A 57,671-nucleotide genomic window follows, 5' to 3' on the forward strand; every position below is an offset into this window, starting at 1 on the left:
CCATGTCTTTGTATTTAATATCATCGAAATATTTCATATTAAATACCATTTGTTGCTTTTGAGGTAAAGTAGCAATGGCTTTTTGTAATTTTAGTTGAATGGCATCACCTTCAAAATAAACATCTGCAGTTAATTTGTTAATTGCATTCGTTTGATGTTCTTCATTTGTAATACGAATACGTTTAGCATTTTTATTAATATGGGTAATGGATTCATTTGTTGCAATGCGGTACATCCATGAAAATAATTTACTTTCTCCTTTAAATTTATCAATACTTCGATAGACTTTTATAAACGTGTTTTGAAGCACATCATCCGCATCGTCATGGCTAATTACTATTTTTCTTATATGCCAATACAAGCGCTCCTTGTAGAGCTGTAAGAGTTCTCTAAAAGCGGCTTCTTTAGATGTAGGATCTTGTAATCGCGTTATAAATTCTGTTTCGCTATTCAAAAAAACATTTTGTCTTTAGACTTCTCAAATTACTAAAAGTTTAATTGATAAATAGCTATTAAATAGCTCTTTTGTTTACAATTTGATTATCAGTTGTTTAAAATAAATAAAATCGATTAAAAGCAAAAAAACACGATAAAAAGCAATTTTTTCTAGGTTTGTAGCCATATTTAATTTATGTTTGCTTCAGCTTAACCTATTAACTCGTTATCAGTTTCCCCAAATCTGGTAACAAAATGAAAAGGATGCGCCTAACGGTTCATCCTTTTTTATGTTTTGTGTATGTATATTATTCTATTCGAAGCTCTGCATGTCTACTAATTTTTTGTAAACACCATTTTTTGAAATGAGCTCATTATGTGTTCCTTGTTCAGCAATTTCTCCTTTTTGCATCACTACGATTAAATCTGCATTCTGAATCGTAGATAATCTGTGCGCTATAACTATAGAAGTTCTGTTTTTCATCATATTCTCCAAGGCATCTTGCACTAGACGTTCGCTTTCTGGATCTAAAGCAGAAGTCGCTTCATCCAATATCATTATTGGAGGATTATTTAATACTGCCCTCGCGATACATATACGCTGTTGTTGTCCACCAGATAATTTACCACCAGAATCACCAATATTAGTATTAATTCCTTCAGAAAGATCTTTTATAAACTCCCATGCATTAGCTATTTTGAGAGCTTCAATTATTTCTTCATCAGTTGCATCTTCTTTTCCTAAAAGAAGATTATCTTTTATGCTATCATTAAAAAGTATTGAATCTTGAGTTACTAATCCTGTTAAACTACGTAAAGAATGCTTTGTGAGCCCTTTTATATTTTCATTATCTATGGTAATAGCACCTTCGTTAACATCGTAAAAACGTGTTACTAGATTTGCAATGGTACTTTTTCCACTTCCAGATTGTCCTACTAAAGCAACACTTTTTCCTTTAGGAACAGTGAGAGAGAAATTTTTGAGTACCAAATCATCTTCATATTTAAAAGATATATTATCTAATTTAATATTAGAACTGAAATTGTCTTTAGTTTTTGCATTAGGAGAATCTTTTAGAGGTGAATCAGTATTTAAAATTTCTAATACTCGTTCCGCAGCAGCATTTCCTTTTTTAACACTATAACTTGCTTTACTTATAGCTTTAGCTGGTGTTAAAATATTGTATGCAAGTCCCATGAATGTTAAGAATTGCTCACCTTCTAAAGTTCCATCTACAAGTACCATACGACCACCAAACCATAACAAAACACCTATGACTCCTATACCTAGAAACTCACTCGTAGGTTTTGCTAAGTTAGTTCTATTGAGAAGAGAATTTGAAAAATGAAAAAAACGTTTAGTAGAACCTTGAAATTTTCTATTGAAAATAGCCTCCATATTAAAGCCTTTTATCACTTTTAATCCTCCTAAAGATTCTTCTAGTAGAGATAAAAAATAGCCTTGTTCTTTTTGAACTTTGTCAGACTTTCGTTTTAAACTTTTACCAATTAATGAAATTATAAACCCAGAAATAGGTATAAATATGAATACAAAAAGCGTAAGCTTAACACTTATGGTAAGCATAAACAGTATTGTAAAAATAATAGTTAATGGTTCTCTAAAGAGTAATTCTAAAATTGATAAAAATGAATGCTGAATTTCTAATACATCTGTACCAAGTCTTGCCATTATATCTCCTTTTCGTTTTTCAGAAAAATAGGAAAGAGGCAACTCTATAGTTTTATCATAAAGCTCATTTCTAATATCTTTTAATGTGCCATTTCTTAGAAATGTAATAAAATACATTGCTAAATAATTAAATATGTTTTTGAGGAAAAACACAGTGAGAATGAGGATAATTACAAAGGTTAAAGCTTTTGCAGCATCATTATCTGCGAGCTGACTTATATGGTAATTTAAATAATCATTGAAGTATGTCGCTGCTTCGGTGAATCCATGATATGATGGTTCTTCTGTAAGCTTGTCGGTTTCCTTGTCAAATAAAACTTTTAACAATGGCATAAGCACCATAAAAGATAATCCGGAAAATAATGCATAAAAAATATTCGCAATTATATTTAAAATAGCGTATTTCTTATATGGTATCGCAAAGCGAAGTATTTGTTTAAAATAGTTCATTTAGATTTTCATGCCCTTTAAAATGGCATCAATTCTGTTTTCCAACAACTGCTCCGTTTTAGCAAAGTCAGACACATTGTCTAGTTTTGTGTTTACACTGATATAAAATTTTATTTTAGGCTCAGTTCCACTTGGTCTCAGAGCAATTTTACTTCCATCTTCAGTATAATATATTAAGACGTTAGATTTTGGAATATCAATAGTTTTCTCAGAATTATTTTCTAAATCTTTTGAAATAGATAATTGATAATCTTCAATTTTTGTAACCTTAGAACCATTAACTTCATTTAATGGGTTTTCTCTAGCGTCAATCATCATCTGTTTTATTTCTTGCGCACCTTCAATTCCTTTTTTCGTCAATGATATAAGACGTTCTTTAAAGAAACCATGTTCTACATATAAATCAATTAAAGCCTGGTATAAGGTTTTGTCATTCGCTTTAGCTTGGGCCGCAATTTCACAAGCCAGAAGTGTTGAGGTTACAGCATCTTTATCGCGTACAAAATCACCAACCATAAATCCAAAACTTTCTTCACCTCCTCCTATAAAATCGAGTTGAGGAAAGTCTTTTATCATTTTAGCGATCCATTTAAAACCAGTTAACCCAATTTTACATTCTGTATGGTACGCCTTAGCTAAAACGGACATCATTGGAGTAGAAACTATTGTAGAGGCCACGAATTGATTACCATTAATTTTATTGCCATTTTTCCATTGTTTTAATAGAAAGTCAGTCATTAAAATCATAGTCTGATTACCATTGAGAATGACTAATTCATTTTCTAAATTACGCACTACAACACCTAAACGATCACAATCCGGGTCTGTACCAATTACAATATCACCATCTACTTTTTCGGCAAGAGCCATAGCCATCTTAAGTGCTTCTGGTTCTTCAGGATTTGGAGATACAACTGTTGGGAAATCTCCATTAGGTTCACGTTGCTCTTCAACAATATTAACATTGGTATAACCAGCACGTTTTAGGGTTTCGGGTACAGCTGTTATAGATGTTCCATGTAGTGATGTAAAGACAATATTTAAGTTTTCTCTTGCTTCTTTTGAGGTATTAAAGCTTCCATTTTTAACTGAGTTATCTATAAATACATTATCAACATCCTTTCCTATATATTGAATTAAATCTGAGTTTGCATCAAACTTAATTTCAGAATAATCTAAACGATTAATTTCTGTAATAATCTCCCCATCTTGTGGAGGGACTAATTGACCACCATCTTGCCAATATACTTTATATCCGTTATATTCTGGTGGATTGTGAGATGCTGTAAGTACGATACCACAATGACAACCTTGGTGTTTTAAAGCAAAAGATAACTCTGGTGTTGCTCTTAAATCTTCAAATAAATAAACTTGTATACCATTAGCAGAAAATACATCTGCAACAACTTTTCCAAAAGTTTGGCTATTATGTCTACAATCATAGGCAATAGCAACTTTTACCTGCTCATTTGAGAAGGATTGTTTTAAGTAATTACTTAAACCTTGAGTATTTTTGCCCAATGTGTATTTGTTAATACGGTTAGTGCCAAGACCCATAATACCTCTCATTCCACCAGTTCCAAACTCTAAATCCTTATAAAAACTTTCTTCTAAACCCTTTGGGTCAGAAGCGATTTGGTGTTTTATTTGATCTTGAGTGCTTTTGTCAAAGGCTGGAGTTAACCATGCATTTACGCGCTCCAATATTTCAGGTTTAATATAAATCATATGAATGTAGTTGTATAGTCACAAAAATAAACATTTAACATTTTGTGACGCTTTATATGAGAAAATTATTGACAGTAATTAAGACAAATTAATATTTTCCTTAATAAAATAGCGCTGCTGTTGACGTTTGGAACGTAAAATAAGTTCGCCTAAAAAACCAGCAATAAAGAATTGTGATCCAATAATCATTGTAGATAATGCAATATAAAATTGTGGACGTTCAGTAATCAATCGACCAGTTGGATTAAAAAACAACTTATCTAAACCTAGATAGAATGCAAATCCAAAACCTATTACAAACATAATTACTCCAAGTGATCCGAAGAGGTGCATTGGACGTCGTCCAAAGCGTGAAATAAATGAAATTGTGATTAGGTCTAAGAAACCATTAATAAAGCGATTCATACCAAATTTAGTTTTACCGTATTTACGTGCTTGATGTTGCACTACTTTTTCACCAATATTTATGAAACCAGCATTTTTAGCTAATACAGGAATATAACGATGCATTTCCCCATAAACATCAATGTGTTTTATAACCTGGTTTGAGTAAGCTTTTAATCCACAGTTAAAATCATTTAATTTTACACCAGAAGTTCTTCTTGCTGCCCAGTTAAATAATTTTGAAGGTAAATTTTTTGAGATTACAGAGTCGAAACGTTTCTTTTTCCACCCAGAAACAAGATCAAAATTATCTTTAGTAATCATTGTGTATAATCCAGGGATTTCTTCTGGATTATCTTGCAAATCGGCATCCATTGTAATTACAACATCACCTTCAGCTTTTGCAAAACCTGCATGTAAAGCTTGAGATTTTCCAAAGTTTTTTAAAAATCTTAAACCTTTTACATTTGGGTTAATATCAGAAAGTCCTGAGATAACTTGCCAAGAATTATCAGTACTACCATCATCAATAAACAGAATTTCATAAGAAAACTGATTGGATAGCATCACTGATACTATCCAATCGTGTAATTCTTTTAAAGAGCCTTCTTCGTTAAGTAGCGGTATAACTACTGATATATTCATATAAATGTTGTCTAATTCTTAGACTTCAAAAATAGAGAAATTTTTTAAGGTTACTATTTGTCAGTTTTTAATAATTGCACTGATTATAAGTGATATTATAAATCCAAAAACTAAACTTCCAATTATCATCATAGTGGCTATAAAGAATTCCGAGGTAGTAATATCAAGTATTTTCATACTCATTTCTAATGCTTCACCTTCCATATTTGGGTTTTGAGCCATCATTGTATCCAAAGCTTCTTCTCTTTTGCCTTCTAAAAATTCTGGTTGAATAAATCTATAGTGTATTGCAGCATAAATGGCAGAAATTAATCCACCAATTAAAGCAATTCCCATTCCTGTTTTTAAGCCATCTTTAATGCTTAATACGTTAGTATTTAGTTTTTTGTAAGTGCTAATTCCATAATAATAAATTACAATGGTTATTATTGTACTTACTACACTTAGTATCCAATTATTTTCTAAATTTAAAACGTAAAGTATTACAAGTCCAGCTATTGATAATAAAGCTGAATAAAGCCCATAATTGTATGCAATAGGCTTAATAGATGGTTTTTGATGTTCCATAATAAGATGAGTTTTTTAGTTAATTGATTAGTTAGTACTCAAAGATAGCTAATTGTTACAGTAATTAGTTAAATAAAAATTCTCAAAAAAATTGTACATTTATAAAAAATACTTAAATTTGCACCTCTAAAAAATCGAATTTATTTAAAGCATTTAGCGATGAAAGTAGGAATACATCCAGAAAATTATAGAGTAGTAGCGTTTAAAGATATGTCTAATGAAGATGTATTTTTAACAAAATCTACAGCAGATACAAGTGAAACTATTGAGGTAGATGGTGTTGAGTATCCATTAGTAAAATTAGAAATTTCTAGAACATCTCATCCATATTACACCGGTAAATCTAAATTAGTAGATACAGCTGGTCGTATTGACAAGTTCAAAAACAAATACGCTAAGTTTAAGAAATAAACTAAGCATTTATATACACACAAAGCCTTCGGATTTATATCGAAGGCTTTTTTGTTTTACACAATTAAACTACTTTTGAAACTATAATTATAGGTTTTGAGCTGTATTATACAACCTTTAAATTTTTAAACTCAATATGAATTATATACTTTTCGATGGTCCGTATCGTAATAATCTATTACCATTCACATTTACCAGGCCAGTTGCAGATATTAGAGTAGGTATTTTAACCATTCGTCAGAAATGGGAATCCTATTTAGAATATACAACGACCACAGTTACTGAAGATTATCTGGCTGATAAATTTCCTATGGTAGAAATGGAGGAGAATATTATGATTAATGGATCTTTTTTGCCAAATCTTGAAGTTGTTGAGTTTGTAAAAAATTTAAAGCATAACCAAGCTTTATTTAAAGGAGAAGATGTTATTGCTTTTTTTGCCAAAGAAGGTGAGGAAGTGATTGATTTTTCAAAGTTCAAAGCTATTGAGTTTGAAGGGGATATTTTAAGTGTACAACATACTTGGGATATTTTTTCTAAGAATGGTGAAGCTATTGTTGAAGATTTCAATTTGATAACTAAGGATAGAAAATCAGAACCGATACCTTCAACAGTAAATACAATAAATCCAGACCATATTTTTATAGAAAAAGGCGCAACGCTGAATTATGCAACACTAAATGCCAGTTCAGGACCAATATATATAGGTAGAAATGCTGAAGTTATGGAAGGTTCTATTGTAAGAGGCCCTTTAGCTCTTTGTAATAATGCAGCTTTAAAATTAGGAACTAAAGTGTATGGCCCAACTACGGTTGGTCCTCACAGTAAAATTGGTGGTGAAGTAAATAACTCAGTCATATTTGGTTTTTCTAATAAAGGCCACGATGGTTTTTTAGGAAACTCTGTCTTAGGTGAATGGTGTAACCTAGGAGCTGATACAAATAATTCTAATCTAAAGAATAACTATGCCGAAGTAAGGCTTTGGGAGTACCAAACAGAAGGATTTGCAAGAACTGGTTTACAATTTTGTGGACTAATGATGGGTGATCATAGCAAATGCGGCATTAATACCATGTTTAATACTGGTACAGTTGTTGGTGTAAGTTCTAATATCTTTGGAAGTGGTTTTCCTAGAAACTTTGTGCCAAGTTTTTCTTGGGGAGGAAGTAAAGGTTTTGTAACCTATAATACTAATAAGGCTTTTGAGGTTGCTGAGGTTGTAATGGCAAGACGGAAAGAAGAATTCACAGAAAAAGATAAGTTTATTTTAGAGCATATTTTTGAAGAAACAAAAAAATACAGAAGAGAATAATATGAAATTTAAAGTCCAAATTATATTACTATTTTTATTAAGCTTAACCTATGGATTTTCTCAAGGTAAAACGGCTGATGTAAAAAAGTTAGCGATTAACACCAAACTCGATCATTTTGCAGCTCGTGTAGTAGGTGATAAAGTTTTTTTTAGTCATAACCTTACAACAAAAAGAGGTCGTGCTATCAAAGATAAATATGGGGGATTTTATTATACAATGTACGAAGCGCCTGCAAGTGATGATGGAGAAATTAAAAATGAAAAGCCAATCGTAAAAACTGAATTAGGGCGTTTTAATATGTCTTCTTCTACGTTTTCTAAAGACGGTAAATACATATATTTTACAACAAATCATATTGACAAAGGAACAAATAAATTAAAAGGTATCGAAACCTATAATCTTCAAATAAAGCGTGCTGAATACGTTGAGGGAAAAGGTTGGACGAATTTTGAAGTTCTTCCATTCTGTGATCCCGATCATAATTTTGCTCACCCTGCATTGAGTCCAGACGGTCTAACACTTTATTTTATAGCTGATATAAAAGGAACTAAAGGAAAATCAGATTTATATAAAGTTTCTGTTTCTAATCATAAAACCTATGGGGATGTTACTAAACTAAATGATAATATTAATTCATCTAGAACTGAGATTTTTCCTTTTATAAGTATAGATAATAAATTATATTTTAGTTCAGATAGAAGAGGAGGAAAAGGTGGCTTAGATGTTTATAGCTACGATTTGGAATCATCAGTTGATGAGCAAAAGCCAAAATCTTTAGATATGCCTATTAATAGTAGAGGTGATGACTTCTCTTTTTTCTTAAATGAAGATTTAACTACAGGATATTTATCGTCAAGACGATTAAAAGGAGAAGGTGGTGATGACTTATACTACTTTTTTAAATTCTAGTCTTTTTTTACTGATTTTAACTCTAGAAGATTAGTAGCATTAATCCCAAGTCCAGATACCTCTTTTCTAGTAAACCTTACGACTTCATCATAAAATAGAGGCACTATTGGAGCATAAGTCATAACTAAAGAATCCATTTTAGTATAAAGTTGCTCACGTTTGGTGATGTCAGTTTCAAGATATGCAGCTTCGTACACATTGTCAAATATATCACTTTTAAAGTGCGTATAATTTGGACCGTTAGGTGCAAAATTCTTACTGTAATACAATGATAAATAGTTTTCGGCATCAGGATAATCGGCTATCCAACTAGCTCTAAAGAAATCGAGTTGACTATTAGCTTTAGCATCCTTTAAACTCGATGCAGGTATCACATCAACATTAACGTTAATACCAATTTTCTGAATTTCACGCTGAATAAATTCACAGAAACTTAAATAATTACTAGTTGTAGTTAACGTGATCTCAGGATTCTGATTTCCTGTTTCAGACTTGTATTCAGTAACTAATTGTTTTGCTTTTTCTGGCTCATAGCTAAAACTAATAGAGGTATCAAAACCAGGTAGCCCTTTTGGAATAAAACCACCATTTGCAGGAATCCCAATTCCATTTCGTAAATAAGCCATCATTTTGGTTCTGTCAAAACCTTTGTTAATAGCTTTTCTAAGTTTTAGTGCCTGAATTTCAGACACTTCACTATCCATGCTAAAAGCAAGATATTCTGTATTTAAATATGGGCCGCGAATCATATTCACATTGTCTTTATATAGTAAACGCAGCTGACCATTAGCAGTCAAAATTTCATCTTTATAGGAAGCGTCTAAACCAGATACAAAGTCGATGTTTCCTTGAGCAAACTGTAGAAATTCACTCTGTTTATCGGGTAAAAAAGTAATGGCTACAGCCTCGAGATAGGGTAGAGAGTTTCCGTTTTCATCAGTTTCAAAATAATGATTATTTCGTCTGAATACGAGCTTTATATTTTCCTCCCAACGTTTAAACTTAAAAGGACCTGTGCCAATAGGATTAGACCTAAAGTCGCTACCATAATGTTCTACAATTTCTTTTGGTACAACTGAACAATATTTCATTGTCAGTAAGCCTAAAAAGGCAGGAAAAGGCTGCTTTAATTTTATCTGAAACGTAGAATCGTTTATGGCAGAGAAATTTTCAACCTTATTCAATACCCAACTTCCAGGTGATGCTACCGATTTATCTCTAAGTCTATTGAAACTATATTCAAAATCTAAAGCGTTTACTGTTCTTGTGGAATCTTTACCAAAAAGATTATGCTTGTGAAATGACACATCTTTTCTGAGATTAAAAGCGTAAGTCCTTGCACTATCCGTAACTATCCAGTTTTTTGCAATACATGGTTTTACATTAAGTTGATTATCCATTTGCACCAACCCATTAAACAACTGATGAGTTCCCCAAATATCTGCTAAGTCTTTAGAGAATGCAGGATCTAGAGAGCCAATGTTCTTGTGTTCATTGTATTTAAATACAAGATGATCTTTATTAGAATCTACTTTAGATGAGCAAGAGAGTAATGTCAAAATCATTAAGCAGTAGTATATTCTGTTTAAAATGAATTTGGTACGTTTTAGCATATAAGTATTATGTTGTAAATTTGCCGACTTGGTAAAAGTACAAGAATGAATCCAACAAAAAAAGTCGCATTTTATACTCTTGGCTGCAAGCTTAACTTCTCTGAAACTTCTACGATTGCTAGAAGTTTTAAGGATGAAGGTTTTGAGCGTGTAGACTTTAAGGAAGAAGCAGATATCTATGTGATTAATACCTGTTCAGTTACTGAAAATGCTGATAAACGTTTTAAAACCATTGTAAAGCAAGCGCAAAAAGTCAATCCTGATGCTTTTGTTGCTGCAATTGGTTGTTATGCGCAATTGAAACCAGAAGAGCTGGCTGATGTAAATGGTGTAGATTTGGTTTTGGGAGCTACTGAGAAATTTAAGATTACCGACTACCTGAATGAGTTAACAAAAAACGATTTTGGAGAAGTACACAGTTGTGAAATTGAAGATGCAGACTTTTATGTCGGTAGTTATTCTATAGGTGATAGGACCAGAGCATTTTTGAAAGTTCAAGATGGGTGTGATTATAAATGTACGTATTGTACAATTCCATTAGCAAGAGGAATTTCTCGCAGTGATACTATGGATAATGTATTACAAAACGCTAAAGAAATTTCTAATCAAGGTATTAAAGAAATTGTGCTCACAGGTGTTAATATTGGTGATTATGGTAAAGGGGAGTTTGGCAATAAAAAACACGAACATACTTTTTTAGATTTAGTAACCGAACTAGATAATGTTGAGGGTATTGAACGTTTAAGAATTTCATCAATAGAGCCTAATTTGTTAAAAAATGAAACGATTGATTTAGTTTCTAAATCTAGAGCTTTTGTACCACATTTTCATGTGCCATTACAAAGTGGTAGTAATGATATATTGAGGAAAATGAAGCGTCGCTACATGAAAGAGTTATATGCAGATCGTGTTTCAAAAATAAAAGAGGTAATGCCACAAGCTTGTATTGGTGTTGATGTTATTGTAGGTTTTCCTAGTGAAACGGAAGAACACTTTTTAGAGACTTATAACTTCTTAAATGAATTAGATATCTCTTATTTACACGTATTTACATATTCTGAACGCGCTAATACCGAAGCTGCTGAAATGGATGGTATTGTTCCAAAAGCTGTAAGATCTAAACGCAGTAAAATGTTAAGAGGACTTTCTGCTAAAAAGCGACGTGCTTTTTATGAGAATCAACTTGGTACTAAGCGCACTGTTTTATTTGAGGGGGAAAATAAGGAAGGCTATATTCATGGATTTACGGAAAATTATGTGAAAGTAAAAACACCTTGGAATCCTGAATTGGTCAATTCACTTTATAAAGTGTGTTTGAGCAAGATAGACGATGATGGTTTAGTAAGATTTGATTTTATTGAATCCTTAGTATCTTAAACTAAAAAATCCGAAACTTTTAAATTTCGGATTTAGAGTAATTTTTTTTATACCTTTTATATGCGAATGCCAACAGGTAGCATACGTTTATATTTTCTATTACGTCTTACAAATTTTGCGATTTCTGGACTGGTAGGCACAACACTAATATTACGTTCTTTAATATTGCTAAATACCAAATCGATAAATTCTAATTCAAATTCAGCAGTTCTAATAGCTTCAGGAATAATCATTTTGGTTAAGAATATCTTACGTTCTTGTAAAGAATATTCAATAATAGCCATGTCATTTTCAACCTTTAATTCAAATTGACGGAGAAAATCATTGTCAATCAATTCAGCAGTTTCAGTCATAATTTCTTTAAATTTAAAATTAGCGGTTGGCGTGTAGATACTATATTTGTATAGTTTTGCTGTGCAAAGGTACAAAAAATCAACGTAAGTTTTAAATTAACGTTGTTAAAACGTTAAATTATAAACAATTATACAGTTCAATTAATTCGTTTACTTATTTCAATGAGTGAAAAAATGACACATGTGTATTTAATGCCAGGTATGGCTGCTAATCCTACTATTTTCGAGCATATTAAGCTGCCAGAGTCAAGTTATAAGATTCACTGGTTAGAATGGCAGATTCCTGTAAAGAATGAGTCCTTGTCTGACTATGCAAAGCGTATGTGTCAATTTATTACACATGATAATATTGTGCTTTTAGGTGTGTCTTTTGGTGGTATGCTAGTGCAAGAAATGAGTGAATTTTTAAATTTGAAAAAGCTTTTTGTTATTTCTAGCGTCAAATCTCATCACGAACTACCCAAACGACTCAAGCTACTTAAAATTACTAAAGCATACCATATATTACCTACACAATTAGTAAGTAATATCGATTTGTTAGCTAAGTATGCTTTTGGTGAAACGATTAAAAAACGTGTTGATTTGTACAAGAGATACCTATCTGTAAGTGATAAAAGATATTTAGATTGGGCTATAAAACAAGTGGTGTGTTGGGACCAAGAAGAACCAAATCCAGAAGCAATTTACATTCATGGTGATAAAGACATTGTTTTTCCGCATTCATGTGAAGGGGATTGTATTGTTCTAAAAGGTGGAACACATATTATGGTAATTAATAAGTATAAATGGTTTAATGAAAATTTACCAAAACTGATAGAATCCTGAATTTGAAAGAATTAAATAGATTTTAGTGAATCATTTTGAAGTTAATATGCTATTACTTACATTGTACAAAAATATAACGCCATGCAAATCTTAAAAAATATATTAGCCGCAATAGGATTAGTCTGTATATCAGGTCTTTTTATCTTCTCTATGCAAAAGGCACCTTCAGATCAGAATACCCAATCAGATGATACTTTAGGTAAGGAAAAACCGTTAATAAATGATTATAATGTATATGCTTTAGAAATGCCAGAAGGTATCAACTTTGCAGGTGAAGCAGTACCTGTAGAGAATCCGGATATTTATGAACGTATGGATAGAGAACTTTTAGTAAATACCTATTGGCAATCTAATGGACTTTTAATGTTTAAACGTGCTCAAAAATATTTTCCAATAATAGAGCCAATATTAAAAGAGAACGGTGTGCCTGATGATTTTAAATATTTAGCTGTTATAGAAAGTGGGCTTGTACCAACAGCAAAATCACCAGCAGGTGCGTCTGGTGTATGGCAAATAATGAAAGCTACAGGAAGAGAAAATGGTTTAGAAGTTAATTCTAATGTTGACGAGCGTTATAATATTAAGAAAGCAACAAAGGTTGCTTGTAAATATTTAAAAAGAGCTAAAGATAAATTAGGATCTTGGACTGCTGCTGCTGCTGCATACAATGCAGGTAATGCAGGGATTTCAAGACGTTTAAAAGAACAAGGTGTTGCAGGTTATTATGACTTATTACTAGGTGAAGAGACAGGCCGTTATGTGTTTAGAATTGTTGCGTTGAAAGAAATTTTGTCACATCCAGATAAGTATGGTTTTAATTTTAATAATAGTGACCTGTATAAAACGGTACCTACTAATAAAGTTGAAGTTGATACAGCTGTAGCTGACTTTTCTAAATTTGCCAAACGTTTTGGGATTAATTATAAAATTTTGAAACTTCATAACCCTTGGCTAAGAGAAAAGCATTTGAACAATAAATCTCGCAAACTATATACTATAGAGATTCCTAAAGAAGGATTTTATGATTAAATAATTGCTATTTGTCATAAAAAAGGCTTGAATATTTATTCAAGCCTTTTTTTAGTTGTTCTTTGTAATCTATCTTCTACTTCTTCTGTTTTGTCTTGAAGAAGTTGGTTGACCATATTGTTGTTTTGGTATAGAAGCTTTCTTCATTTGCTGCTTCATCATTTTAATCTGTTCAGTAAGCATATCTCTTTTATCAAGTTTATCAGCTTCAGCTAATAATTTCTGAGCTTCTTGTTTACGACGTTTAGAAAAAGCAATACCTGCTAAATTTAGTTTTGCCATCGCCAAATCATGATCCATTGACAGACCTAACGAAATCGCTTTCTTAAAATATTTCTCAGCTTCATTCATATTGGTTTGAGAAACCATAACACCATTTAAGTAATTTAAATATCCTTGTTGCTTTTTTACTAAAGCACCCTCAGGATTTTTAATCTTATCAAGCCATTTTTTTGTACCTGGAAAATCTTGTTTTCTCAATTTTAAAAAGGCTAATAAAATCATCTCATTTTTAAAGTACAAAAAGATAAATATCGTTGAAAGCAAGATGTACATAATACCATTGCCTATTTCTCCTTCTGTAAATTGATAGACTGCGAATGCAATAATTAAGGCGGCAATGACTAATTTTATATTTTTATTAAACATATTTCTGATTGTTTTTGCAGAGCGCAAAGGTAATAAAATTCTATATAAAAAATTTTATTTTCACCCTTGCTAAAGTAAAAACTTGTTGTATATTTGCACGCAGTTTTGAGATAGCTCACAACTGTTAAAAAGAATATTCAGATTTTAAATATATAGGACATGCCAAAAAGAACGTTTCAGCCGTCTAAGAGAAAGAGAAAAAACAAACACGGTTTTAGAGAAAGAATGGCTTCTGTTAATGGAAGAAAAGTTTTAGCGCGTAGAAGAGCTAAAGGAAGAAAGAAATTGTCTGTATCATCTGAAACAAGACATAAAAGATAATGATTAACAATTGTTAACAATATTAGGGCGTTACTTAGGTGTAGCGCCTTTTTTTGTACCCTATTGATAACTATTTTTGCAAACAAATTATTTTAGCTCATGCCAAAAGACAAACACATTAAATCTATTTTACTTATAGGCTCTGGTCCAATTGTTATAGGTCAGGCCTGCGAATTTGACTATTCAGGATCTCAAGCATTACGCTCTTTAAGAGAAGATGGAATAGAAACAATTCTTATTAATTCTAACCCAGCAACAATAATGACAGATCCTACAATGGCAGATCATGTTTATCTGTTGCCATTGAATACAAAATCTATAATTAAGATTTTAAAGGAGCATCCACACATTGATGCAGTATTACCAACAATGGGAGGACAAACTGCTCTTAACCTTTGTATTGAAGCTGATGAAAAAGGTATTTGGAAGGATTTTGATGTAGAAATTATTGGTGTTGATATTGATGCTATAAATATTACTGAAGATAGAGAGAAGTTTAGAGATTTAATGACAAAAATAGGTGTTGGTATGGCTCCTCAAGAAACAGCGACTTCATTTTTAAAAGGTAAAGAGATAGCGCAAGAGTTTGGGTTTCCGTTGTGTATTAGAGCATCTTTTACATTAGGTGGAGCTGGAGCTTCTATTGTATATGATGAAAAGGAATTAGATGAGTCTTTAACTAGAGGATTAGAAATATCTCCAATTCATGAGGTAATGATTGACAAGGCATTGTTGGGTTGGAAAGAATATGAACTTGAGTTATTACGTGATAAGAATGATAATGTAGTAATTATATGTACCATAGAAAATATGGATCCAATGGGAATCCATACAGGTGATTCTATAACCGTTGCACCAGCGATGACTTTATCAGATAAGACATTTCAAAAAATGCGTGATATGGCCATACATATGATGCGTAGTATTGGTGACTTTGCAGGTGGATGTAATGTACAGTTTGCTGTAAGCCCTGACCAAGAAGAAGAAATAATAGCTATTGAGATTAACCCACGTGTATCACGTTCCTCTGCATTAGCTAGTAAAGCGACTGGTTATCCAATTGCTAAGATTGCTGCAAAATTAGCTTTAGGTTACACATTAGATGAATTGAGTAATCAAATTACAAAGTCAACTTCGGCTTTATTTGAACCAACTTTAGACTATGTAATTGTGAAAATTCCACGTTGGAATTTTGATAAATTCGAAGGTTCTGATAGAACACTTGGTCTTCAGATGAAAGCAGTAGGGGAAGTTATGGCTATTGGGCGTTCTTTCCAAGAAGCATTGCACAAAGCAACTCAATCTTTAGAAATAAAACGTAATGGTTTAGGAGCAGATGGAAAAGGGTACAAAGATTATGATACAATTATTAGTAAACTAAAGTACGCAAGTTGGGATCGTGTTTTTGCTATTTATGATGCTATAGAAATAGGAATTCCATTAAGCCGTATTTTCGAAATCACTAAAATTGATATGTGGTTCTTAAAGCAGTATGAAGAGCTATTCCAACTTCAAAAAGAAATTTCGACATATACAGTAGATACAATAGATAGAGAATTATTGTTAGAGGCTAAGCAAAAAGGTTATGGGGATAGACAAATTGCTCATATGCTTAAATGTTTAGAGAGTGAGGTTTATAATAAGCGAAGAGCACTAAATATAAATCGTGTTTATAAATTAGTTGATACTTGTGCCGCAGAATTTAAGGCACAAACACCTTATTATTATTCAACTTTTGAAAGTGAAGTGGAAACACCAGATGGGCAAATTTCAGTTCATAATGAAAGCGTAGTAACTGATAAAAAGAAAATTATTGTGTTAGGCTCTGGACCTAATAGAATCGGACAAGGTATTGAGTTTGATTACTGTTGTGTACATGGTGTGCTTGCAGCAGCAGAATGTGGTTATGAAACTATAATGATTAACTGTAATCCAGAAACTGTTTCAACCGATTTTGATATTGCAGATAAACTTTATTTTGAGCCTGTATTTTGGGAACACATCTATGATATCATTCAGCATGAAAAACCTGAAGGAGTTATTGTTCAGTTAGGTGGACAAACTGCTTTAAAACTTGCTGAAAAGTTAGAAAAATGGGGAGTTAAAATAATGGGAACAAGCTTTAAATCTTTAGATTTAGCTGAAGATAGAGGGAGCTTTTCAAACATACTGAAAGCCAATAACATTCCTTATCCAGAATTTGATGTTGCTGAGACTGCAGATGAAGCATTAGCAATTGCTGATATTTTAAATTTTCCAATACTAGTAAGACCATCATATGTACTTGGAGGTCAAGGAATGAAGATTGTGATTAATAAAGATGAGTTAGAAGCTCATGTTATTGATTTATTAAAATCAATTCCTGGTAATAAATTATTGTTAGATCACTATTTAGATGGTGCTATCGAAGCTGAAGCTGATGCTATATGTGATGCAGATGGTAATGTCTATATCATTGGTATTATGGAACATATTGAACCATGTGGTATTCACTCAGGTGATAGTAATGCATTATTACCTGCCTTCAACTTAGGCGATTTAGTGAAGCAACAAATTATAGACCATACGCATACTATAGCAAGAGCTTTAAATACAGTTGGTTTAATCAATATTCAATTTGCTATTAAAGATGATATTGTTTATATCATTGAAGCGAATCCAAGAGCATCTCGTACAGTTCCTTTTATTGCGAAAGCTTATAAAGAGCCTTACGTAAATTATGCAACTAAAGTTATGTTAGGAGAGAAAAAGGTCACTGATTTTGATTTTAAACCAAAGTTAGATGGTTATGCAATAAAACAACCTGTGTTCTCTTTTAATAAGTTTCCTAATGTAAATAAAAAGCTTGGTCCAGAAATGAAGAGTACTGGAGAAAGTATTTTATTTATTGACAGTTTAAAGGATGATGAATTCTATGATTTATACTCAAGACGTAAAATGTATTTGAGTAAATAATTTTAGACTTTTCGATGAAGTGCAAAGCGTATTAGCTAATTATTAGTAACTTAGCTCATAATAATATCCTACTTATATGAAACTAAGATTACTTTTTTTAATCGTTGTGTTAACTACTAATATTGGTTTATCTCAGAATGCTTTTAAACAATTTGAAGGTATTGATGATACAGTACTTTAGATATTAATTTGGCATTATTAGATGATACCACATCGACTTTATCTAAGATTGTGATGCAATACAATGCAATTCAGGATGAAGATTTTGTAATATCACCAAATCCTTCAAAAGATAAATTAAATATAAAGCTACCGAGTATAGGTGAAGATTTAAAACTAGAAGTATTCGATGTTTTAGGAAAACGAATATATAAGAGTTTAATTACAAAGCTAGAATCTTCAATAAATGTTTCTGATTGGAAAAGTGGTGTGTATTTAGTTAGAATATCTGGTGATAAGACAACTAAGACTAAACGTTTTATTAAACAGTAAAATTTATATTAAATAATAATAAAAGAGGCAATCTAAAAATTTAGATTGCCTCTTTTATTTTGATCTTCTGGTAATTCAATTTTTACGCGATAGTTTTTTAACTCCTTTAAATAGTCTTGATAGGAAAAGTTATCATGATTAAACTCTAACTGTCTTTGCTTCTTAGTTTTTATTCGTTTTAAAGCTTTTAAAAAACGTTTTACTTCAGTTTTATCATTAATTATAATACCAGGGACTACAGCAGAATTTCCTGATTCATCTTTTGCTACCATAGTAAAGTAAGATGAGTTACAATGTTTTATTTCGCCTGTTTGAATATGTTCAGATTCTACTCTGATTCCAATAACCATTGAGGTTTTACCAACATAATTAACAGATGCTTTCATAGTTACCAATTCTCCGACTTCAATAGGGTTTATAAAGTCTACCGTATCCACAGATGCTGTAACACAGTAGGTTCCTGAATGTTTTGATGCACATGCAAAAGCTATCTGGTCCATTAGGTTAAGGATATAGCCACCATGTATTTTTCCACTAAAGTTTGAATGCGATGGCAGCATCAGTTCAGAAATACTAATTCTTGATGAATCTATGGTTTTATACATATTCAATGATTTTAAATATCATTTTCAGAAGCTCGTTTTAAGATACTCTCTGGAAGCGCTTTCTTAGCTTTAGCGCCCATTTTTTTGATATTTTCAACTCTAGTGATGAGGTTGCCTTTTCCTTCGACTAATTTATTCATTGCCGAAGAATAATCATTTTTAGCGGCATCAATTTTTTTACCAACTCCAGTTAAATCGGTAACTAATCCTTCAAACTTGTCGTAGAGAGCACCAGCTTGCCTAGCAATTTCAATAGCATTTTGTTGCTGCTTTTCGTTATTCCACATGGTATCAATAGTACGTAAAGTAGCTAAAAGTGTAGAAGGTGTTACGATAACAATATTTTGTTCAAAAGCTTTATTATAAAGCGAATTATCCTCGTTAATTGCCACAGCAAAAGCTGGTTCTATTGGAATAAACATTAATACAAAATCAGGTGATTCTATATCATATAAATCTTGATAATTCTTAGCAGATAATTGATCAACATGCTTTTTTATTGAGTTAACGTGAGACTTTAAGTAAGTAGTTCTTTCTTCATCATCAGCATTGACCATACGCTCGTAATCCGTAAGTGATACTTTAGAGTCAATAATCATTTTCTTAGAATCTGGAAGGTGGAGCACAACATCTGGCATTACACGAGACCCATCTTCTAATTGAAAGTTTTGTTGCACAAAATATTCTCTATCTTTTTCTAAGCCAGATTTTTCTAAAACCCGTTCTAATACCAATTCTCCCCAATTTCCTTGTGTTTTACTATCACCTTTTAACGCTTTAGTTAAGTTGGTTGCTTCCTTAGCCATTTGTTGATTAAGATCTTTTAAACCTAATAGCTGTTCTTTTAAAGCTGAATGCATACTGATGCTTTCCTTCTGGGAGTCTTCAACTTTTTTCTCGAAAGTTTTTATTTTTTCTTCAAGAGGATTTAAAATATTTTTAATGTTTTCTTTATTCTGAAGCGTGAATTTCTCTGACTTTTCATCTAATATTTTTGAAGCCATCAACTCAAAATCCTTTCTGAGCTGTTCTTGTTGTTTAGCTAACTCTTCGTCACGTTTTAGATTCTGCTGTTGGAGGTTTTCAAATTCCGTATTACGCTTAGAGAGTTCAGTGTTTAAAAAGTCTTTTTCTATTCTTATGTTTTCGCGCTCAGTCTCAATTTTTTCGACAGTTAGTTTTAAGTCATCTATATTATTGTTAAGTTGAAGCTGACGTTCTTCAAGTGCACTCTTATCACTTTTGCTTTTCAATTGGGCAAATTTAAGCCCTATAAAAGCTCCAATCCCAGCTGAAATTATAATGGCTACAAAGAGAATAAGTGTATCGTTCATGTTAAAAAGAGAAATTTATCAAAGATAAATTTTTTAACTATAAGATTACAGCTAGATTTTTGAAGTTTTTTACTTAATAAACTGATGTTGTAATTTCTATATCTGCATCTTTCCAAGCCATATCTAACTCTTTTTTTATTTTATCGGCTTCAGTTGATTTGCTCTGCGCTTTAAGACTTTTATATAATCCCATTAAAGACCATCCGTTTTGACGTAAATCATTAAGATCCTCTCTATATATGTTTTCCGCTTTTTTGAATTGCTTTGCTTTCATTAGTACAGCTCCTAAATTTTGTCTAGGTGGAATATACCAAGCTGAAGGTTCATTATAGATTAGGTCGTCTTCTAATTCTACAGCTTTTTCTAAATGCGAAATTGCAGCATCTAAATCGTTTTTTTTGCGAGTTCACCGGCTACAACTTCAAATGCTAATTTTGCAATAGTAGCAGAATTATCAAAACCTGTAGCTAGAATTGCTGCAATTTGCGGATCTTCAGCTAGAGTCTTAATGGCATCAAGCTCTTCTTTAGCTTCTTTAATATTATGCTTACCTATAAATGCTATTCCTCTCGCATAGTGCCAAATTAGTTTTAAATGTTTAATACTGTCATTTGGTTTTGGATAGGTTAAAATATCGTTCCATTTACCAAACCGAGTATATGCTAGTAAAGGGGTTGCAGCAAAGTTTTGAAGAAAGTGTTGCTCTTCCATTTCGCCTACAGGTACTTTTTCTGCTGTTTTTTTAGCAGCATCAATAGCTATTTTACTTGATCCAAGTAAACTAGCTGCGGACCATAGAAAATGAATATTATGTGGGTAATAGCCTAAAGGATACATCCCTTGAGCGTAGCATTGGGAAATATAGTCTTCATCTGCTAAAATTGCTTTTTGATTTGACTCTACTGCATCTTTATATCTTCCAACTATAATATATATATGAGATGGCATATGCACAATATGTCCAGCAGCAGGCATTAAGCCACCTAGCTTATCTGCACTAGGAACTGCTGAATCTGGCTTTGGAAGTTCTACCATATGTATATAATAATGATGAGCTCCAGGATTGTTAGGATTTAATTCCATTGCTTTTTCTAAAGCGGCTTTAGCTTCTAAAATATTAGGTGATGGATTTCCTTCATTATCCCAATAATTCCATGGTACAGTATTCATTACTGAAGCAGCATATAATGTTTGAATATCTGCATCATTTGGATACTCTTTTACTACGTTTTCCATAGCTTTCATGTAAGCCATGTTTAATTCATGGCCATCTTTATCTAAATCTGTCGAATATCTTTTATTCAGTGCATTTATTAAATCTTGCTCTTTTTTTGTAGCATTTTTAAATAAAGTTGAAGCTTTTTTTATAACTTCATTACATTTGTTTTTCCTCTCTTTATCTGGCATTGGGTCATTAATATTAGGCCCTAATGTATAGGCTTGTCCCCAAAGCGCCATTGCTAGATTTGGGTCTAGTCTGCTGGCTTCCATAAAAGATCGATGTGCTTCCGCATGATTAAATGCATAGGTTAACCTTAGGCCTTGGTTAAAGAATTTTTGTGCCATATTTTTTTGGTACTAACCTTATAGCTGTGATTTCCAATGTTTTCAAATAAAGGTGCTATTTGCTTAGTAGTATCTATATCTGTTAAGAGAAATTTTGCTGGTGTACAACTTATTGAGTATACACCTATTTTATTAGAGTAATCAAACTCTTTATCATTATTAAAAAAAGTAAGTACAAGAGCTAGAATAAAAACAGGAAAAATGGCCAAATCTAATTTAGATTTCATGATAATAAGTTTTTAGTATTTAAAACAAATACATAAGTGAAAGAAAATGAAGAGTAACCTTAAAGGCTTGAATAGTAACTAAGTAAATATAGTCAATTTTTGAAGAGGACTATAATTTCACTTCTTTATCCTAAAACTTTTACTATTATTATCAAAAGTGATTAAATCTTGAGGAAATAAGGATTTAAAAACTCCTTTTGAAATTAAATTACTAGGTTGATCACAAACTACAGTTTCTTTTTGCATCACAATCATAGTGTCACATAATTGAATTGCTAAATCAATTTCGTGAGAAGAAAATAATATAGTTTTTCCAGTTTCTTTAGTTAATCGTTGAAGTAATTTTAATATGTATGCTTTATGATACATATCGAGATGAGTCGTTGGCTCATCTAAAACAATAACATCTGTATCTTGTGCAAGGGCACGTGCAATCATTACTTTTTGTAGCTGACCATCACTTAGCTCATAGCATCTTTTGTCTTTTAAGTCAATACTATTTACAAGCTCTAAAGCATTATTTACTATCGAAGTATCTTCTTCAGTTAGATGTCCTACCCAATTGGTATAAGGATGTCTACCTAGAGCAACAAGTTCAAATACTGAAAGGTTCTTAGATGATAATGATTCAGTTAATACGATACTGAGTTGTTTGGCTAATTCTAAGTTAGATAAAGACTTTAAATTTTTATCATTTAAAGTTATAGAACCAGATAAAGAAGATTGTACCTTAATAAGCGTTCTTAAAAGTGTGGATTTACCAATTCCATTAGCACCAACTAAACCAATTAATTGCCCTTTTTGTAATTCGAAATTTATGTTTGAAGCAATTAAAGTTTCTCTGTTCTTGGTTTTATATCCAATTGTGAGTTCTTCTGATTTTAGTATGATATGTGATGTTTCTTTCTGCATTTAAAACACCATTTTTCGTTGTCTTACTAATAACCAAATCACAACAGGTGCTCCAATCAATGCAGTTATTGCATTAATTGGCAAAGTATAATCACTAAAAGGCACTTGTGCAATTGAATCGCATATAAGCATTACAATAGCACCAAATAGAAAAACAGCTGCTAATAATACTTTATGGTTTGAGGTTTTAAAAATTTGCCGTGTTAAATGCGGAATAGCTAAACCTATAAATGCTATTGGTCCTGCAAATGCTGTGATCGTTCCTGCAATTAAGCTTGTTGCTAATATTATTATGAGTCGACTTTGTTTTAAATTTAAGCCTAAGCTTTTTGCATAGTTATCTCCAAGTAACAAACTATTTAAACTTTTTATAGATAAAATACTCAGTATAATTCCAGTAGCATAAATTCCAAAAAAAATTAATAATTCACTCCAAGAGAGATTACTCAAACTTCCAAAACCCCAAAATATATATTGTTGTAATTGTTCTGCAGAACTAAAGTAGGAGAGGACACTTACTACAGCAGCAGTAATACTACCAAACATTAATCCTATTATTAGAATTGCCATAGTGTCTCTAACTTTACTCGAAACTGCTAAAACAGTCAATAAAACTAAAAAACTACCTAAACTGGCTGCAATAACGATACTCCATTTAGAAATTAATGCAGTAGCAAAGAGACCTCCAAATAACCCTGAGCCTAAAATTACTAGAGCAACACCCAAACTAGCACCAGAGCTAATGCCTAAAACAAAAGGACCTGCCAATGGATTTTTAAAGAGTGTTTGCATTAGTAAACCCGAAATTCCTAAACCAGATCCAACTAAAATAGCAGTAATAGCTTTTGGCAATCTTACATTATTAATTATTATTTCCCATGTTGAATTTTCAATACTTCCAAAAAGACTACCAAAGACACTTTTTATAGGAATGTTTACTGAACCTAAACTTATATTAACAAAAAAGCATAGTAACAAAACGATTGCAAGAAATAGAAATTGAAGCCTATATGTTTTTTGATTATTCAATTAATTAAGGCGTTTAAAGAAATACGGTGTATAGTCTTCTAACAATTCAGGATGACATATTTTTATAATATCCTTTAAAACTAAATCTGGTCGTGCTGTACCTAATTCGTAATATAAAACTCCACCTGTTGCACCTGTAGTATTTGAAAAACTATAAATGTTTTTGTTTTTAAATGCTTCGAAGTTAGTGTATAACGAATTTACGTTTTCCAATTGCTCTAAACTACTATAATAAGATGGACTTAACCATAAATCTGCCTTTTTTGCTTTGTCTAAAACCACTTCAAAACTTAAGGCCAAACTACCATTCCCAGATGTGTCGCTCCATAAGTAATTCACATTAGCATCTTTTAAGAATTGCGCTTCTGAACTAGAACCATTTGGCATATACCAAATATCTTTGTGCATAGCTCCACTTAAAATTGTTGGTCTATTTTTTGCCTGTTTAGCAATTGATTCTGCTTTTAAATAATCTGTTTCAATTTGATTAAAAATAGAATCAGCTTCTTTTTCTTTATTAAAAAGCACACCAAAGAATTTTATCCATTCGGCTTTTGCTAAAGCAGAAGATTCTACCCAGTCTCCATTATATATTACTGGAAGACCTGCTTTTTTAATAGTTTCAAAAGTTTTGTTTACACCATCTACGCCAAAACCAATAACTACATCTGGATTGAGTTCTAATAACACCTCAGTATTAATACCTTCATTTTTTCCAAGTTCTCTTACTTTTCCATTATCGATACGTTTTCTAGTTTTTTCTGAAGAGATATAATCTGTACCAGGAAAACCAACCAATGTTTGCTCAACACCTAAGAGTTCTAATGCCGGAATGTGTGTAGTAGAGGTAACCACTATTTTTTTGATTACATCGGTAACTATACCAGTATAAAAATCTTTAGGGAAAGTCATTTTCGATGACATTTCTTCTGATGCGATTAGATATTTATATTCCTTCTCAGATTCTGGCCATGGCTTTAAAATTGTCAGCACTTTATAATTACCATTATCACTTACTGAAAACCCTTTAGCATATTTTAATGAAATATTCTCATCAAGCTTTGGAGGAAGTTGAACAGAAATACCATTGTCTTCTTTACAACTAGTAAATAGTATAGTACTAACTAAAAATAATATTATAACTTTTTTCAAAAAGAATAGATTTTAATTCAAAAGTAATATTATTTAAAGTTTTGAATGAATCATTAAACAAATTGTTTAGTTTTGCGCCGAAATTAGGTTTCATTCGTTTCACCGAATGGATTAAAAGGGAATCTGGTGAGAATCCAGAGCTGTTCCCGCAACTGTAAGCTATAAGGCTTGTTATTACCTTCAATGTCACTGGAATTTTATTCTGGGAAGACCAATAACAAGACGCAAGTCAGGAGACCTGCCAATTTCAACATAGAAGTCAAACTTTCGGGATAAAAGTTTACATGTAGTTTTCTATATGTTCTCGAACAATTAAAAATTTAAAATGAACAAGACAAAACTGTTTTGTAGCATATTTTTTACAGGTATGTTATCTGTTGGATTTGCGCAAAAGCAAACCGATTCTTTAGAAGTTGAAAAATTAGATGAAGTTGTAGTTACTGATTCTCGTTTTCAGCTAAAACGCGAAAATTCTGGTAAGGTAATTACCAAAATCACTTCAAAAGATTTAGAAAAATTACAAGGACAATCTATCGCAGAAATTATTGGTAGAACTGCTGGTGTAGAAGTAAATGGTGTAAGAAGTAATGCTGGACAAAATCTTAGTTATTTTGTGCGTGGTGGACGAAATCGCCAAGTCTTAATTATGATTGATGGAGTGCAAGTTACTGATCCATCACAAATCGCTAATGATTATGATTTACGTCTATTAAATGCAGATCAAGTAGAATCTATTGAGATTCTTAAGGGCGCGTCGAGTACGCTTTATGGCACAGGTGCAGCTACAGCAATAATTAATATTAAGCTTAAAGGAGCGACTAAAAAGGCGTTTAATTTAAATTTGAGAAGTTCACTAGGTACAAATCAATCCTCAGATGAGAATAACTATGCTATTGAAGATTTTAGGAATAGTGTGTCCTTAAATGGAAGCGTAGGTAAATTCAATTATTTTGCAAGTTTTGGACAGCAATTTACAGATGGTTTATCAGCAATTAAAGGAGGTTCAGAATCTGATGCTTTTAATAGTTACAATGGAAATTTAAGATTAGGTTATAGATTTAGTAATAGTTTTAAGTTGAATACTTATGCCAGCTTTGATAAATATAAAGCTGATTTTGATGATAGTTTTGGTATGCTAGATGCTGATAATGTTTCAAACTCAAAGCAATACCGAATTGGTATTTCACCAGAGTACAAGTATAATAAAGGAAGGATAACAATAAATGCAGCTTATAATGAAGTTGAACGCGATATAGAATCTAGTTTTCCTTCAATGTTTAATGCACAAAGTTTTATTGTTGATGCTTTTAATCGTTACAACTTTAGTGATAAATTTTATACTGTTTTGGGTGTAAACTTTCAAGATAATCAGATGGAAAGCTTTTCAATTCCTTTTGGTGAGTCTGATTTCAGTCAAGCTATAAATCCAGAAATGGCTCAATTTACAATAACTGATCCATATTCAAACCTTGTTTATGTTTCAGATTACGGTTTAAATATTAATGCTGGTTTACGTTTAAATAATCATAGCGAATATGGTAGTCATTTAGTATATAGTTTAAATCCATCGTATAAGGTAGATTTAGATTTTGGATATTTAAAGGGTCTAGCGAGTTATAGCACAGCGTTTATAACTCCATCTTTATTCCAATTATTTGAACCCTCTTATGGGAATACCGACTTAGAACCAGAAGAAAACCAGACTATAGAGGTTGGAGCAGAAGTTTCTATAAAAGATAAAGCGACTTTTAGCTTAGTTTACTTTAATAGAAACGAAGATAATTTTATTGATTTTGTAGATACTGGTGGTTTTGTATTCCAATATCAGAATATTGATGAATCTTTTACTGCAAGTGGTTTAGAATTTGTTGCACAGGCTAAACTTGCTAAAGCTTTGGATATTAATCTTAATGCCACTTATACATCTTTAGATGAAGATTTAAGCCTCAGAATCCCTGAAATTAAAGTAAATACGCGATTAGATTACCAAGTATGCGAATCTACATTAGTGAGTTTGTCTTATCAATACAATGATGAAAGAGAAGATGCAGTATTTAACAGTATGACATTTGAAAATGACGCTGTAACATTAAACTCTTATGGGTTACTTGATTTTTATATCAGTCATAAGATTTCAAATGGTAAAATGACATTATTTGCAAATGTTACTAATATCTTTAATGAAGAATACCAAGAGTTATTTGGTTTTTCAACTAGAGGTAGAGGAGTTAATCTAGGATTTAGCCTGAGCCTTTAAATATTATAATTTCCATTTTAAAAAAAGGTCACTTATTAAGGTGGCCTTTTTTATTCTTCAAACATTAATTCTTTGATTCTAGAGTTTAATTTTGGGGTTTTTACTTCTTCAAGCTTAGTATCATCGTTAAGATTAGATTGAGAAGATCTATCAGCGGATGTAATATCTGCAATTGCTGCCAATAAAAGTGGTTCTGAAATTTCTCCTAAGGTACCAAAAGTACTTGGTGTCTCAATTACCGTAATGTTTGGAGTCAAGCCATTTGCAGGCACAAGTTCATCATTAACATTGGTTGAATTAGCAATAAGAGGAATTAATGCGTAAGTATGATTAGAATTTACATTATTCCCACTAAAATCTGGCGAGTCAAAAAGAAGTCTATTGGCTTGTGTCTTACCTGCTGTGTTATCACCAATATGAATAACTTCAATATAAGACCTAAGACTGTTAATTAGTAATTCACTTGCAGATGCAGAGCTAGAAGTTGTTAAAACATAAACTTTACTTAAATTCAAGCTATTTATTGCTGAATTATCTTCTAATGCGTTTACGAAATTAAAATTCCTATTCTGAATTAGTTGGTTGTTATTGTAAAATAATTTTGAAAAGATTTGATCAGTAAACTGCCCTGTAACCATACTACCTAAATTAGCTGCAGTTTGTATTACACCTCCACCATTATACCTCAGGTCAATTACTAATTCGGAAACTCCAGCTGCACTAAATTGGCCAAAAGCATCATTTAAAGAACTATTAAAATTGCTGTTAAAACCATTATACATTAAATAACCAACACTAGTATTTGTGAGGTTTATAATCTTAGTAAGATGCACAGGATTTTCATTATAAGCAACTTTGGTTAAGTCTGTGCTTTGTCCATTTAGTGTTATAATATCATCTGCAGATTCTGGTGTACCATTATTGTCATAATCTGCAAAATTTAAAACATAAGAATTTTGACTTAGTAGACTATTAATGTTATCTGTAGTTAAATTAGTACCATCAACTGCTCTAAAGATTTGTCCGCGTAGTAAACCTAAGTCATCCGCAACGCTATTATTTAATACAAGGGAAATAGCTCCAAATACTTCCGTACTACTTCCAGGAACTAGATACAATCTAAATTCAATTCCGTTACTTAAAATAGTACCTTCTTGTTGATTTAGTATATCTAAATAATTTGGAACAATTGCACTAAACGGATCTGATGGTTCAAAAATTAAAGTTTCAAATAAGTCTTCAGGTGTAGCAAATCCCTCAATATAATCTGAGTATTCTTCGGTCTTTTCATATCTATTGTCTATACCATTAATACCAAATCTATCATTGGTTAGGTCGGGAACATTGTCATTTGCATTGTATAGATAATACGCATTCATAGCTTTCCAAACAAAATCATTAATGTCTGCACCAGCGATAGCATTATCATCTAAATCTTCAAAACAACTTGTTAGAGTTAAAGCTACTAATGAAGTTAGTAGTAGAGCTTTAATGTTTTTCATAATTTCTTTTTCTTTTATAAATAGCAATCTTTTATTTCTGTTAGTAAAACTCTAAATTTACTTACAATATTGCGAAGAAAAAAAACTTTGTAACAAAAAGTAAAGTGTATCGTCGTAATAATGAAGGCGAATAAATATCGACTTTACCAATCAACCAGAAGTAATGAGGCAAGCAGATTTTGTAAGCTTAGTAATGCCATTTAAGGACAAAGTATTTCGTTTAGCCAAACGATTACTAGTTTCTCGTGAAGAAGCGGAAGATGCTACACAAGAGATTCTCTTAAAATTATGGAAGAATAAGCAGAAGATTGTTGAATATAAAAATGTAGAAGCGTTTTCAATGACAATGACTAAGAATTTTTGTTTAGATCGTTTAAAATCGAAACAAGCTCAGAATTTAAAAATTGTTCATAGTAATTATACGAATAACGATTCGTCATTACAACAACAAGTAGAAGCTAGAGATAGTATGGACTGGGTGTCTAGAATTATGGAAGACTTACCAGAGCAACAAAAAATAATAGTGCAGCTAAGAGATATAGAGCAATATGATTTTGCCGAAATTTCTAAAATGCTAGACATGAATGAAACTGCAATACGAGTTGCATTATCTAGAGCACGAAAAACAATAAGAGAAAAATTAACTAATACACATAGATATGGTATTAAATAATATAGAAGAATTATTAGAAAAGTATAACAATGCTGAAACTTCACTAAAGGAAGAAGCGCAATTAAAAGCGTATTTCGCAAGTGATGGTGTAGCTACTCATTTAGAGCATTATAAACCAATGTTTCAATACTTTTCTTTATCTCAACAAGAGCAGTATACCAAAGACGTTCCATTAAACACTAAGAAAACAAAATTGTACCAATGGATTTCTGTCGCAGCTGTAGCCGTTCTAATGCTTGGTATTTTTATTCCTAACTGGCAAGGTGAAGGCAGAACATTTGCTAGCCTTAGTCAACAAGAACAAGAAGCTTACACTAAAACAATGGAAGCTTTTAAACTTGTTTCAATTGGAATGAATGAAGGCAAGCAACAACTTAATTCACTGGCTATGGTCTCTGATAATTTAAATCAAGGGATTGAAGAGGCAAGTAGATTAAGTGAATTTTCAAAAACAACAAATAAAATTTTTAAAAACAAGTAACACGCAAAAATTAAGAAAACATGAAAAAAGTAATTGTAATAATCGCACTAATTGTAGCACCAATGTTATCAGGAGCTCAAAGTATATTCGACAAGTTCGAAGATATGCCAGAAGTAGCTTCAGTTATAGTAAATCAGAAAATGTTTAGTATGATAGCTAGTATTGATGTAGATATGGATGACCCAGAAGCACAAGAGTACATGAATATGGTAAAGAAAATCACTGGACTTAAAGTTTTTACAACTGGAGACGATAAAGTGTCAGCAGACATGAAAGCTACTGTAACAAAGTATTTAAAATCATCTGACCTAGAAGAATTAATGAGAATTAAGGATGGTGACCAAACGGTAAAGTTTTACGTAAAAGAAGGAAAAGACGAAAATCACGTTAAAGAATTATTAATGTATGTAAGTGGACTTAAGGAAATGACTAAAGGACAAAACATTGAAATTAATGGTAAAAAACGTGAATTTGAAACTGTTTTATTATCGTTAACAGGTGATATTGATTTAAGACAAGTATCTAAAATCACAAACCAGATGGATATTCCAGGTGGAGAGCAGTTAAAGAAAGCTGGAGAAAAGAAAAACTAGTAACAATGATAGAATCAATCAAAAAATCAATGGTAATGTTCCTTTTGGTTACGGCTTTTACAAGTTGTAACCAAGGGGCAACGTTGCAAACGTATTATGTAGATAACGAATTAAAACCAGGTTTTGCTTCGTTTGATGTGCCAGCAAGTTTTGTAGATGTTGATGGTATTGAAATGACAGATCAACAACGAGAAGCTTATGAGTCTGTAGATAAATTAAACGTATTAACTTATATCGAAGAGAATACTGATGCAGATGAATATAAAGTAGAATTAGAGAAAGTAAAAGTTATTATAAAGAATCCTAAGTACGAAGAATTAATGCGAGGAGGAAATTCAACAGATGGAAAATTCGTGGTGAAGTTTTTAGGTGAAGTAGATAATATAGATGAACTTATTGTTTTTGGCAATGCTACAGATAAGGGCTTTATGATTGCAAGAATTTTAGGTGATGATATGAATGCTGGAAAATTAATGTCTTTACAATCGGTTTTGAAAGATGCAAAATTTGAAGACACTAATCTTAATGGCTTAACAGACTTTTTTAAATAAACTTATTTAAATAAAACTGACAAATTATTTAAATGTTAATGAGAATCGCTTTGAATTTTATCTTCAAGGCGATTTTTTTTTGTATAATTTTTTAAAGCAAAATTTACAGCGACAAATACTAGTAATATAAAAGAAGAAAACAAGAGTGCTTTAATAATAAAATAGTCTAAAACTCCCAATAATCCACCAATAAAGAAACCCAGTGTAATTGCAACTACAAATAGTAGCGCTATTGAATTTTTATTTAAAGAGAATAGTTGCATCTGCTATAATTTTATATACCTGTATAATTACTTGGCGTAATTGCTTTCAATTCTAATTTAATCGTATTAGAAACCTCTAATGTATCAATAAAATTTGAAATAGAACTCTGAGTAATAGCAGTATTGGTTCTTGTAAGCCCTTTTAGTGCCTCATAAGGATTAGGATAACTTTCTCGCCTTAAAACGGTTTGAATAGCTTCAGCAACAACTGCCCAGTTATTTTCTAGGTCTTGCAAAAACTTAGCTTCGTTCAATAATAATTTACCTAAACCTTTAACTGTAGATTTAAAAGCAATAATAGTATGGCCAAATGGTACACCAACATTTCGTAAAACTGTACTATCAGTAAGATCTCGTTGTAATCTAGATACTGGTAGTTTAGCAGATAAGTGCTCAAAAATAGCGTTGGCAATACCTAAATTTCCTTCACTATTTTCAAAATCAATTGGATTTACTTTGTGTGGCATAGCTGAACTACCTACCTCACCAGCTTTAATTTTTTGTTTAAAATAGTCCATAGATACATAAGTCCATATATCTCTATCTAAATCTAAAATAATAGTGTTGATTCGTTTTATGGCATCAAATAAAGCAGCCATATGATCATAATGTTCTATTTGAGTTGTCGGGAATGAATGCTGTAAGCCTAATTTTTCTTGTACAAATTGTGTTCCAAAAGCTTTCCAGTCTATATTAGGATAAGCCACCTTATGTGCATTAAAATTACCAGTAGCACCACCAAATTTTGCAGCACTAGGTACATCGTTTAGTAAATTAAATTGCTCTTTTAATCGAACAACAAATACATCTAATTCTTTTCCTAAACGTGTTGGTGAAGCTGGTTGACCATGTGTTCTTGCTAACATAGGTATATCTGCCCAATCTGATGCTAGTTGCTCTATCTTTTCTAATAAGTTGAAATATTCTGGTACATAGACAGCATTCATAGCTTCCTTAATACTTAAAGGAATTGCTGTGTTATTAATATCTTGAGATGTTAAACCAAAATGGATAAACTCTTTGTAATCCGATAAATCTAAAGCGTCAAATTTTTCTTTTATATAGTACTCAACAGCTTTTACATCATGATTGGTGATCTTTTCAATTTCTTTAATAGCTGAAGCATCTACTGAAGTGAAATTCTTGTAGATGTATCTTAAATCTTCAAACACCGAACTAGAAATTGATTCTAGCTGAGGTAACGGTTGCTCACACAAGGCAATAAAGTATTCTATCTCTACTAAAACACGATATTTAATCAATGCTTCTTCAGAAAAATAATTACCTAAAGCTTCTACTTTAGATCTGTATCTGCCATCTATTGGTGAAATTGCGCTAAGTGCTGAGAGTGCCATTTATGTTGAGATTTTTGAAGCATCAAAGATAGGGAAGTAAGTTAAAATTTACGAGTTATAAGTTGAGAGTTTTACAAAGTTTTTAACCTTTATATCAACGCTTTATTTTCTTCAAAATATGTCGTGCTCTCGCTTTAAAACCAGAACTCTGCATCTGAAAATCGCGTTCTAAAATAATGGCTAATTCTGGGTGAATCCAATCATATTCGGTGCCTAATAGATATAAGCTATTCATACTATATGCCTTAGGAGCTATTTTTTCGTCATTAATCATCCAATCAAAACAGGCTTCTATCATATGTTCTTTATGAACAGGTGTTAAAGCTTGTTTAATTTTGGATGCTTCTTTTCCGTAATAGACTTTTGTTAAAAGCTCGCATATTTTTGCTACTGGTCTTACTGCAGGATCTAAGTGAACTTTAGACATATTTTCAGTAAACGTATCTAAATAAGGAATAATAGCTTCTAGAGTGTTACTACACATAAACTCAAAAACCCAAGCGGCTCTGCAAGACACTTTATCATCAACCTCAAAAAGAATCTCTAACAATGGATGTATTAATTTAGGATTATCAATTACCATATTAGCATAGAATAGCCGCTTTTCACTAGAGTGATTTACGTTTCCTAATTCTTTATAAAGTTCTGTTTTAGTCAATAGAAATTGATTAATTTTAGACTTCTAAATTAATCAAAAATGAAGATTTTAAAAAAACTTGGACTATTACTTTTGGTCGTTTTTCTAATTGCTCAATTCTTTGGACCAGAAAAGAATGATGGTGCTATTGCTACTGTTGATGCTTTTTTTGCAGATACTAATCCACCAGAAGATGTAAAAATGATTTTAAAAACTGCTTGTATAGATTGTCATAGTGATAGTACGCGTTATCCTTGGTATAATTCAATTACACCAGTTAACTATTGGTTAGCAGATCATATAGATCATGGTAAAGGCCATTTTAATGTTTCTAAATGGAATGACTATTCTGATAAGAAAAAAGATCATAAGCTAGATGAACTCATAGAAATGGTTGAGGTTAAAGAAATGCCCTTACCAAGTTATACATGGACGCATGGTGATGCTAATTTATCTCAAGAGCAAATCGATGCTGTTACCTCATGGGCAAAAACCGTGAGGCTTAAATATGCGTTTTTAAAGGAGCCACAATAGGTGAATATAAAACTTTTAATTATTGGTTTTGTTTGGCCAGAACCTAAAAGCTCTGCTGCTGGTAGTAGAATGCTTCAGTTAATAGAACAATTTCAAAATCAAGGTTATGAGATTACGTTTGTTTCAGCTGCCAAGACATCAGATAATACATTTGATTTATCTGAAATAGGTGTAACAACTAAAAATATTCTCCTGAACGATTCGTCTTTTGATGAATTTGTTTCTCAATTAAAACCAAATATTGTTTTGTTTGACCGATTTATGACGGAAGAACAATATGGTTGGCGAGTGGCTGAGAGATGCTCTAATGCATTACGTATTTTAGATACCGAAGATTTTCATGGACTCAGAAAGGCTAGGGAAATGGCTTTAAAAGAAAATGTTGAGGTTTCTGTAGAACATTTACAAAATGATATTACTAAACGCGAGATAGCAAGTATCTATCGTTGTGACTTAAGCCTAATAATTTCTGAAGCTGAAATAGAGATTCTAATTACACAGTTTAAAATAGATAAACGTTTATTCTATTACTTACCCTTTTTGTTAGGACCTATTTCTAAAGCTGAAGTTGAACAATTACCAAGTTTTGAAGACAGACAACACTTTATTACCATTGGTAACTTTTTACATGCACCTAACTACGACGCGGTTTTATATCTAAAGCAATTCATTTGGCCATTAATACGGCAACAATTACCAAATGCAGAAATGCATATATATGGTGCATACGAATCTCAGAAAATATCTCAGTTAAATAATACCAAAGAAGGTTTTTTAATTAAAGGTTTTGCTGAAGATGTTAATGGGGTAATGCAAAACGCAAAAGTTTGTTTAGTGCCTTTACGTTTTGGTGCAGGACTAAAAGGTAAGTTAGTTGATGCTATGCAAAATGGTACACCTTGTATAATGTCTAATATTGCTGCTGAAGGTATGTTTGGTGCGCTACAGCCGAATGGGTTTGTTGAAGATATTCCTGAAAATTTTGCCAATAAAGCTGTTGAGCTTTACATGAATTCCAAAATTTGGAAGCAAAAAAAAGATCTTGGTTTTAAGGTTTTAAAAAAGCATTTTATTAAAACTGATTTTGAAGATGATTTTTCTAATATGATTAAAGAACTCGCAAATAATTTAATAGAACATCGCCAAAATAACTTTATTGGTAGTTTATTGCAACATCAAACACTTCAAAGTGTTAAGTATATGAGTAAGTGGATTGAGGAGAAAAATAGATGAATTTTAAATTTCGTTTTTGTATCTGTAATTAGTCTTGTTGCCACGAGACTAAAATGCTTAAAATATAAGAACCAAATATTCATCAGCAAGGACTTTTAGAAAGGAGTTTTAAACGCAATTGTGTAGATGGTTTTTTCCAAAATAAATAAAAAACAGAGAAATATTTAAGTTTGTACAAAGTTTTGCATATTTAAATTTCCGCATGTTTTAGGCTTCAATACTTTATCAAAATTCTTTTGTAAATTTAAGGATGATAATTATAAAGTGATTAAAACCCAATTGTGTTATAAGATTACTCATTTTTTTACAAAACAAATATTAGAGTATTTATATGTTTTTTGGATTAATAAATATCAATCAGATAATGAAAATTGGAAATCTTCTCATCAGTCAATATGATGGCGGACAAAATCGACCTGTCATATTAGATGTAAAAAGAACTTTTCCTAAGCTATCCATAATTGAACAAAGTTTTGATACTGTTAATGACGAATTTGAAAATGTTAATAAGCATTTCGAAATCCCGGCTTATCATGAAGTAGAACAAAGGCAGTATGTCATTTCTGGTAAAGTTAACCCTAATTTAAAATGGAAGGTATTTCTATTATATTATTCTGGGGAAACGCCAGAACTTGCCAAAGAATTATGTCCTAAGACTTGCGCCCTATTAAAAAGAATTCCCAATATCTATAAAGCCTTTTTTTCTGTCTTAGAAGCTGGGAAGTCCATACCTGCACATAATGGTCCATATAGAGGTTATTTGAGATATCATTTAGGACTTAAAGTACCTAAAGTTTCACCTCCTTGTATTAGAATAAAAGACGAAATTTATCATTGGAAAGAGAGAGAAAGTATACTATTTGACGACACTTGGGAGCATGAAGTGATGAATAAATCGAATCAAGAAAGAGTGGTGTTAATTATTGATCTTTTACGTCCGTTACCATTAATACCAAATCAGGTAAATAGATTTATTGCTAATTTTCTATTAAAAAAAGTGCGGATAAAAAAAGTACTTCATGATGTTAAAAAACTAAACCTAATTGGGAAAAAGACTAAGTGATTTTTTGTGTTTAACTAGTTAGAATCTTTTTTATCATTGATTGAGCAAACCAGATCATCAATATGATTTTAGAGTAAAATTATACACCCACTTTTTAAATAATATTACACTGAGATATAGTTTTAGTGGCTTAACCTTCAACTTCTGTTTATATTGTAATGTAGGCTTATTAAAATACTCACTTATACTATAATACTTATCAATGTCTTTGTCTTTTAAATATTCATAACTTTTATAGCGTAAATATGGGGCTAAACTTCTTCCTCTATGAGCTTCAAATGTATAGGTACTATGTACGTAACCTTCTGAAGGTTTTATTTCAAAATTTATGCCTCTAAATGAAAAGGCTTGATGCTTTATAAAAGAATAAGCTGAGATTTCCTCACCATTCTTAAAACCTAAACAGGTATCACCATTTTTAAGATCATTCATTAAATCTTTATGGTCAATTCCTATGACATTTTTTTTAATAAATGTTATTTCCTTTTCACCGAAAATGGATAATTGATATTTTAATTCATCACCTCTAATTTTAGGAGGTTCAATTTCTATATAACCTATTTCCCAATAATATGGCATAAAATCAAATCCAATTTTCCCTAATTTGTTGCGTATACCATACCAAAACAGTCCGTTCTTAATAATATTAGAAATCCAACTAATTTTATAGTATAAGTCTTTTCTACTTGCTTCCATTTGGGTTTATTAATATATAATGTGAATAAATATTATAAATCCTATTTTTAATAATGCAAATTGTTATGCTTAGGTTCGTAGGATATAAATGGGTTAAAATGTTTTATATCCGATGTTAAACGAAGTTAGTTGAAAAATTTTATAGAGTCAAGTTTTTGTAAATTCATTTGCATAATATTAAAATGTAAAGTATGTTTGACATATAGTAAAAAAAACTTTACTTAATATAAAATATATTTGTCAATTATGAATAAGAAAAATTTTGTAGAATGTGAGCGTAATCGCTTACAGAAATTGTTAGATTTTAGATTGCCAACGTCGTTTAAGTGGTTAGGTGTGTTTTTATTAGTTACAGCTTTTGTTCTGTTTTTTATAAGAAAGCAATTCCCTGAGCATACTGAATTAATTAGAGGCATTGGACGAACAATCTTTATAATTGGTTTATTGTGTATGTCTTTAGCCAGAGATAAAGAAGAGGATGAAATGACAATAGCTCTTAGAGCACAATCTTATACTATCGCTTTTATTGTTGGAGTGTTCTATGCTATAATTATGCCTTATGTGGAATTTGGTGTTTCTAATATTGTGAATTCTGGGGGTGAAGCTTATAAAGAGTTGGGTGATTTTCAACTATTAAGTTTTATGTTATTAATACAGTTAGGTTTTTACCATACTTTAAAGCGCAGCAGATAATGGATAATACTATAAAAGTAGAGCGCGCTATTTTAAGATTAACACAAGATGATTTGGCAAAGAAAATAGGTGTTTCTCGTCAAACGATAAACTCTATAGAAGTGAATCGTTATGTGCCTTCAACTGTATTAGCATTAAAACTTTCTGATCTTTTTGGTAAGCCTGTAAATGACTTTTTTAAATTAAGTACAGATGATTAGTTTAGTAATAATTCTAGTGCATATTATTTTAGTTCTACTATAAGTTCTTTCAAGCCTTCAGTGGCTGATTTAGCAATAACAGTAACTTTATCAGTATTACTAATTGCAGGTTTAGGGTCTATGTAATAAATAGGTGTATCTGGTTGTACATAATTAATTAAACTTGCGGCAGGATAGACTTGCATACTCGTACCTATTATAACAAGAATATCTGCTGCATAACATATTTTAATTGCAGTATCTATCATTGGGACATCTTCACCAAACCAAACAATGTGTGGTCTTAGTTGATATCCCTTTTCGCAAATATCACCTAGGTTAATGTCTTCTTCCCAAACTTTAATATCATTTTGATTACCTGTGCTTCGTATTTTTCTAAGCTCTCCATGTAGGTGCACAACATCACTACAACCAGCACGTTCGTGTAAATCATCTACATTTTGAGTTATTATAGTGACTTTAAAATCATGCTCTAATGTTGCTAAATCTTTATGTGCTTGGTTCGGTTCAACTTCTTTAAGTTGTCGACGTCGTTGGTTATAGAAATCTAAAACCAATTCGGGATTGTGTCTAAAACCTTCAGGTGAAGCGACTTCCATGACATCATGACCTTCCCATAGTCCATTTGCATCTCTAAAAGTTTTTATACCACTTTCAGCACTCATACCTGCTCCAGTTAATACGACGATGTGTTTTTTCATATTCTAAAAGTATAATTTTTCTAATAGATCAACAGTTTTTCTTGTTCATAATGTTTCAATTTCATTTTACTTATTTTTGAGTTATGCCAGACTTAAAACTTCTAGAATATTTAGAAACCTATCTTACAGATCATAGGAGAGCTCGCTTTGAAAATGTTTTAACACAACGTACCAAACATTTTACAGTTGCAACAGAAGATGTCTACCAGTTACACAATACAAGCGCAGTAATGAGGTCTTGTGATGTTTTTGGCATACAGGAAGTCAATATCGTTGAAGAAGTCAACTCTAAAAGTATTGATAGAGAAATTGCAATGGGAGCGCAAAAGTGGGTAGATTTAAACCGTTATCATACGACTAAATCTTGTATTGAGGATTTAAAAACAAATGGCTATCAGATTGTAGCAACGACTCCACATGGAGAAGATTGTGATTTAATAGATTTTGATATTTCTAAAAAATCGAGCTTCTTTTTTGGAAGAGAAACCGAAGGCTTATCACAGCAGGTAATAAATAATGCGGATTGTTTTTTAAAAATCCCTATGGTCGGTTTTACAGAGAGTTTAAATATTTCTGTATCTGCTGCAATTATTCTTCAGTATGTTACAGCGCAGTTAAGAAAGTCTGATATTAAATGGCAACTCACAGAAGAGGAACGCATAGAAAAGCGGTTTGATTGGATTAAAAAGACTATAAAAAATTATGATGATATAGTAGAGCATTATAAATCTAAAACTTAATTTTTTGTAAATTTATAAGACTAAATAATAGACTATGGTAGGATGGTTCGAAATTCCGGTAAGCGATATGGATCGTGCAAAACAATTTTATGAAACTGTTTTTAAAGTTGAAATTAAAGTTTAAGATTTTGGAGGCACTTTAATGGGATGGCTTCCTAATAATAAAGGAGTTTAAGGAGCAACAGGAAGTTTAGTAAAACAAGAATCTTACGTTCTTAGTGAAGAAGGTACTTTAGTGTATTTTATGTCTAATGATGTTCAAGTTGAATTAGATCGAGTTGTTGATGCTGGAGGAAAAATTTATCAAGAAAAAACTAAAATTTCAGAAGAACATGGTTGTATGGGAGTATTTATAGATTCTGAAGGAAATAGAGTAGCCCTACATTCTAATGCTTAAGAAGTTTAGGCTTTACCTTTTTTTCTACCTTTTTTAAGGTCTTTACTACGTTTAATCACTTTATATTCTTCGTAGCATTCGCTAATAGCATCTAATATTTGAAGATCATTAGCTGTATTTATAAAATCTTTAGAGTAATTACATTGGTTAACGATTTCATCTAAGTCAAACTTATTAACTTGTAATAAAACGAGAAGCATTTCTCTATCAAAACGTTTTGCTAATTGGTTTCTAATTTCATCATCTTCTTTCATTTTCTTTAACTTATGCATCTCGTTAGGCTTTTTGCCAAACATGTTGTATAAGAAGTCTGCAGGATTAAAAATAGCACCAAGAACTTTAGTCGCAATATTTGGTTTTCCGGCTTCATAACCTTGACCATATAGTCCAGAAATTCTATAACGGTTATTAGATGTAATAGGAACTTGTTTTATATCCACTTCTAAATAACCAGTAAGTTTTAATTGCTTTACTGTTACTTCTTCTAGAGCTAAAGCTAGTTCAGTCATTACAATTTCTGTATTGCCAAATTTTAACCAGTCGTTAGTCACTCTAACTTTTATGGATTTGTAACCAATGTAAGATAAGTGTAAAGTATCATTGACTTTTGCACTAATTTCAAATTCACCATTGTCGTCTGTAGCAACACCTTTAACCTGATTGATGTTTACAATGTTTACTTCAGTCAATGGGCCTTCAGTAGTAGAACTTGTTATGGTACCTTTAACTATACTAGGAGTTTTGGTGGCAGTGCTGTCTTGACTATAGCTGTTAACTGCAGTAAAACATAAAACTAAAATTAGTAAATAGCGCATAAAATATATTACGAAGTAAAGGTAGTAAACAAAACGGATTTTAACATATACATCCTACGATTTGACTAAATATTAACATGAAATAACACAAAAAAAGCCTCAATTAAGAGGCTTTTAACATTGTAAATTAATCTCGTCTACGTGAGCGTCTTGGTCTATCAGAACGCGAACCGCTAGAATCTGATCTTCTATCACCTCTAGAATCATCATATCGTCTTTCACGACTGTCACTAGAGCGTCTATCATTTCTATTATCATCAGAATGTCTTCTATCTCTTCTGTTTCCTGAGTCAGAACCCGATGATCTGTTACCTCTATCATTAGAACGTCTTTCTCCTCTTGGTCTATCATCGCGTCTACGACCTCCACCACCAGAACGTCTATCATTTCTTCCACGACCTCTGTCGCGTCTTCCGCCACCACTACGACCTCTATTTTCGCTTACTTCTACATTAACAAAACGACCTTCGTGCTTAAAGTCTGTAAAAAATGCTAAGACTTTTTCTTGCTGCTCTTTTTCTGTATTAAAGAAAGAGAAACTATCTTTTACATCAACTTTAAAGACATCATCTCTACCAAGTTCTAAAACTTCTTTTAAGAAATCTTTTAGCTTCATCCAGTCAAAACCATCTTTACGACCAACGTTGATAAAGTAACGCGTATCGTTAGAAGATTTTGCGTAATCACGCCCACGACCTCCTTCTAAATCTCTAGAATCTACAACACGCAAATCCTTTGATTTTTGGTAGTAATTGAAGAAACGGTTGAATTCAGCAGAGAAGAATTTCTTAATCAATGCTTCTTTATCAGTATCTGCAAATAATTCGTTGATACTTTCTAGATGCTTGTCAATTTCGTGATTAGTTTCTGTTGCATGAACTTTATTGGCTAAAGACATTAATTGTACTTCTACGATTTCCATTCCAGAAGGAATGTCTTTCTTTTCGAACTGCTTTTTAATAATGCGTTCTATGCTTTTTATTTTTCTTGTTTCACTTTTTGAAACAATGACCATAGAAATACCAGATTTACCAGCTCTACCAGTACGACCAGATCTGTGTGTGTAGGTTTCTATCTCGTCTGGTAGTTGATAATTAATTACGTGTGTAATATCATCAACATCAATACCTCGAGCTGCAACATCAGTAGCAACCAACATCTGTATTTGTCTGTTTCTAAACGATTTCATCACCATATCACGCTGATTTTGACTTAAATCTCCATGTAATGCGCCAGCACTATAACCATCTTCAATTAAATTTTCAGCTACCTTTTGCGTATCACGCTTAGTTCTACAAAAAATTACAGAGAATATATCTGGATTTGCATCTGCCAAACGTTTTAAGGCATGATAGCGATCTCTTGCATTGACTAAATAATATTCGTGAGAGACGTTTTTTGTACTTTCATTTTTTGTTCCGACTGTAATTTCTGTAGGGTCGTACATAAATTTCTTAGCAATTGTAGACACCTCTTTTGGCATTGTTGCAGAGAATAACCATGTACTTTTGTCATCTGGAGTATGTGATAGAATATCTGTAATGTCCTCGTAGAAGCCCATGTTCAACATTTCATCAGCTTCATCTAGTACGCTGTATTGTATCTTAGAAATATCAACCATATTGCGGCTAATCATATCTTTCATTCGACCAGGAGTAGCCACAATTATTTGTGCTCCTCGTTTTACTGATCTTGCTTGGTCAGAAATACTTGCTCCGCCATAAATAGCAGTAACATTTATACCTTTACAGTATTTACCATAAAGTTTTAATTCATTAGTAATTTGTAAACAAAGTTCGCGAGTAGGAGATAGGATAAGACCTTGTGTGGTTCTACTATCTATATCTATTTTTTGCAACATCGGAAACCCGAAAGCTGCTGTTTTACCTGTACCAGTTTGTGCCAAAGCCACTAAGTCTTTGTCTTCTTCTAATAAAAGTGGAATTGCTTTTTCTTGGACTTCACTAGGTTTTGTAAATCCTAAATCCGTAATAGCATGCAAAAGGTCTTCATTAAGACCGAGTTCTTGGAATGTGCTCATTCTTGAGTTATGTATTCGATTATGTTCTGTTGGTGTTACAAAAGAAGCGAATCGACATACTAAACACTTAAACTTCTAGGTAACACATCCTCACTCTGAGGAATTAATAAACTCAATCCTTATTGAGTTTCGAGCCGCAAAGATAGACTTTTAATTGGATTGGCAAATTTTGGTTGCGCTTAACGCCCACTGTGTATGGCGTAGTGAGGCGCGCCTCACGGAAAGCCATTGTTGCGCCTGATTAGCTATACACGCTGTTGTGTGTAGTATCGTTCGGAGTTCTCGTAGACTCGACTAAATATACATAAAATTAGCGAGGTGCGACAAACAGTGGGCGTTGGTATGTAATTAGTAGAAGGGCAGCGTTTGGAAAACGCGATTCTACGTGCCGCAGGCAATTACATACCAACGTTTAGTGTATGGTTAGTTGCTTTGGGATTAAAGATAGCAAAAGGGGACGAGCTTGAGGTAAATCCGCTGGATTTTCCGATTGGCACATAGACACTCTAGCAATTAATTATACACGGTGTTAGCAACTGCCTTTATAGCACTAACATTATAAAATTACCTAACAATGAAACTTGAAGTACAAAAATCAAAATGCTAATTTCCTTTTTGTATTTGTATGCTATTAATATCGTAATAATTACTATTAGCGGTAATACTAATCCTGATACTATTCTAAAAGAATAGATCGTACTTTTTCCTGATGAGACTAATTTATGTCTATTTATTTTTTTAAATATTAAAGACTCAGAATATTCGATTTGTTTATTCTCAACTGATTTTGCAAAATCTTCTGAAACTGAAAACTGATGTTTAGATGTGATTACTTTGTAAGATATATGTGAGTTTCCACCTGCATTATAATATGTTTCTCTATTCCTTTCTACTTTGATTACGTCCTCTGTAAACACCTTGCCTGAGAAAGTAAAATCTATCAATATAACTAATGCTAATATTATTGTTATTCCATATAGCAAAAGCTGTATTTTGTTCGTTTCTTTAGTCATTTTTAATGTTTAATAAGAATTCAAAAACTTGTAAATAAGCATTTTTTTTTGCGTTTAAATCTCCTTCAGCGGTACCTCCAAATTCATATTCGTAGTTCTTTCCATTAATATTGATTTTTCCGATTCTTAAATCAGACAATTGCTTTGGATTTGTAGATATGGAATGTCCAGCGTTCTGATATTTAATACTTTTAAAATTATATTTAAAATTGTTGTTGGTCAATCTATTTTCTATCATATCGGCCATTTTTGCTGATGGCCAAACTTTATCATCTACTCCAGAGAAGAGTAAAATAGGACCTTTGATTAACTCTACTTTAATATGGCTCTTATGGGTTGAATCAATCTTAGATAAACCATTTTCCCAATAGTCCAACATTCTTATTTTCTCTGTATCGTTTCCAGAAATTTTAGTCATAGGTAAATACGGAATATCAATTCCGTTATATTTCCAACTTGCTTTTAATTCATTAGAATTATAAGGTAAAACAGTATTTGACCAAGAAACAGAACTTGGTGTGTAAGCAATAACTCCGCTTACCATATCTGGAAATATTGAAGCAATTATTAAAGCTAATTCTGCATTTCTTGATGCTCCCATTACAATAATCTTTTTTGGGTCAACAGATTTTTGTTTTCTTATCCAATTTAATGCACTTTCAAAGTATTCTAAATCAATTTCCTCTGGTAAATTCGGCAAACCTTCTTTTCCTATGTAAGGCAATGATATTCCAACCATTTCTTTATTTGCGATTTCTTGAGACCAATAATCTCCCCATTGTCCGCCACCAATAAGAACAACTGCTGTTTTATTTTCAATATTTTCTTTTGCAAAAAAATTCACTTGAAAACCGTTTTCGTTTATTGGTTTAGGTTTTATTCCATTAAAAAGAATGCTGTCTATAACTAAATATGAGATAATAATTATAGCGATAACTCCAATAGAAATAATTAACTTCCTGTTTATTCTCATAGTTGGTCTTAGGTTGTTGCTAACGCCCACTGTGTATGGCGTAGTGAGGCGCGCCTCACGGAAAGCCATTGTTGCGCCTGATTAGCTATACACGCTGTTGTGTGTAGTATCGTTCGGAGTTCTCGTAGACTCGACTAAATATACATAAAATTGGCGAGGTGCGACAAACAGTGGGCGTTGGTATGTAATTAGTAGAAGGGCAGCGTTTGGAAAACGCGATTCTACGTGCCGTAGGCAATTATATACCAACTTTAGTGATATGAGGCCGTTTTAATGCCTTATATCAGACGTTAAGCGAAGTTAACTTTTTAAAAACAGAAAGTCAATACGTAGAACTACGTAATTTTTATAATCAGTCTATTGTTTTAAACAAAACCTCAAAAGCAGTATAAACTGCTAAATGCAAAGCATCTCCATGGTCTTGGTCTTCTAAAAATTTAAAGAAGACCTCTGTATTCTCTTTTCTATTAGCTTCTAATTTTTTGTAAAGTAATTTCGCATCACGTTCCATAATATCTCCTTCTTTACCAACAGCAACATAAATTTTCTTTTCAGTGCTATAAGCTTTTGGAGTTAGCTTTAATAAGGATTGGTCGTCCCACCAGAGGCTTGGACTTACTATGATATAGTTATCAAATAACTCTGGTCGCTTAAATAATATTTCTGTTGCTAACAAGCCACCAAGCGATTGCCCAATGATAGTTTTAGTGTCGTTAATTCTGTACTTATTTTGAATAAAAGGTTGTAGATCTTTTTCAATAAAGCCCATAAAATCTTCAGATTTACCAGAGGTAGGAAAGTCTTTTTTGTCTTGAGCTATAGTTGTTGGATAGGTAAAATCTCGTTTTCTATCGACATTAGTAATCCCAACAACAATAGATTCTGGTACCATATTTATCCAAGAAAATGAGCCAAATTGTACTATACCAGCAACGTGGATAAAGTCTTCATCTATAGAACCGTCTAATAGATAAATTACAGGATAGGTTTTTAATGAATCTAATTTATAGCTCTGAGGTAAGTAAATGTTTAGTGTTCTGTTTTCATTTAAGATTTTAGAATGTATCGATACCGTTTCACCAATATTTATTGGCTTGATAGAGTTAGCTTTACTTTGACCAATAATCTTAAACGGAATTATAACTATTACTAATAGGCAAAGCGCATTAAATATTTTCATAACTATTAATTAGGTTTTATTCCATGATTAATTTAGCGCTTTATTTCTATATCGCGCTTGCCGAGTAAGTTTCATGGAGCGCAAAAAATCTAAATAGTAATTTTTTCTTAAGTCTTCATTAATAGCACCAGATTTATTACCATTAAAGCCAGATATGATAAAATTGTTTTTATTGTTCTTAGTTAATACAATAGAGATGTCTTCATTATAAAATTTATATTCTATAAGATTATTTTTATCGTAATAATCACCAACCATAAAGTTTGGTTTGTTCATTTCATCATGCAATAATTCTATGCCTGATCTCTCTTTAGCGTAAGCATAAAAATTTTGAATAAACCTTAAAGTAGCTTCATCGCAAATAGATTTTAGTGGGTCTAGGTTTTGAGTTAAAAAGTAATCTTTTACTCGAGGTAAAAACCTATTAACGACTTTTAGAATAGAGTCTACTCGTGGTTTGAGTCTCTTTTGTTTATTGTAATTTTTAATTTTATTCTTCGCTTTAGTGATGCGTTCTTCTGTTGGGAATATGCTATTTTCACCTTTTACTCTCCAGTTTTTGTCGCCGTCTTTGCATAAGTGTATTTTGTAGTATTCTATACTTGTCATTTCACAGCTGGCACAATCACCATTTATATCTACAGACTTTACGCGCATTCTTAAATCTGCTCTTATGATTCGGGTTTTGAGCATTTGTTCGTATTTATGATGCAGCATTATAAGACGAAAAAGCGAATCACTTGCAACAGCTTTTAATTCTAAGGAATCATTGGCTCTTAAGTTTATTCTTCCATTAATAAAACGGTTACAGGTTTCTTTTACGTTTTCTGCTTCGGTCTGAGCATATCCAGAAACCATGAAAGCAAATATTACGAGTACTATAAACTTAGATTTTAAGGTATACATAAAATTATAATGAATTTAAGTAGTCAATAAGGAGCGTTACTGCCTTTCCACGATGCCCAATCTTATTTTTTTCATCTAAGGAAATCTCAGCAAATGTTTTGGTATAACCTTTAGCTTTAAAAATAGGGTCGTAACCAAAACCACCTTCTCCATGTTTTGTTGAGGTAATTTCGCCTGTACAAACTCCAGTAAAGGTTTTTAATTTACCTTTAAGATGTAAGGCAACAACGGTTTTAAACTGAGCGCTTCTAGAGTTTTTATTTTCTAATTCTGATAGCAATTTATTCATATTGTCTTCTGCATTACGTTGTGGACCAGCATAACGTGCAGAATACACTCCGGGTTCGCCATTTAAAACTTCAACCTCTAAACCTGTGTCATCAGCGAAGCAATCGTAACCGTAGTTAGTTTTTACATATTCAGCTTTTTGTATAGCATTGCCTTCAATTGTTGGCTGAGTTTCAGGAATATCTTCAATACATAAAATGTCTGCTAAACTCAAAAGTTTAATATGGTTTGGAATGAGTTCTTGAACCTCCTTAAGTTTGTTACCATTATTAGTTGCGAAAACGAGTTGCATAATTATTTGACTTTAGTGCTTCAAAGATATAGTAATATATTTTTTGAATTATAATGTTTAGCTTTGAGAATAAACGATAAAAAAAATGCGCTACACAATTTTTGCTTTATTAATCTCTTTTAATTTATACTCACAAACTACAGTAGAAAAAGATAGTAGCGGTTGGAATTTATTAGTTGACGGAAAACCCTTTAAAGTTAAAGGTGCAACTTTTGGTTACGATAAGGATGTTGAGAACTATGATGTCTATTTTAAGGATTTAAAGTTTTTAGGAGTCAACACCATTAGGACATGGGCAACTGGAGACAATACACCACAATTATTAGATGCTGCACAGGCAAATGGAATTAAAGTGATGGTTGGTATATGGATGCGTCATGGCAGACCAGGTATGGAAGATGATGATAGTTTTAATTATCTCAATGATAAGTTAGGTATGGAAGCTATGTATAATACTGCTATAGAAACTGTTGAAAAATACAAAGACCATCCTGCAGTTTTAATTTGGGGAATTGGTAATGAAGTTTACCTAAATATGGCTACTGATGAAGAAAAATTAGCCTATTCTAAGTTTTTGGAACGTATTTGTGGTGACATAAAATCTATAGATTCTAACCACCCGATTACATCAGTTGAGGCTTGGACTTTTGGTTTATATTGGTGGGAAGAACACGTCCCATCATTAGATATTTATGGTTTAAATAGTTATGGTGCTGGTGCAGGTTTTTTGCAAGCTGAATTAGAGAAACGAAATATTGATAAGCCTTATGTAATTACCGAATTTGGAGTTACTGGGGAATGGGATATAAAGAATGAAAAACATGGTATTAAAGTAGAGCCAACTGATAAAGAAAAGTACGATGCAATCTCAAATGGTTATAACAGTTGGATAGCTAATAAATCTAAATGTTTAGGAGTCTATATGTTTCATTACAGTAGCGGAAATAATTTTATGGCTCCATGGTTATTTACCCATGTTAATAATTTTAAAAGACCGCAATATTGGGCTATAAGAAAGGCATTTACAGGTAATGATCCGAAAAATAATGTTCCTCAAATAATTAATTTTGAATTGCCAGATAAAACCTTTTCTAGCGAAAATTGGATTCCGGTAATTTTGAAAGTTTCAGATATTGAAAATGACGAATTAGAAGTTAGTTTTTCTTATAATCAGCGCACAGGAAGTAGAAAGCGACGAGACCAAGTACTTTCGCTAAATCATAGAGGTAACTTTAATGATGGTTTTGAAATTCAGATACCAAAAGAACATGGAGCAATAAAAGTCTATGTTCATGTTAAAGATGACAATTCAAATTTAGCAGTAGCATCGACTTCAGTTATGTTGCATAATAAAGAAGCTAGTCTCAAAAAGTATAAAGTGCCTAAAGTAGATTTACCTTTCTATGTTTATAGAGAGAATAAAGAGTTGCCTTATTTGCCATCAGGTTATATGGGAAATTATAAAGACATGGTTGTGGATTTAAATTCTAAAGACGAAGCACATTCTGGTGAAACATCTATTAGAATAAGTTATAATACTGAAGGTGGTTGGTATGGGCTCGCACTTGTAGATCCTGCAAATGATTGGGGAGATATCCTTGGTGGTTATGACATTAGCGATGCCAAAACATTTAGTTTTTGGGCAAAATCTAATTTTGATGTCCATGCTACGATTGGATTTGGTCTAATTGATACTGATAAACCATTTCCTGATACTGCTAAGAAGTCACTTAAAATAAAATTAACAGACGAATGGAAGAAGTTTATTATAAAAACTAAGAAGTTAGATTTGAGTTGCATTCGTTCTGGTTTGGTTTTGTTCTCTAATGGAAATGGTTACCCATATAAAATCTATATAGATGACGTTGTTTTTGAATAATCAAATTATTTCAACTGCACCAGCAAGAATCTGTTTGTTTGGAGATCATCAAGATTATTTGCAACTGCCTATTATTGCATGTGCTATAGATAGATATATAAGGATTAAGGCTAAGCCCAATGATAATAGAACACTTCACATTTTTAAACACGATTTAAACCAGGAAGATGTTATTCAACTTAATGAACCAGTTAAAATTATCAAAGAAGATTATTTAAGATTATCTCTAATAGTTTTAGCTAGATATAATTGTATTCCCAATCAAGGATATGATGTCCATATTTCGGGTAATATTCCTATTAATTCTGGTCTGTCTAGTTCATCTGCTTTAACTGTAGCATGGGTACAATTCTTAATTGAAGCTTTTGGTATTAATGAGGCTGTTTCTCCAATGTTTGTGGCAAGACTTGCCTACGAAATAGAAGTTATTGAGCAAAACACCTCTGGAGGTAAAATGGACCAATACAGTATTAGTTTGGGGCATAAGATATTTATGAATACAAAGACAGATGCTATTCACAACTTTACAAATATTTTAGAAGGTATGGTAGTTGGTGATTCTGGGGAAGGAAAGGATACTTTAGGCACATTGTCGCATTTAAAAGGTGATGCTTGGAAAGCCATAAATCAAGTAAAAGCCAAATATTTGGATTTTGATATTACCACTATGAATATTGCGGATTTAGAGAAATTTATGCCTATTGTTAACGAAGCATTACAGCCTATTTTTGAAGCCGCTGTTCTTAATTATAGTATTACTAAGAATGCAGAAAAAGCGCTTCTAGAAACATATATAGATTATAGTCTAATAGGTGATTTAATGAATCAGCATCATGCACTTTTAAGAGATAATTTATTAATCACAACACCTAAGATAGATGCGATGATAAATGCGGCTTTAAAAGCTGGTGCTTATGGAGCAAAGATTGTGGGTTCTGGTAAAGGTGGTTGTATTGTAGCCTTATCACCCAAAGCGAAAGAGGAGGCTATAATTTATGCCATTAAAAATGCTGGAGCAAAGGATGCCTTTTTAGTAAAAGAAAGTGAAGGAGCACATATATTATCTCAAATTAAATGATTAATAGATTAATTATACTCGCTGGAGGAGCTTCTTCTCGCATGAAAAATTCGCAGGCTGAAAGTGTGTTGGATGCCGAGCAGATTCAACAAGCTAATCAACGTTCTAAAGGTTTAATTGAGGTTGATGACACAGGAAGATCATTGCTGGATTATTTATTGAAAAACGCACAAATAGCAGGTTATAAAATAGTATACATTATTACAGGGAAAGATTCGAGTATGTTTAGAGCACGTTATAAGCATCACGCTGAGTTAAAAATTAAATTTGCTATACAATATATACCAGAAGATAGAGTAAAACCTTTAGGGACTGCAGATGCCGTTTATCAAACACTAGAGCAATATCCTGAATTAAAAAAAAATCAATTTTCCGTCTGTAATAGTGATAATTTATATTCTGTTAATGCACTTCAGTCCTTGCTTAATATTAAATCACAAAATGGATGTATTGCTTATGATAGAGATTATCTTGAGTTTTCAATAGATAGAATTTCAAAATTTGCAGTAATGCAATTTGACCATAATTACCAACTTCTAAATATTATAGAAAAGCCAGATTTAGAAAAAGTTAAGAACTATAGAGATGTGGAAGGAAAAATAAGAGTTAGCATGAATATTTTCACTTTTGATGGCTCTATCAGTTTTCCTTTTTTTAAAGATTGTCCAATTCACCCAGAACGTAATGAAAAAGAAATTCCGACAGTTATATCTCATATGCTTAAAGTCAACTCTAAAAGTATGCTTGGCATCCCATTAGCTGAACATGTGCCAGATTTAACGAGTAAAGAAGATATTATAAAAATGAGTGACTACCTGCGAAAGAATTTCAATTCTTAATAATTAGAATTATTTTTAAAATTACTAATCACAATCTATCATGAAAAGAAGAAGCTTTCTTAAAAAAACATCATTGTCAGTAACAGGAGTTGCAGTGGCATCTATTTTGCCTAGTTGTGCATACAATATAAAGGATAGACCTTCAGCAAGTCAATATATGGGAGGTTTTGCTGCACCAAAATTAGAAACGGTTAGAGCTGCATTTATTGGTGTTGGTGCTCGTGGTGGTTATCATATGCAGTTTTTAGCTGAATTGCCAGGAACAGAAGTAGTTGCCATTAGTGATTTGTATGAAGATAATGTGAAGAAATGGGGAGCTATAGCAAATGAAATAGGTAAGGGCGAGCGACATAATGATGTTAGGCTATATCATGGGGATGAAAACCTTTGGAGAACAATGTTAGATGAAGTAAAGCCAGATGTTGTTTTTATAGCTACTAATTGGAAGAATCATGCACCAATGGCTATCACATCTATGGAAAAAGGCGCTCATGCTTTTGTTGAGGTGCCAATGGCTGTGACACTTCAAGAAATGTGGGATATAGTTGATACATCAGAACGTACACAAAAACATTGTATGATGATGGAAAATGTTAACTATAGCCGTGATGAGTTAATGTTTTTAAATATGTGCAGACAAGGAGTTATAGGCGATGTTATGCATGGTGAAGCAGCCTATATACATGAACTTCGTTGGCAAATGGAAGAACAAGAACGTGGAACAGGATCTTGGAGAACACATCATTATGCAAAGCGTAATGGTAATTTATATCCTACGCATGGACTTGGACCTGTTGCACAATACATGAATATAGCACGACAAGATGATATGTTTAATAGTATGGTGTCTTATTCTACGCAAGCATTGGGAAGACAACTTTATGCTGAGAAAAATTACCCAAAAGATCATAAATGGAACCAATTAGAATTTAAAGGAGGTGATTTAAATACGACTATTATAAAAACAAATATGGGTAGAACGATTATGGTACAATGGGATGAAACAAGTCCTAGGCCATATTCGCGTCATAATTTAGTTCAAGGGACTAAAGGTATTCTTGCAGGATTTCCCACAAGAGCTGCTTTTGATGGTGGTTTTGAAGGAGTAACTGATAACCATCATCGTTGGGTTCAAGGAGAGCATTTACAGGCTTTGTATGAGAAGTACGATCATCCTTTATACAAACGTTTAAATAAAGCTGCTAAAGGTAGTGGACATGGAGGTATGGATGGTATTATGGTATATCGCATTGTAGAATGTCTACAAAAAGGATTGTCTTTAGATCAAAATGTTTATGAAGGTTGTCTATGGAGTGCTGTTGCACCTTTAAGTGAACAGTCTGTCGCCAATGGTGGTGAGCCACAAGAATTTCCTGATTTTACTAGAGGTAATTGGAAAACTACAAAACCGTTAAGTGTTATTTCTTAGTTTTTGTGAGTTTTAGTTAATATTTATGACAATTATCAGCAATAAAGAAGACTAAATTTCGTATCTTAGAAGTAGTAATTATTAACTTAAAAGCGATAGATTATGACGGTAAATTTTCAGTATGTAAACACAGATGTAAGTGAAACACTTTCTAATTTCACTAAGGAAAAATTAGACAAACTATTTAATAGATATGAATTTTTAATTAACGCAACAGTCCGTATAAAGCATGATGATAACTTTCATGATAAAGGTAAGATTTGTGATATTGAATTAAGTCTACCAGGACCTCGCATATTTGCAACATCAAATGAAGCAAATTATGAGGTGGCTGTAAGAGCAACTATCAAGGATTTGGAACGTCAACTTAAGAAACGTAAAGAAGTATATAAAGTATATTAGACTAATATATATAAGAAATTAGTTTTTAAAACGCGAATCTTATCTATGATGATAAGGTTCGTTTTTTAATATTGTAAATCCTCTATACAGTTGCTCGATAAAAAATAATCTTACCATTTGGTGAGAAAATGTCATTTTAGAAAGACTTAGTTTTCCATTAGCACGTTTATAAACAGCATCTGAAAACCCATAAGGACCGCCAATCACAAAGACTAATGTTTTTATGCCAGAATTCATATACTTCTGTAGATAATTAGAAAATGCGACAGAATCTAATTGTTTGCCGTTTTCATCTAAAAGAATTAAAACATCAGAATTTTGAGTTTTTGCTAAAATGAGTTCTCCTTCTTTTTCCTTTTGCTGAGCATCAGAGAGGTGCTTTACTTTTTTTAAATCAGCAATAATTTCAAACTCAAACCGAATATAATGTCCAAGTCTTTTTTGGTAATCTTCAATTAATGTTTGAAGATTCTTGTTGTCGGTTTTGCCTATGGCTATAAGTTTTATATTCATGGTTTCAAAGTTATACTTTTTTGGAATTTGGTATTTAGTTTTTGAAGTTTTAATCTTTCAATACCTATTTTTACAGTAAATAAGATTTTACATGATTTCAAAAGAACAATTCAATATAGAGATAGACGGAATTATAAGTAATGCCATTAGAGAAGATGTTGGTGATGGTGATCATAGTTCATTAGCTTGTATTCCTGTTTCAGCTCTAGGAAAAGCCAAACTTTTGGTGAAAGATGAAGGCACTATTGCTGGTATCGAGTTTGCAAAACAAGTTTTTGCCTATGTAGATAAAAACATGAAAGTGGAAACTTTAATTGAAGATGGAACTAAAGTAAAATATGGTGATATTGCGTTCTATGTTGAAGGTGCATCTCAATCTATTCTTAAGGCCGAACGATTAGTTTTAAATGCTATGCAACGTATGAGTGCGATTGCAACTAAAACAAAAACCTTTGTTGATTTGTTAGAAGGTACAGGAACTAAAATCCTTGATACTCGTAAAACAACTCCAGGTATAAGAGCACTAGAAAAATGGGCAGTTAAGATTGGTGGAGGTGAGAATCATAGATTCGCCTTGTATGATATGATAATGTTAAAAGATAATCATATAGATTTTGCAGGTGGAGTGGACAAAGCAATTAATTTAACCAAAGCTTATTTAAAGGATACTAATAGAGATTTAAAAATTATTGTTGAAGCTAGAAACCTAGAGGAGATAAAAGAAATATTAGATTGTGGTGGAGTATATCGTATTCTAATCGATAACTTTAATTACGAGGATACGCTTAAAGCTGTAAAACTTATAGGTGATCAATGTTTAACTGAATCTTCTGGGGGAATCAATGAAAAAACGGTTAGACATTATGCAGAATGTGGTGTGGATTATATTTCGTCTGGTGCTTTAACGCATTCAGTTTATAATATGGATTTAAGTCTTAAGGCAGTATAGGATGTCTAAACACATAGAAGATAAATTAGCTAAAATTCCGGTACTTAATATAGTAGTTCGCTTCTTTAAGCAGATCAAATTACCAGGATTTGAAGGTTTATCTATTTATGATTTAATAGAACTTTATATCAGAGGCATTGTAAAAGGTGCTTTAACAACTAGAGCAAGCGCCATTGCTTTTAGCTTCTTTACGGCTATTTTTCCGTTTTTGTTGTTTGTAATTATTATAATGCCATATATACCAATTGCTAATTTTCAAAATGAGTTTTTAGATTTTTTGAATTCATTTTTGCCTCCTCAAACATCAGATTTCTTTTTCTCAAATATTTTTGAAAATATAAGTGGTGGTGCAGGAGCAGGTTTAGTATCATCAGTATTTTTACTATCGATGCTTTTAATGGCAAATGGCGTAAATGCTGTGTTTTCTGGTTTTGAAAATTCATATCATGAGCAATTAACACGGAATGTGTTTAAACAGTATTTGTATGCTTTAGGTATCGCTTTAATTTTAGCGATACTAGTATTGCTAACCGTTGCCTTTTTTGGTTATTTTCAACTTTATATCATAGAACCTTTATATGAGCAAATTAATCATGAAGCAGTATCCGAAACTAACTCTGGTGTCGGTTGGGTGATTTTTGCAAAGTATATGTTTTTTGTGCTGATGGTATATTTGGCTACAGCAACGCTTTACTATTTTGGTACAAGAGAAGGTAGAAATACGAGATTCTTTTCGGTAGGTGCATTATTAACAACTTTACTCATCATTTTAACGTCATACCTCTTTGGTATTTATATTAATAATTTTTCTCAATATAATGAGCTTTACGGTTCAATTGGAGGCTTATTGATTCTATTACTATATCTATGGCTTAATTCTAATATTTTGCTTTTAGGTTATGAGCTTAATGCTTCGCTTCAGTATTTGAAGAAGTATCCTAAAAAGTGATTACTTTTCTTTCAGCAATTTTAATAGCTTTGGTTTTTGTCTTTTAGATACTGGCAATTCTTTTCCATTGGTTAATATCACGCTTCCTCCATTTCCAGATATATAATTAGCGATTTCATCTGTATTTACTAAATAGGATTTATGAATTTTGAAAAACGATGTGTTTTCGAGAGTAGATTCAAAGTGCCCTAAGTTTTTTGAGACTAATTGACTTTTTTTCTCAGTAAAAACTTTGCAATAACTTTGGTCAGCTTTAAAATAAAAAACATCTTTAAGTTTAAGGATTTGTAAACCATTTTTTAGAGAAGGAATTACAACGGTTTCTTTAGGTTTATTATTTAGTCTATTAAATAAGATATCTAATTGATTAGGTACTTGAAACTCTTGTTTAGATTTTTTGAGCAATCGATTAATGGCTTCATTAAATTTGTCTGCAATAACTGGTTTTAATAAGTAATGAATTGCAGAATAGTCAAAAGCTTCAATAGCATAAGCGTTAAAACCAGTAACAAAAATGATTTCAAAATCAATGGTATTTAATTCATTTAAAAAATCAAAACTTGTTTTATCATGTATCTCAATATCTAAGAATGCCAAATCGATTTTTTGTTTGTTTACAACGTCTATTGCCTCCTCAACAGAATTACATTGGGCAACTACTAAAAATTCGTCTGCAAATGGTTTAAGGTGATATAGAATGCGATCAATTGCGTGTTGCTCATCATCTAATATTAGAGTTTTTATCATAGAATTAGTTTTTTTCTTCTAATGGAAGTTGCACAATAACTTGAACACCTTGGTCTTTGTCAACTATCTTAACAAATCCGTTACTATCCTTTTGTTGATTTATAATTTTAATTCTGTTACTTGTTATATCTATTCCATAGGATTTGTTTTGTTTATTTTCTTTTTTATCCTGTCTCCCAATACCATTGTCATCAATGGTATAGGTTAGAGTACTATCATTTGCTTTAATATTTATGGTTATAAATCCATTAGATTTAAGAGAGGCTATACCGTGTTTTATGCTATTCTCTAAAAAAGGTTGAATTATTAAAGGCGGAACTAATATGTTTTCTAAATCTATATTTTCCGATATATTAAACTCATAATCAAATGCATTTTTAAAGCGTTTTCGTTCTATTTCTAGATACGTTTTTAAGATTTGTAAATCATCTTTTAATAAAACAGAATCTTTTTCAGAATTGATTAATGTTTTACGCATTAGATGTGCAAATTTCGCTAAGTAATCTGAAGCCTCATCAATATCATTTTTTATAATATAATCTCCTATAGAATTTAAAGAATTTGATATAAAATGCGGATTCATTTGCGATCTCAGCACTTTTAATTCTGTTTCGCTGATGTTAGCTTGGAATTCTGCTTCTTTAGCTTTTGTAATAGCTCTTTGTTTACGTCTGTATATTATAAAACCAATTATTGAAGCTAATCCAAGTGAAAGTCCACCAAATAAATAACCATTTTTAATCAATTTTTGACGCTTAACTTCTTCTTGAGCAATCGCATTTTTCTTATCTGCCTCATATTTGATTTCTTTTCTTGAAATTTCGAGCTTTCTATCAATACTCGTTATACTATCTTTTATTTTAACGGATTTATGATAAGTTTCTAAAGCATTTTTATAATCTTTTTTTGCAGCATAAATATTTGCTCTTATTTCCCAAAGGCTGTATTCTAGGCCAGTTCTATTGGTTTTTTTACTTAGTTCAAAAGCCAAATCGCTATATTTTTGAGCTTCTTCATAGTCTTCAGTTTGAAGATAAATTGTTGAGGCATTAATATAGGCTGCTAATCGTATAATTTCGATATTGTGTTTGTTTACTAGTTCTAAACATTCTTCAATAGTCTCTATGGCCTTATCGTATTTTTTAGTTTCTAATAATGAAAAAGATTTATTACACAAAATATTTGCTAGAAATGGATAGTTTGTGGATTTTCTAGATTCTTCCTCGACTATATTAAAATAATGAATAGATTTTTCATACTCTTTTAGGCTTGCATAAGCAGTAGCTATTGCTATAAGTACATTTTTATCATTAGGGTAATCAACTAATACTTGGTTAAAGTTTTTTAACGCTAAATCGAAATCTTGCATTTGATAATAGATCGATCCTATATTATTTAAAAATGAAATTTTATAGGGTTTATATCTGTCGTTTGTCTCAATTAATGAAATACCTTCTTGATAATAATCTATTGCTCTAAAAGGATTGGAGTAGACGTATTGATATGTGATTGCAACTTTTTCTAATGCAGATATAGTTCCTTTAGTATAATCTAAACTTCTAGCTAATTTCAAGGTCTCTTCATTAAAATGTAACATTAGAGAATCTGGTTGAGTGTAGATTTTTTTTGTTGCGTACTGTAATCTTAAGTCTATGTAATTAGTATCAATCTCTTTTGAATTAAGTATTCTGTTTTTTAGCGAGTCTAGCTCTTCGTTTTGAGCTTTTGCATTAAAAATAATGCATAAAAATATTATGAGAGATAAATTTTTCATGGTTGGTGGTTAGGGTTAATTAATAGCAAATTAAAAATACTGCATTTTAAGGTTTTTATTAAATA

61 protein-coding genes and 1 riboswitch (1 of these 62 running past the window's edge) are annotated in these 57,671 nt (G+C 31.8%); of the genes, 29 read left to right on the top strand and 32 right to left on the bottom strand.

Annotated features, from left to right (window positions below; translation table 11 throughout):
• The 5 genes from WPG_RS12580 to WPG_RS17575 all read right to left on the bottom strand — a co-directional run.
• A protein-coding gene (locus tag WPG_RS12580) for an RNA polymerase sigma factor (protein ID WP_045473233.1) crosses the window boundary here: on the bottom strand, window positions 1-454 show its 5' portion. 89 nt of this gene lie to the left of the window's left edge; only the first 454 of its 543 coding nucleotides appear in the window; the start codon lies at window positions 452-454; the stop codon falls past the left edge of the window.
• Window positions 455-748: 294 nt separating this feature from the next.
• Window positions 749-2,575, bottom strand: a complete 1,827-nt coding sequence (locus tag WPG_RS12585) for an ABC transporter ATP-binding protein (RefSeq protein ID WP_045473236.1) — start codon at window positions 2,573-2,575, stop codon at window positions 749-751.
• On the bottom strand, window positions 2,576-4,303 hold the full coding sequence (locus WPG_RS12590) for a phospho-sugar mutase (RefSeq protein ID WP_171817182.1): 1,728 nt from the start codon (window positions 4,301-4,303) through the stop codon (window positions 2,576-2,578). It abuts the gene before it with no gap.
• Window positions 4,304-4,381: 78 nt separating this feature from the next.
• Window positions 4,382-5,332 carry a glycosyltransferase family 2 protein gene (locus WPG_RS12595; protein WP_045473240.1) on the bottom strand — a complete coding sequence of 317 codons (951 nt, stop codon included), beginning with the start codon at window positions 5,330-5,332 and terminating at the stop codon, window positions 4,382-4,384.
• A 60-nt stretch (window positions 5,333-5,392) separates the two neighbouring features.
• Window positions 5,393-5,899, bottom strand: coding sequence for a DUF4199 domain-containing protein (locus WPG_RS17575; RefSeq protein ID WP_052471273.1), 507 nt, complete (start codon window positions 5,897-5,899; stop codon window positions 5,393-5,395).
• Between the two features lie 159 nt (window positions 5,900-6,058).
• Here WPG_RS17575 and WPG_RS12605 point away from each other — a divergent pair, with 159 nt between their 5' ends.
• From WPG_RS12605 to WPG_RS12615, 3 genes are all read left to right on the top strand, one after another.
• Window positions 6,059-6,310, top strand: coding sequence for a type B 50S ribosomal protein L31 (locus tag WPG_RS12605; protein WP_045473243.1), 252 nt, complete (start codon window positions 6,059-6,061; stop codon window positions 6,308-6,310).
• 136 nt (window positions 6,311-6,446) lie between these two features.
• Window positions 6,447-7,622, top strand: coding sequence for a GlmU family protein (locus WPG_RS12610; RefSeq protein ID WP_045473246.1), 1,176 nt, complete (start codon window positions 6,447-6,449; stop codon window positions 7,620-7,622).
• A 1-nt stretch (window position 7,623) separates the two neighbouring features.
• Window positions 7,624-8,532, top strand: coding sequence for a PD40 domain-containing protein (locus tag WPG_RS12615; protein WP_144374475.1), 909 nt, complete (start codon window positions 7,624-7,626; stop codon window positions 8,530-8,532).
• On the opposite strand, the gene WPG_RS12620 is transcribed toward WPG_RS12615, so the two are convergent.
• Complete coding sequence (locus WPG_RS12620; protein WP_045473249.1) at window positions 8,529-10,097, bottom strand: ABC transporter substrate-binding protein; 1,569 nt, start codon at window positions 10,095-10,097, stop codon at window positions 8,529-8,531. The two genes, WPG_RS12615 and WPG_RS12620, sit on opposite strands and share 4 nt — an antisense overlap.
• 93 nt (window positions 10,098-10,190) lie before the next feature.
• On the opposite strand from WPG_RS12620, the gene mtaB reads away from it, so the two are divergent.
• Window positions 10,191-11,522: a tRNA (N(6)-L-threonylcarbamoyladenosine(37)-C(2))-methylthiotransferase MtaB gene (gene mtaB / locus WPG_RS12625; RefSeq protein WP_045473252.1), complete on the top strand. Its 1,332-nt coding sequence runs from the start codon at window positions 10,191-10,193 to the stop codon at window positions 11,520-11,522.
• A 56-nt stretch (window positions 11,523-11,578) separates the two neighbouring features.
• Here mtaB and WPG_RS12630 read toward each other — a convergent pair whose 3' ends face one another.
• Entirely contained in the window at window positions 11,579-11,875 is a 297-nt protein-coding gene (locus WPG_RS12630) for an N-acetyltransferase (protein WP_045473256.1), read from the bottom strand.
• 162 nt (window positions 11,876-12,037) lie between these two features.
• On the opposite strand from WPG_RS12630, the gene WPG_RS12635 reads away from it, so the two are divergent.
• Window positions 12,038-12,700 (top strand): hypothetical protein, encoded by a 663-nt coding sequence (locus tag WPG_RS12635; protein WP_045473259.1) that lies wholly within the window; start codon window positions 12,038-12,040, stop codon window positions 12,698-12,700.
• 81 nt (window positions 12,701-12,781) lie between these two features.
• A complete protein-coding gene (locus WPG_RS12640; RefSeq protein WP_045473262.1) occupies window positions 12,782-13,729 on the top strand; it encodes a lytic transglycosylase domain-containing protein in 948 nt (315 codons plus the stop codon).
• Window positions 13,730-13,798: 69 nt separating this feature from the next.
• On the opposite strand, the gene WPG_RS12645 is transcribed toward WPG_RS12640, so the two are convergent.
• Entirely contained in the window at window positions 13,799-14,377 is a 579-nt protein-coding gene (locus WPG_RS12645; RefSeq protein ID WP_045473267.1) for a membrane protein, read from the bottom strand.
• Window positions 14,378-14,536: 159 nt separating this feature from the next.
• Between WPG_RS12645 and rpmH the strand changes: the two genes are divergently transcribed.
• From rpmH to WPG_RS12660, 3 genes are all read left to right on the top strand, one after another.
• Window positions 14,537-14,698 carry a 50S ribosomal protein L34 gene (gene rpmH / locus WPG_RS12650; protein WP_045473270.1) on the top strand — a complete coding sequence of 54 codons (162 nt, stop codon included), beginning with the start codon at window positions 14,537-14,539 and terminating at the stop codon, window positions 14,696-14,698.
• 99 nt (window positions 14,699-14,797) lie between these two features.
• Window positions 14,798-17,653 (top strand): carbamoyl-phosphate synthase large subunit, encoded by a 2,856-nt coding sequence (carB, locus tag WPG_RS12655; protein ID WP_045473273.1) that lies wholly within the window; start codon window positions 14,798-14,800, stop codon window positions 17,651-17,653.
• 189 nt (window positions 17,654-17,842) lie between these two features.
• Window positions 17,843-18,145 (top strand): T9SS type A sorting domain-containing protein, encoded by a 303-nt coding sequence (locus WPG_RS12660; protein WP_045473277.1) that lies wholly within the window; start codon window positions 17,843-17,845, stop codon window positions 18,143-18,145.
• A 32-nt stretch (window positions 18,146-18,177) separates the two neighbouring features.
• Here WPG_RS12660 and WPG_RS12665 read toward each other — a convergent pair whose 3' ends face one another.
• The 8 genes from WPG_RS12665 to WPG_RS12690 all read right to left on the bottom strand — a co-directional run bounded on the left by WPG_RS12665 (window position 18,178) and on the right by WPG_RS12690 (window position 24,970).
• Complete coding sequence (locus WPG_RS12665; RefSeq protein ID WP_045473280.1) at window positions 18,178-18,750, bottom strand: acyl-CoA thioesterase; 573 nt, start codon at window positions 18,748-18,750, stop codon at window positions 18,178-18,180.
• Between the two features lie 11 nt (window positions 18,751-18,761).
• Entirely contained in the window at window positions 18,762-20,084 is a 1,323-nt protein-coding gene (gene rmuC, locus WPG_RS12670) for a DNA recombination protein RmuC (RefSeq protein WP_045473283.1), read from the bottom strand.
• Window positions 20,085-20,157: 73 nt separating this feature from the next.
• Complete coding sequence (locus WPG_RS18675; RefSeq protein WP_231850188.1) at window positions 20,158-20,358, bottom strand: hypothetical protein; 201 nt, start codon at window positions 20,356-20,358, stop codon at window positions 20,158-20,160.
• A gap of 110 nt (window positions 20,359-20,468) precedes the next feature.
• Window positions 20,469-21,650, bottom strand: a complete 1,182-nt coding sequence (locus WPG_RS12675; protein ID WP_231850189.1) for a tetratricopeptide repeat protein — start codon at window positions 21,648-21,650, stop codon at window positions 20,469-20,471.
• Window positions 21,620-21,877: a hypothetical protein gene (locus WPG_RS18680; RefSeq protein WP_231850190.1), complete on the bottom strand. Its 258-nt coding sequence runs from the start codon at window positions 21,875-21,877 to the stop codon at window positions 21,620-21,622. Before WPG_RS18680 ends, WPG_RS12675 begins: the two co-directional genes overlap by 31 nt.
• A gap of 117 nt (window positions 21,878-21,994) precedes the next feature.
• Complete coding sequence (locus WPG_RS12680) at window positions 21,995-22,789, bottom strand: ABC transporter ATP-binding protein (RefSeq protein WP_045473286.1); 795 nt, start codon at window positions 22,787-22,789, stop codon at window positions 21,995-21,997.
• The gene (locus tag WPG_RS12685) at window positions 22,790-23,818 is read right to left on the bottom strand and encodes a FecCD family ABC transporter permease (protein ID WP_045473289.1); all 1,029 of its coding nucleotides are present in this window, start codon (window positions 23,816-23,818) and stop codon (window positions 22,790-22,792) included.
• Window positions 23,819-24,970, bottom strand: a complete 1,152-nt coding sequence (locus WPG_RS12690) for an ABC transporter substrate-binding protein (RefSeq protein WP_045473291.1) — start codon at window positions 24,968-24,970, stop codon at window positions 23,819-23,821.
• 68 nt (window positions 24,971-25,038) lie between these two features.
• Window positions 25,039-25,231, top strand: a riboswitch (cobalamin riboswitch).
• A gap of 64 nt (window positions 25,232-25,295) precedes the next feature.
• Here WPG_RS12690 and WPG_RS12695 point away from each other — a divergent pair.
• The gene (locus tag WPG_RS12695; RefSeq protein WP_045473294.1) at window positions 25,296-27,227 is read left to right on the top strand and encodes a TonB-dependent receptor plug domain-containing protein; all 1,932 of its coding nucleotides are present in this window, start codon (window positions 25,296-25,298) and stop codon (window positions 27,225-27,227) included.
• Between the two features lie 50 nt (window positions 27,228-27,277).
• Here the strand turns inward: WPG_RS12695 and WPG_RS12700 are convergent, their stop codons facing one another.
• The gene (locus WPG_RS12700; RefSeq protein WP_084221647.1) at window positions 27,278-28,729 is read right to left on the bottom strand and encodes a S41 family peptidase; all 1,452 of its coding nucleotides are present in this window, start codon (window positions 28,727-28,729) and stop codon (window positions 27,278-27,280) included.
• A gap of 163 nt (window positions 28,730-28,892) precedes the next feature.
• Here WPG_RS12700 and WPG_RS12705 point away from each other — a divergent pair, with 163 nt between their 5' ends.
• From WPG_RS12705 to WPG_RS12720, 4 genes are read left to right on the top strand one after another with little or no spacing between them, the layout of a single operon-like run.
• Window positions 28,893-29,402, top strand: a complete 510-nt coding sequence (locus WPG_RS12705; protein ID WP_045473297.1) for an RNA polymerase sigma factor — start codon at window positions 28,893-28,895, stop codon at window positions 29,400-29,402.
• Window positions 29,389-29,883 (top strand): hypothetical protein, encoded by a 495-nt coding sequence (locus WPG_RS12710; protein WP_045473300.1) that lies wholly within the window; start codon window positions 29,389-29,391, stop codon window positions 29,881-29,883. Before WPG_RS12705 ends, WPG_RS12710 begins: the two co-directional genes overlap by 14 nt.
• 20 nt (window positions 29,884-29,903) lie before the next feature.
• Window positions 29,904-30,476 carry a DUF4252 domain-containing protein gene (locus WPG_RS12715; RefSeq protein ID WP_045473303.1) on the top strand — a complete coding sequence of 191 codons (573 nt, stop codon included), beginning with the start codon at window positions 29,904-29,906 and terminating at the stop codon, window positions 30,474-30,476.
• 5 nt (window positions 30,477-30,481) lie between these two features.
• Window positions 30,482-31,027 (top strand): DUF4252 domain-containing protein, encoded by a 546-nt coding sequence (locus tag WPG_RS12720; protein WP_045473305.1) that lies wholly within the window; start codon window positions 30,482-30,484, stop codon window positions 31,025-31,027.
• Between the two features lie 35 nt (window positions 31,028-31,062).
• Here WPG_RS12720 and WPG_RS12725 read toward each other — a convergent pair whose 3' ends face one another.
• The 3 genes from WPG_RS12725 to WPG_RS12735 all read right to left on the bottom strand — a co-directional run bounded on the left by WPG_RS12725 (window position 31,063) and on the right by WPG_RS12735 (window position 33,303).
• Complete coding sequence (locus WPG_RS12725) at window positions 31,063-31,290, bottom strand: hypothetical protein (RefSeq protein WP_045473308.1); 228 nt, start codon at window positions 31,288-31,290, stop codon at window positions 31,063-31,065.
• Between the two features lie 11 nt (window positions 31,291-31,301).
• Window positions 31,302-32,645 (bottom strand): adenylosuccinate lyase, encoded by a 1,344-nt coding sequence (gene purB / locus WPG_RS12730; RefSeq protein ID WP_045473311.1) that lies wholly within the window; start codon window positions 32,643-32,645, stop codon window positions 31,302-31,304.
• Window positions 32,646-32,739: 94 nt separating this feature from the next.
• Window positions 32,740-33,303, bottom strand: a complete 564-nt coding sequence (locus tag WPG_RS12735) for a hypothetical protein (RefSeq protein WP_045473314.1) — start codon at window positions 33,301-33,303, stop codon at window positions 32,740-32,742.
• Window positions 33,304-33,342: 39 nt separating this feature from the next.
• Here WPG_RS12735 and WPG_RS12740 point away from each other — a divergent pair, with 39 nt between their 5' ends.
• The 3 genes from WPG_RS12740 to WPG_RS12750 all read left to right on the top strand — a co-directional run bounded on the left by WPG_RS12740 (window position 33,343) and on the right by WPG_RS12750 (window position 36,112).
• The gene (locus WPG_RS12740) at window positions 33,343-33,816 is read left to right on the top strand and encodes a heme-binding domain-containing protein (protein WP_045473318.1); all 474 of its coding nucleotides are present in this window, start codon (window positions 33,343-33,345) and stop codon (window positions 33,814-33,816) included.
• Window positions 33,817-35,049: a glycosyltransferase gene (locus tag WPG_RS12745; RefSeq protein ID WP_045473321.1), complete on the top strand. Its 1,233-nt coding sequence runs from the start codon at window positions 33,817-33,819 to the stop codon at window positions 35,047-35,049.
• A gap of 364 nt (window positions 35,050-35,413) precedes the next feature.
• A complete protein-coding gene (locus WPG_RS12750) occupies window positions 35,414-36,112 on the top strand; it encodes an aspartyl/asparaginyl beta-hydroxylase domain-containing protein (RefSeq protein WP_045475573.1) in 699 nt (232 codons plus the stop codon).
• 57 nt (window positions 36,113-36,169) lie between these two features.
• Here the strand turns inward: WPG_RS12750 and WPG_RS12755 are convergent, their stop codons facing one another.
• The gene (locus tag WPG_RS12755; protein ID WP_045473324.1) at window positions 36,170-36,808 is read right to left on the bottom strand and encodes a hypothetical protein; all 639 of its coding nucleotides are present in this window, start codon (window positions 36,806-36,808) and stop codon (window positions 36,170-36,172) included.
• Between the two features lie 246 nt (window positions 36,809-37,054).
• Here WPG_RS12755 and WPG_RS12760 point away from each other — a divergent pair, with 246 nt between their 5' ends.
• A complete protein-coding gene (locus WPG_RS12760) occupies window positions 37,055-37,501 on the top strand; it encodes a hypothetical protein (RefSeq protein WP_045473327.1) in 447 nt (148 codons plus the stop codon).
• Window positions 37,501-37,701, top strand: a complete 201-nt coding sequence (locus WPG_RS12765; protein ID WP_045473331.1) for a helix-turn-helix transcriptional regulator — start codon at window positions 37,501-37,503, stop codon at window positions 37,699-37,701. The genes WPG_RS12760 and WPG_RS12765 overlap by 1 nt, the downstream gene beginning before the upstream one ends.
• Window positions 37,702-37,724: 23 nt before the next feature.
• On the opposite strand, the gene WPG_RS12770 is transcribed toward WPG_RS12765, so the two are convergent.
• Window positions 37,725-38,402: an SIR2 family NAD-dependent protein deacylase gene (locus tag WPG_RS12770; protein WP_045473333.1), complete on the bottom strand. Its 678-nt coding sequence runs from the start codon at window positions 38,400-38,402 to the stop codon at window positions 37,725-37,727.
• Window positions 38,403-38,485: 83 nt separating this feature from the next.
• Between WPG_RS12770 and WPG_RS12775 the strand changes: the two genes are divergently transcribed.
• From WPG_RS12775 to WPG_RS18900, 3 genes are all read left to right on the top strand, one after another.
• Complete coding sequence (locus WPG_RS12775; protein ID WP_045473337.1) at window positions 38,486-39,142, top strand: TrmH family RNA methyltransferase; 657 nt, start codon at window positions 38,486-38,488, stop codon at window positions 39,140-39,142.
• Window positions 39,143-39,176: 34 nt separating this feature from the next.
• Entirely contained in the window at window positions 39,177-39,266 is a 90-nt protein-coding gene (locus WPG_RS19000; protein ID WP_410529691.1) for a VOC family protein, read from the top strand.
• Between the two features lie 120 nt (window positions 39,267-39,386).
• The gene (locus tag WPG_RS18900) at window positions 39,387-39,539 is read left to right on the top strand and encodes a VOC family protein (RefSeq protein ID WP_316929945.1); all 153 of its coding nucleotides are present in this window, start codon (window positions 39,387-39,389) and stop codon (window positions 39,537-39,539) included.
• 5 nt (window positions 39,540-39,544) lie between these two features.
• On the opposite strand, the gene WPG_RS12785 is transcribed toward WPG_RS18900, so the two are convergent.
• The 7 genes from WPG_RS12785 to WPG_RS12815 form a co-directional block, all read right to left on the bottom strand.
• The gene (locus WPG_RS12785; protein WP_045473340.1) at window positions 39,545-40,354 is read right to left on the bottom strand and encodes a carboxypeptidase-like regulatory domain-containing protein; all 810 of its coding nucleotides are present in this window, start codon (window positions 40,352-40,354) and stop codon (window positions 39,545-39,547) included.
• A 127-nt stretch (window positions 40,355-40,481) separates the two neighbouring features.
• Window positions 40,482-42,395, bottom strand: coding sequence for a DEAD/DEAH box helicase (locus WPG_RS12790; protein WP_045473343.1), 1,914 nt, complete (start codon window positions 42,393-42,395; stop codon window positions 40,482-40,484).
• Window positions 42,396-42,937: 542 nt separating this feature from the next.
• A complete protein-coding gene (locus tag WPG_RS12795; protein WP_045473346.1) occupies window positions 42,938-43,408 on the bottom strand; it encodes a hypothetical protein in 471 nt (156 codons plus the stop codon).
• Window positions 43,401-44,381: an acyl-CoA thioester hydrolase/BAAT C-terminal domain-containing protein gene (locus WPG_RS12800; protein WP_231850191.1), complete on the bottom strand. Its 981-nt coding sequence runs from the start codon at window positions 44,379-44,381 to the stop codon at window positions 43,401-43,403. The genes WPG_RS12795 and WPG_RS12800 overlap by 8 nt, the downstream gene beginning before the upstream one ends.
• Before the next feature lie 352 nt (window positions 44,382-44,733).
• Entirely contained in the window at window positions 44,734-45,561 is an 828-nt protein-coding gene (locus WPG_RS12805; RefSeq protein ID WP_045473349.1) for an alpha/beta hydrolase, read from the bottom strand.
• Between the two features lie 27 nt (window positions 45,562-45,588).
• Entirely contained in the window at window positions 45,589-46,467 is an 879-nt protein-coding gene (locus WPG_RS12810) for a hypothetical protein (RefSeq protein ID WP_144374476.1), read from the bottom strand.
• 4 nt (window positions 46,468-46,471) lie between these two features.
• The gene (locus WPG_RS12815; RefSeq protein ID WP_045473356.1) at window positions 46,472-47,047 is read right to left on the bottom strand and encodes a non-canonical purine NTP diphosphatase; all 576 of its coding nucleotides are present in this window, start codon (window positions 47,045-47,047) and stop codon (window positions 46,472-46,474) included.
• 85 nt (window positions 47,048-47,132) lie between these two features.
• Here WPG_RS12815 and WPG_RS12820 point away from each other — a divergent pair, with 85 nt between their 5' ends.
• The 5 genes from WPG_RS12820 (at window position 47,133) to WPG_RS12840 (ending at window position 52,674) form a co-directional block, all read left to right on the top strand.
• Window positions 47,133-48,926, top strand: coding sequence for a glycoside hydrolase family 2 TIM barrel-domain containing protein (locus WPG_RS12820; RefSeq protein WP_045473358.1), 1,794 nt, complete (start codon window positions 47,133-47,135; stop codon window positions 48,924-48,926).
• Window positions 48,907-50,004, top strand: coding sequence for a mevalonate kinase (locus tag WPG_RS12825; protein ID WP_045473361.1), 1,098 nt, complete (start codon window positions 48,907-48,909; stop codon window positions 50,002-50,004). The genes WPG_RS12820 and WPG_RS12825 overlap by 20 nt, the downstream gene beginning before the upstream one ends.
• Window positions 50,001-50,843: an NDP-sugar synthase gene (locus WPG_RS12830; RefSeq protein ID WP_045473364.1), complete on the top strand. Its 843-nt coding sequence runs from the start codon at window positions 50,001-50,003 to the stop codon at window positions 50,841-50,843. Before WPG_RS12825 ends, WPG_RS12830 begins: the two co-directional genes overlap by 4 nt.
• Before the next feature lie 40 nt (window positions 50,844-50,883).
• The gene (locus WPG_RS12835; protein ID WP_045473367.1) at window positions 50,884-52,272 is read left to right on the top strand and encodes a Gfo/Idh/MocA family protein; all 1,389 of its coding nucleotides are present in this window, start codon (window positions 50,884-50,886) and stop codon (window positions 52,270-52,272) included.
• A 102-nt stretch (window positions 52,273-52,374) separates the two neighbouring features.
• A complete protein-coding gene (locus tag WPG_RS12840; RefSeq protein WP_045473370.1) occupies window positions 52,375-52,674 on the top strand; it encodes an HPF/RaiA family ribosome-associated protein in 300 nt (99 codons plus the stop codon).
• A 39-nt stretch (window positions 52,675-52,713) separates the two neighbouring features.
• Here the strand turns inward: WPG_RS12840 and rlmH are convergent, their stop codons facing one another.
• On the bottom strand, window positions 52,714-53,187 hold the full coding sequence (gene rlmH / locus WPG_RS12845; protein ID WP_045473373.1) for a 23S rRNA (pseudouridine(1915)-N(3))-methyltransferase RlmH: 474 nt from the start codon (window positions 53,185-53,187) through the stop codon (window positions 52,714-52,716).
• A gap of 91 nt (window positions 53,188-53,278) precedes the next feature.
• Here rlmH and nadC point away from each other — a divergent pair, with 91 nt between their 5' ends.
• Both nadC and WPG_RS12855 read left to right on the top strand, forming a co-directional pair.
• The gene (gene nadC / locus WPG_RS12850) at window positions 53,279-54,136 is read left to right on the top strand and encodes a carboxylating nicotinate-nucleotide diphosphorylase (RefSeq protein WP_045473376.1); all 858 of its coding nucleotides are present in this window, start codon (window positions 53,279-53,281) and stop codon (window positions 54,134-54,136) included.
• Between the two features lies 1 nt (window position 54,137).
• Window positions 54,138-55,085: a YihY/virulence factor BrkB family protein gene (locus WPG_RS12855; protein ID WP_045473379.1), complete on the top strand. Its 948-nt coding sequence runs from the start codon at window positions 54,138-54,140 to the stop codon at window positions 55,083-55,085.
• Here the strand turns inward: WPG_RS12855 and WPG_RS12860 are convergent, their stop codons facing one another.
• Both WPG_RS12860 and WPG_RS12865 read right to left on the bottom strand, forming a co-directional pair.
• Entirely contained in the window at window positions 55,086-55,832 is a 747-nt protein-coding gene (locus tag WPG_RS12860) for a LytR/AlgR family response regulator transcription factor (protein ID WP_045473382.1), read from the bottom strand.
• Window positions 55,833-55,836: 4 nt separating this feature from the next.
• Complete coding sequence (locus WPG_RS12865) at window positions 55,837-57,606, bottom strand: histidine kinase (RefSeq protein WP_045473385.1); 1,770 nt, start codon at window positions 57,604-57,606, stop codon at window positions 55,837-55,839.
• Window positions 57,607-57,671 lie beyond the last annotated feature (65 nt).

The sequence above is a fragment of the Winogradskyella sp. PG-2 genome (assembly GCF_000828715.1).
GTDB lineage: Bacteria > Bacteroidota > Bacteroidia > Flavobacteriales > Flavobacteriaceae > Winogradskyella.

Bases quoted from the DNA above. Each gene is read 5' to 3' on its own strand.
- WPG_RS19000 (WP_410529691.1), top strand. From the start codon at position 39,177: ATGGTAGGATGGTTCGAAATTCCGGTAAGCGATATGGATCGTGCAAAA.
- carB (WP_045473273.1), top strand. From the start codon at position 14,798: ATGCCAAAAGACAAACACATTAAATCTATTTTACTTATAGGCTCTGGT.
- WPG_RS12710 (WP_045473300.1), top strand. From the start codon at position 29,389: ATGGTATTAAATAATATAGAAGAATTATTAGAAAAGTATAACAATGCT.
- WPG_RS12605 (WP_045473243.1), top strand. From the start codon at position 6,059: ATGAAAGTAGGAATACATCCAGAAAATTATAGAGTAGTAGCGTTTAAA.
- WPG_RS12610 (WP_045473246.1), top strand. From the start codon at position 6,447: ATGAATTATATACTTTTCGATGGTCCGTATCGTAATAATCTATTACCA.
- WPG_RS12695 (WP_045473294.1), top strand. From the start codon at position 25,296: ATGAACAAGACAAAACTGTTTTGTAGCATATTTTTTACAGGTATGTTA.
- WPG_RS12595 (WP_045473240.1), bottom strand. From the start codon at position 5,332: ATGAATATATCAGTAGTTATACCGCTACTTAACGAAGAAGGCTCTTTA.
- WPG_RS12675 (WP_231850189.1), bottom strand. From the start codon at position 21,650: ATGGCACAAAAATTCTTTAACCAAGGCCTAAGGTTAACCTATGCATTT.
- WPG_RS12810 (WP_144374476.1), bottom strand. From the start codon at position 46,467: ATGTATACCTTAAAATCTAAGTTTATAGTACTCGTAATATTTGCTTTC.
- WPG_RS12635 (WP_045473259.1), top strand. From the start codon at position 12,038: ATGAGTGAAAAAATGACACATGTGTATTTAATGCCAGGTATGGCTGCT.
- WPG_RS18675 (WP_231850188.1), bottom strand. From the start codon at position 20,358: ATGAAAGCAAAGCAATTCAAAAAAGCGGAAAACATATATAGAGAGGAT.
- WPG_RS12760 (WP_045473327.1), top strand. From the start codon at position 37,055: ATGAATAAGAAAAATTTTGTAGAATGTGAGCGTAATCGCTTACAGAAA.
- rmuC (WP_045473283.1), bottom strand. From the start codon at position 20,084: ATGAACGATACACTTATTCTCTTTGTAGCCATTATAATTTCAGCTGGG.
- WPG_RS12805 (WP_045473349.1), bottom strand. From the start codon at position 45,561: ATGAAAATATTTAATGCGCTTTGCCTATTAGTAATAGTTATAATTCCG.
- WPG_RS12725 (WP_045473308.1), bottom strand. From the start codon at position 31,290: ATGCAACTATTCTCTTTAAATAAAAATTCAATAGCGCTACTATTTGTA.
- WPG_RS12825 (WP_045473361.1), top strand. From the start codon at position 48,907: ATGACGTTGTTTTTGAATAATCAAATTATTTCAACTGCACCAGCAAGA.
- WPG_RS12630 (WP_045473256.1), bottom strand. From the start codon at position 11,875: ATGACTGAAACTGCTGAATTGATTGACAATGATTTTCTCCGTCAATTT.
- WPG_RS12785 (WP_045473340.1), bottom strand. From the start codon at position 40,354: ATGCGCTATTTACTAATTTTAGTTTTATGTTTTACTGCAGTTAACAGC.
- WPG_RS12830 (WP_045473364.1), top strand. From the start codon at position 50,001: ATGATTAATAGATTAATTATACTCGCTGGAGGAGCTTCTTCTCGCATG.
- WPG_RS12790 (WP_045473343.1), bottom strand. From the start codon at position 42,395: ATGAGCACATTCCAAGAACTCGGTCTTAATGAAGACCTTTTGCATGCT.
- WPG_RS18680 (WP_231850190.1), bottom strand. From the start codon at position 21,877: ATGAAATCTAAATTAGATTTGGCCATTTTTCCTGTTTTTATTCTAGCT.
- WPG_RS12795 (WP_045473346.1), bottom strand. From the start codon at position 43,408: ATGACTAAAGAAACGAACAAAATACAGCTTTTGCTATATGGAATAACA.
- WPG_RS12755 (WP_045473324.1), bottom strand. From the start codon at position 36,808: ATGGAAGCAAGTAGAAAAGACTTATACTATAAAATTAGTTGGATTTCT.
- WPG_RS12860 (WP_045473382.1), bottom strand. From the start codon at position 55,832: ATGATAAAAACTCTAATATTAGATGATGAGCAACACGCAATTGATCGC.
- WPG_RS12715 (WP_045473303.1), top strand. From the start codon at position 29,904: ATGAAAAAAGTAATTGTAATAATCGCACTAATTGTAGCACCAATGTTA.
- rlmH (WP_045473373.1), bottom strand. From the start codon at position 53,187: ATGAATATAAAACTTATAGCCATAGGCAAAACCGACAACAAGAATCTT.
- WPG_RS12750 (WP_045475573.1), top strand. From the start codon at position 35,414: ATGAAAATTGGAAATCTTCTCATCAGTCAATATGATGGCGGACAAAAT.
- WPG_RS12720 (WP_045473305.1), top strand. From the start codon at position 30,482: ATGATAGAATCAATCAAAAAATCAATGGTAATGTTCCTTTTGGTTACG.
- WPG_RS12865 (WP_045473385.1), bottom strand. From the start codon at position 57,606: ATGAAAAATTTATCTCTCATAATATTTTTATGCATTATTTTTAATGCA.
- WPG_RS12820 (WP_045473358.1), top strand. From the start codon at position 47,133: ATGCGCTACACAATTTTTGCTTTATTAATCTCTTTTAATTTATACTCA.
- WPG_RS12775 (WP_045473337.1), top strand. From the start codon at position 38,486: ATGCCAGACTTAAAACTTCTAGAATATTTAGAAACCTATCTTACAGAT.
- WPG_RS12705 (WP_045473297.1), top strand. From the start codon at position 28,893: ATGAGGCAAGCAGATTTTGTAAGCTTAGTAATGCCATTTAAGGACAAA.
- WPG_RS12640 (WP_045473262.1), top strand. From the start codon at position 12,782: ATGCAAATCTTAAAAAATATATTAGCCGCAATAGGATTAGTCTGTATA.
- WPG_RS12740 (WP_045473318.1), top strand. From the start codon at position 33,343: ATGAAGATTTTAAAAAAACTTGGACTATTACTTTTGGTCGTTTTTCTA.
- WPG_RS12765 (WP_045473331.1), top strand. From the start codon at position 37,501: ATGGATAATACTATAAAAGTAGAGCGCGCTATTTTAAGATTAACACAA.
- WPG_RS12855 (WP_045473379.1), top strand. From the start codon at position 54,138: ATGTCTAAACACATAGAAGATAAATTAGCTAAAATTCCGGTACTTAAT.
- WPG_RS12585 (WP_045473236.1), bottom strand. From the start codon at position 2,575: ATGAACTATTTTAAACAAATACTTCGCTTTGCGATACCATATAAGAAA.
- rpmH (WP_045473270.1), top strand. From the start codon at position 14,537: ATGCCAAAAAGAACGTTTCAGCCGTCTAAGAGAAAGAGAAAAAACAAA.
- WPG_RS12615 (WP_144374475.1), top strand. From the start codon at position 7,624: ATGAAATTTAAAGTCCAAATTATATTACTATTTTTATTAAGCTTAACC.
- WPG_RS12680 (WP_045473286.1), bottom strand. From the start codon at position 22,789: ATGCAGAAAGAAACATCACATATCATACTAAAATCAGAAGAACTCACA.
- WPG_RS12815 (WP_045473356.1), bottom strand. From the start codon at position 47,047: ATGCAACTCGTTTTCGCAACTAATAATGGTAACAAACTTAAGGAGGTT.
- WPG_RS12840 (WP_045473370.1), top strand. From the start codon at position 52,375: ATGACGGTAAATTTTCAGTATGTAAACACAGATGTAAGTGAAACACTT.
- mtaB (WP_045473252.1), top strand. From the start codon at position 10,191: ATGAATCCAACAAAAAAAGTCGCATTTTATACTCTTGGCTGCAAGCTT.
- WPG_RS12620 (WP_045473249.1), bottom strand. From the start codon at position 10,097: ATGATTTTGACATTACTCTCTTGCTCATCTAAAGTAGATTCTAATAAA.
- WPG_RS17575 (WP_052471273.1), bottom strand. From the start codon at position 5,899: ATGGAACATCAAAAACCATCTATTAAGCCTATTGCATACAATTATGGG.
- WPG_RS12835 (WP_045473367.1), top strand. From the start codon at position 50,884: ATGAAAAGAAGAAGCTTTCTTAAAAAAACATCATTGTCAGTAACAGGA.
- WPG_RS18900 (WP_316929945.1), top strand. From the start codon at position 39,387: ATGTCTAATGATGTTCAAGTTGAATTAGATCGAGTTGTTGATGCTGGA.
- WPG_RS12770 (WP_045473333.1), bottom strand. From the start codon at position 38,402: ATGAAAAAACACATCGTCGTATTAACTGGAGCAGGTATGAGTGCTGAA.
- WPG_RS12800 (WP_231850191.1), bottom strand. From the start codon at position 44,381: ATGAGAATAAACAGGAAGTTAATTATTTCTATTGGAGTTATCGCTATA.
- WPG_RS12645 (WP_045473267.1), bottom strand. From the start codon at position 14,377: ATGTTTAATAAAAATATAAAATTAGTCATTGCCGCCTTAATTATTGCA.
- WPG_RS12590 (WP_171817182.1), bottom strand. From the start codon at position 4,303: ATGATTTATATTAAACCTGAAATATTGGAGCGCGTAAATGCATGGTTA.
- nadC (WP_045473376.1), top strand. From the start codon at position 53,279: ATGATTTCAAAAGAACAATTCAATATAGAGATAGACGGAATTATAAGT.
- WPG_RS12665 (WP_045473280.1), bottom strand. From the start codon at position 18,750: ATGTATAAAACCATAGATTCATCAAGAATTAGTATTTCTGAACTGATG.
- WPG_RS12700 (WP_084221647.1), bottom strand. From the start codon at position 28,729: ATGAAAAACATTAAAGCTCTACTACTAACTTCATTAGTAGCTTTAACT.
- purB (WP_045473311.1), bottom strand. From the start codon at position 32,645: ATGGCACTCTCAGCACTTAGCGCAATTTCACCAATAGATGGCAGATAC.